We start from the raw sequence: 42,204 nt of genomic DNA, 5'->3' as shown, positions 1-42,204 counted from the left end.
TCGATCGCCTGAGTGCTCACGCGCTCTGACCGATCCGCTTGACACGCAGGTTGACCCACAGGGCCCGGCTTCGGCCGGGCCCTGTTCTTTTTTCGCGGTTGTTTCCGACGTGAGGCCTGTGCGCTGTATGTTCCTTCGCATCGCGTCGACGTGTACCGCGCGGGAGACGTTCCACGGCAAGGAGATCGGGTGAAGCGCATCCTCGCCCCGCTGTCAGGGGCGGTGGCGACGTCCGCGTTGTTCGCCATGCTCGGTGTGGTCGTTCCCGCGCCCGCGCGGGCCTACGACATCACGGTGACGAGCCCGCTGGTCCCCCAGGCGGGGGTCTCCTCCACGCTCGCCTACTGGCTCGGGAACGGCGCGCGTGCGCTCGCCGGCGCGACGCCCTATCTCCTGCCGGTGACGATCGCCGCCACCCCCGTCCCGCGCGGCGACGCGGAGCCCGGCGGCGACCGGGGCGTCGTGCCCGCCGTCGCGGGGGCCAGGCGGGTGCCCGGCGCCTCACGGAACGTCAACCTGCCGAGGACCGCGGGCAGGGTGTTCTTCGTCGGCGCTGACCACCGCCCGCACTGGTGTGCGGGCACTTCGGTCCAGGCCGACCACCGCAACCTCGTCGCGACCGCCGGCCACTGCGTGTACGAGCCCGGGCGGCGGCCCTCCGGGGTGCCCCGGACCTACCGCAACTGGGTCTTCGTGCCCGGTTTCTCCGGGGCCACGGCGCCTCTCGGCGTCTATCCCGGGAAGCAGGCCTTCGCTCACCAGGACTTCACCCGCTACGGCGACCTCGACCGCGACTACGCCTTCGTCAGCGTCCACGACGGCGTGCTGCCCCGGCGGGTCGCGCTTTCCGGCGCCGCGCGGTACGCCGTCTTCACCGGCCCGAAGTACCGCACCCGGAAGGGCTACACCGGCGTGCTGCTGACCCGGGCGGGCCGCCTCGGCGACAAGGTGGGAGAGCAGGGCCTGGCCTACAACCTCCCGGTCCGCGGATCTCTCGCCGTCTTCGGCTATCCCGTCGATCACGCCGCCGGCACGGCGCCCACCGGTCTGCACCGGTCGTACGGAAGACCGTTTCGCGTCTGGGATCTGACCCAAAAGGCGGACGAACTGGTGGCCGTACACGCGCCCTTCGTTTCCGCGGGGGGATCGCCGTGGCTGGCCGCGTATCGGGGCGGGCGGGGGCTTGGCTACCTCAACGGCCTGACGATCGGCACGTCCGGCCAGTCCATCGCCCTCTCGCCCTACTTCGACGGCGAGTTGTTCCATGTGTACGACGCCGCCCGGCACGAGCGCGTCACTTCTCCCGCCTGAGAGTACTTCGACCCGTGACCCGCCGCGAAACATACCGGACACAAAAAGGCCCTTAATTCCGGACACGTCTTCTTATCTACGACTTATGACAACAAGCTCTTGTGCTGTAAGTTCCTTGACATCCCTTTACTGACGCATGGGGCGTAAGTGACGTCCCACGTACAGCGCGAGGAGCGACCCCCCTATGAAGAAGCACGTGCTTCTCCCGATCGGCGCGATCGTCGCCGCGGGACTTGCGGCGACGGCCCTGACCGGTCCGGCCCAGGCCGGAAAGGTCCTCAGCAGCGACAAGCTCGCCAGTCCGGCCGGCGTCGGCGACGTCATCAAGTTCTGGCTCGACGGCAACGGCTACAAGCTCAAGTCGGCCGACCCGTACGGCATGGAGCACAACCGGGTTCCCAAGCACGTCTCCAAGGGAGCCCCCGCCGCCGACGGCAAGCCGGGCATCGTGCCGGCGATCGGCGACGAGAAGATGACCGCCGCGAAGTCCAAGAACGTCAACCTGCCGAAGACCGTCGGCCGGGTCTTCTTCAGCATCGGCAGCGGCCTCTACTCCTGCTCCGCCTCGTCGGTGCAGTCCGCGTACCACAACCTCGTCGCCACGGCGGGCCACTGTGTCTACGACATCGAGACCAACCACGACGTCGTGGACAACTGGATCTTCATCCCGGGCTACTACGACGGCAAGGCCCCCTGGGGCGTGTACGTCGGCAAGCAGGCGTTCACGCACTACGACTTCGACGTGTACGAGGACGCCGACCGCGACTACGCGTTCGTCACCGTCTACAACGGCATCGGGTACGACCTCCAGAAGAAGTTCGTCGACCGGGGCCCGCTGGGCAACAACGTCGGCGGCCAGGGCCTGGCCTACAACCAGAAGGTCGGCGCGCCGGTCTTCGTGTTCGGCTACCCCTCGGCGCCGCAGGGCGACGGCGACTACGTGTGGACCGGCCAGACGCTCAAGTGGTGCTACGGCAAGCCGTACTTCCCGGTCAAGGAGCCCTCGGTCAAGGCCGAGGAGCAGGTGGGCCTCAAGTGCTCGATGACCGGCGGCTCGTCCGGCGGCCCCTGGATCCTCAAGTACAGCAGCGCCCGTCGTCTCGGCTACATCAACGGTGTGACCAGCCTCGGCGGGGACACCGACGGCAACAGCCGTAGCGACATGATCAGCTCCCCGTACTTCGACGGCGAGACCTTCGGCGTCTACAAGGCGGCCTACTCGCTGTGGTCCGGCTCGCTGGTCCGCAAGGACGGCACGATCGGCATCACCGAGGCCAAGTCCGAGTGACGCCCGCCTCCGGTGGGGTCCGGTCCCTCGCGGCCGGCCCCACCGTGGGCACCCGTTCTCCCCGCGTACGGGCAGGGCGGCGGCGTCACACGCCGACCGCCGCCCTGCCCGTGCGCCGGTCACGCTCCAGCAGCGCGGCCACCCGCGGATCCGCGGCGTACGGCGCCAGTCGCCGGCGCAGGTCCGCCACGTAGGTCCGGGTGCGCGCCGACTGGATGCCCTCGGCCGCGTCGAGCGCCGAGGACGCGACCTGGCACGCCTCCTCCAGTTCGCCCTCCTGGATCAGGGCCGAGGCGAGCAGCGCGAGGTTGAACATCCTCCCCCGCACGTACCGCCCGTCCATTACCAGCGACCGCCTGGCCTGCCGTACGGCCTCTCCGCCGTCGCCGAGGTCGCGCAGGCAGTGGGCCGACTTCGCGGCCAGGTAGGCCTCGTCGAAGTAGCCGATCCAGCGGGGCTCGTTCTGCGGAGAGCGCCGGCCGAAGGCGATCTCGGCCTCGTGCAGCGCGTTTCCGCACCCCGCCCGATCCCCCAGCAGCGCGAGGGCGTGCGCCTCCAGCACGCGCGTCTCGGCGAGCAGGGTGCGGACCCCCGAGCGCCGGGCCGCCTCGACCCCCGCCCTGGCCAGCTCCAGCCCGTGCCGGGCGTGCCCGATGTAGACGGCCTGGTGGCTCATCCCGGCCAGGATCTCGCCGCTCAGCGCGTGGTCGCCCGCCCCCCGCGCCAGGCCGAGCGCCTGGATGAGGTAGCGCTGCGCGAGCCCGTGCCGCTCCAGGTCGTAGGCCATCCATCCGGCGAGCCGGGTCAGCTCGGCCGCCGCGGTCGCGAGCGACCGCCCGGTGGCCTCGCCGTACGCGCCCTCGCGCAGCAGCGGCGTCACGGCGGTGTGCAGGTAACGCACGACCGGCCCGCGCACGCTGCCGCCGCCGAACCGGTTGTCGAGTTCCCCGAACGACCGGGTGACCTCCCGGATCGCGGCCACGTCCGAGGCCCCGACCCGGCGCGGCCCGGCCGCGGAGAGCCGCTCCGCGGCCGGCGCCGCCAGCCAGTGAGCGAGTCCCGCCGAACCCGCGCCCAGGGCGAAGGTGGAGTCGAGCAGGAACCTGCGCCGCTCGACGTCGGCTCTCCACAGTGCTGTCACGCTTGCCACACCCTCCTGCCACGAATGGGGGAACCGCTGTCCCACGCCGAGGCCGCCGAGCCGTCGGGCCAGGCACCTGATGCGGTCGAGGTCACGTCGCATCGCTCTTCCAACCGGGGACAGGCAACAGCCGATGAGGTTACGGAGAGCTTTCTTTATAGCACCTACAGTGACGAGGTAAAGGAATTCTCAAGGGCTCGCGACGGAAAAAGGGCCGGGCGCCGCACGGCGCCCGGCCCCTCCGCCCGGTCAGGGGGCGGGATCACTTACGCGCGACGCCGTCCTCGCGGGCCTGCCGCGCGACGGCGGCGATCACCGCGGGGGCGACCCGGGCGTCGAACGGCGAGGGGATCACGTAGCTTTCCGACAGGTCGTCCCCGACCACGGCCGCGAGCGCCTCGGCCGCCGCCACCTTCATGTTCTCCGTGATGGTCCTGGCGCGGACGTCGAGAGCGCCCCGGAAGACCCCTGGGAAGGCCAGCACGTTGTTGATCTGGTTGGGGTGGTCGGACCGGCCGGTGGCGACCACGCGGGCGTACCGGGCCGCCACCGAGGGCTCGACCTCGGGTGTGGGGTTGGACAGCGCGAACACGATCGAGTCCCGCGCCATCCCGGCGACGGCCCGCTCGGAGATGGTGGAGCCGGAGAGCCCGACGAACACGTCGGCCCCGGCGAGGGCCCCCTCGGTGGAGCCGGTCAGGCCCGCCTTGTTGGTGTCCCTGGCCAGCGCCCGCTTGACCTGGTTCAGGTCGTCGCGGCCGGGGTGGATGATCCCCTTGGAGTCGGCGACCGCGATGTCGCCGATCCCGGCGTTCAGCAGGATCCGCGAGACGGCGACGCCGGAGGCGCCCGCGCCGGCGACGACGGCGCGCAGGTCGCCGAGCGACCGCCCGGTGAGGCGGGCCGCGTTGCGCAGCGCGGCGAGGACCACGATCGCGGTGCCGTGCTGGTCGTCGTGGAAGACGGGGATGTCGAGAAGCGCCCGCAGGCGGTCCTCCACCTCGAAGCAGCGGGGGGCGCTGATGTCCTCGAGGTTGACGCCGCCGAACGAGGGCGCGAGCCGGACCACGGTCTCGACGATCGCGTCCACGTCCGTGCAGTCGATGCAGACGGGCACCGCGTCGACGCCCGCGAACTGCTTGAAGAGCAGGGCCTTGCCCTCCATCACGGGCATCGCGGCGGCGGGCCCGATGTCGCCGAGCCCCAGCACCGCGGTGCCGTCGGAGACCACGGCCACGACGTTGGAGACCCAGGTGTAGTCGTTGACCAGGTCGGGGTTGTCGGCGATGGCGGTGCAGACGCGGGCGACGCCCGGGGTGTACGCGAGCGACAGGTCTGCGGCGTCGCGGACCGGGACGGTGGAGCGGACCTCCAGCTTGCCGCCGCGGTGCAGCGCGAAAGCGGGATCCAGATCGAGAGAAGTCAAGGAATCAGGCGTAACGGTCACAGCGACCCCAGTGTCGAAAGGACGAGTTCCTTCGGTAGACGCCGTCAAGAGAACGAGAGCCCAGGCTTCGGTAGCCGCCGGAGGCCGTCGTCGTTGACGGTCGTCTCTTGAGGGGGTACGGGGGTCACCCGTCTCCCGATTGTGCCACACGAACCACCGCCCGCCCCTCCCCCGGCGACCCCAGATCGTTGCCCCTATTGGTGTTCCCCCAGGCCACGAGGCGTGTAATACTCGGCTTTGCCAGTGATCTCTTACGTACATGGGCGCCCCAGTGGACTTGACGTCTTACGCCGAGCTGGCCGTTCAGCTGGTCAACATGGGCGACGAGCTCAGAAACCCCTTCTCCCTTCGGTCGCTGCTGGAGGAGACGGGCCGTACGGAGGCGGCCTCCCGCCTCACCCGGCGTGACGTCGACGCGCTATGGGAGCTCCGCGAGGAACTCGCGGGGGTGTTCGAGGCCGCGGCGGGCGGAGACGACGTCGACGTCGTCGACCGGCTCAACGGCCTGCTGGTCCGGCATCCCGTGCATCCGCAGATCTCCGGCCACGACGGCCAGCCCTGGCACCTGCACCTGACCGAGGGCGGCCGGGTCGCCGACGCCCTGTCGGTCGGGTCGGTCATGGGCCTCGCCAGCGTGGTGACCCGCCTCGGCGTGGACCGGCTCGGCCTCTGCCAGGCGTCGCCGTGCCGCAACGCCTACATCGACACCTCCTCCAACCGGTCGCGCCGCTACTGCTCGGAGCGGTGCGCCAGCCGGGCCAACGTGGCGGCGTACCGGGCCCGCAAGCGCGGCGCCTGACCCGGCGGGCCCGGCCACGGGCCCGCCGGGTCAGGCGGGCGGCGCGGGGAAGCGCAGCGCGGGCCGGGGCCAGTAGCGCAGCACGACCCTGCCCAGGACGTCGCCTTCGGGCACCGCGCCGAAGTCCCAGCTGTCGCGGCGCCCGGGGGCCGACTGGTTGTCGCTCTCCAGCCACCAGCCGTCGCCGGTGAGCCGGAAGGCCCGCTTGACGATCAGGCCGTGCGGCCGCCTGGCGACCACCACGTCGCCGGGCCGCACGGCGGCGCCGAGCCGTACCAGCAGCCAGTCTCCGGGCCGCAGCGCGGGCCGCATCGAGTCTCCGGAGACACATACGGCGGTGAGCACATCCCCCTCCGCGTGGCGTTTTCGAGACGAGTAAGGTCGGTTCTGGAACGGTGCTGTCATCAGCATTCCTAAGGAAGGATTCCGATGCTCGCACGACTGCTGCGACCCCGGCACGAGGCGTCCGCTCACTGCGACCTGCCGTGCGGGGTCTACGACCCGGCGCAGGCCCGTATCGAGGCCGAGTCGGTGAAGGCGATCATTAAGAAGTACGCCGACAACGACGACCCGGTCTTCCGGACCCGCGCGCTGCTCATCAAGGAACAGCGGGCCGAGCTGGTCAAGCATCACCTCTGGGTGCTGTGGACCGACTACTTCAAGCCGCCGCACCTTGAGCAGTACCCCCAGCTCCACCAGCTCTTCTGGGACGCCACGAAGCTCGCGGGCGCGGCCGGTGCCAAGGGCACCGTCGACCCCGGGCTGGCCGACGACCTCCTGGCGAAGATCGAGGAGATCTCCAAGATCTTCTGGGAGACCAAGGCCGCCTGAGCCGGGTGCGACCCGGCCCCGCACGGCCATGCCGCGCGGGGCCGGGTCGCCCGGAAAGCGGCCCCGGAAAGCATCCCAGAGCACGTGACAAGGGCATGTACGTCAGGCGCGACGAAACCCCATAGAGGCTTCGTATTCGGTACTACGGAATTTACGAGGAGTTACCTCCAAGGAACGCCATAATCGGCGCGTCTGGCCGGGGCAGCACCGTCCAAGTGGCGGTAAGTTGCAGTCAGCGGCAGTGAGCCGGCTCGAAGGGGCGAGGAGGAACGTGACCGAGGAAACCGAGACGCCTGCGGTGGATCTGACCGGGATTCGCGACGCTGTGAGTGTCCGGCTGCCCGCCGTGAGCGCCTATCTGTCCGTGCTGCGCACGGCCACCGCCGGGCTCGCCGCACGGCTCGACTTCACCCTCGACCAGATCGAGGACCTGCGCATCGCGGTGGACGAGGCCTGCGCCATGCTGCTGCGGCACGCCGTACCCGGAACGGACCTTCTCGCGGAGTTCGAACTCACCGGCCCGGAGATGACGGTGCGCGTCGAGGTGAACACCCTCGGCGTCAGCTCGCCCAACCGGGAGGACTTCGCCTGGATGGTGCTGACCGCGCTGGCGGACGACGTGGACGCCATCTCCGACCACGCCGACCATCTGGCGATCATGCTGCGTAAGCGCCGGAGCGCGGCGGGGCCGTCGTGACGGAAAGGACGAGTGCGATGGCCTCCGGCGACTCGGCGGCGGTGCCGGACCGCGTACGCGCGCGCACGCTCTTCGCCGAGCTCTCGGAGCTGCCGCCGGAGGACCCGAGGCGCCAGCGGATCCGCGACGAGCTGGTCGAGCTCCACCTGCCACTCGTGGAGTACCTCGCCCGCCGGTTCCGCAACAGGGGCGAGTGGCTCGACGACCTGACGCAGGTCGCCACGATCGGTCTCATCAAGTCGATCGACCGCTTCGACCTCGGCCGCGGCGTGGAGTTCTCCACGTACGCCACCCCGACCATCGTCGGGGAGATCAAGCGGCACTTCCGCGACAAGGGCTGGGCGGTCCGCGTGCCGCGCCGGCTGCAGGAGCTCAAGCTCTCGCTCACCAAGGCGATAAGCGAGCTGTCGCAGCGGGAGAGCCGGGCGCCCACGGTCGCCGAGCTCGCCGTCCACCTGGGGATGAGCGAGGAGGAGGTCCTGGAGGGCCTGGAGTCGGCCAACGCCTACTCCACCGTGTCGCTCGACGCGCCCGACTCGGGCGACGACGACGCTCCCGCCGTCTCCGACTCGCTCGGCATCGTGGACGAGTCGCTGGAGGGCGTGGAGTACCGCGAGTCGCTCAAGCCACTGCTGGAGCGCCTGCCGCCGCGGGAGAAGAGAATCCTGCTGCTGCGCTTCTTCGGCAACATGACGCAGTCCCAGATCGCCACCGAGCTGGGCATCTCGCAGATGCACGTGTCCCGGCTGCTCGCCCGGACCCTGGCCCAGCTCCGCGAGGGCCTGACCGCCGAGGACTGAGATCCGGACCGGCGAGCCGGACAGGAACGACTGAGACGCCGCACTCCCCCCGGCGGCGCTCGGTCAGCCGACCGGATCAGCAGGGCCGGCCCTGCCGGATCAGGAGGCGTCCTCGCCCATCAGCGCGCGGGTCGACGCCGGAGCGAGTAACGCGACCAGGGCAGTGACGGCGGCGACGACGAGCGGCACGCCGAAGCCGTACTGCGCCGACTGGATCAGCGTGATCGCGACGGGCAGCGCGAAGATCTGGGTGACGACCGCCGGTCCCCTGCTCCAGCGGAGCACGTGCCACAGGCCCCAGGCGACCCAGATCAGGCCGGCCCCGCCGAGCACGCCGAACCCGGCCACCGCGATGCCGGTCACCAGGTCGGTGGGCTTGCCGACCAAAGTCTCGACGCCGACATAGCCGCCCATCACAACGGCGAGCAGGCCCTCGGCGGCCAGGACGGCGGCGGCCACCGTGAGCGTCGCGGGGCGGCCGACGGAGCTGCTGATCACAACGCCCAACCCTACCCGTACGGGTGGCCGGCCTCCCGGGAGAGGCGTCACCCGGCGGGAGCGGTAAACGGTTCGTTAACCTTCAGGCATGCGGGCTCTCCTCCTCGTGAATCCCAAGGCCACCTCGACGCACCGGCGCACGCGGGACGTGCTGATCCGGGCGCTCGGCGCCGCCGTGGACCTGTCGGTCGAGGAGACCGCCTACCGGGGCCACGCGACCACGCTCGCCGCGACGGCGCGGGCCAAGGGGTTCGACGCGGTGGCGGTGCTCGGCGGCGACGGAACGATCAACGAGACCGTCAACGGGCTGCTCCAGGCGCATCCGGGCGGGCGCGCGAGCGAACGGCCGGCCCTCATCGTCATCCCCGGCGGCAGCGCGAACGTCTTCGCCCGCGCCCTCGGGCTGCCCAACAACCCGGTCGAGGCGACCGGAGCCGTCCTGGAGGCGCTGCGCGAGGACCGGCGCCGCGTCATCGGACTCGGACAGGCGATTTGGCACGATGAGGTTTCGGGCCCCGATCCGGGGGCAGGAGCGGGCCCTGACCATCAAAGGTCCCGATATTTCACATTTTGTGCAGGGCTGGGATACGACGCGGAGGTCGTCCGGGCCGTGGAGGGTCTGCGGAGCGCGGGATACCGCGCACTGCCCGCCCTCTACGTGAGCACGGCGGTGCGTCACTTCTTCGTGACCGACCGGCGGCGTCCGGCGATCCGGCTGGCGCGTCCCGGCCTGCCCACAGAGGATGGGATTTTCCAGGCGATCGTGTCGAACACGGCGCCCTGGACGTACGCCGGCACTCGTCCGATCAACCCGACACCGTGGGCCGGCTTCGAGACGGGACTCGATCTACTCGGGCTCCGCAGGCTGAATCTGCCCGCCATGCTCTCGTTGGTCCGCCAGATCATCGGAGAGCACCGGGGATTGCCGCGCGGTAAACACCTCGTTCAGACGCATGACGAAGAGGAGTTCACCCTCCTCGCCTCCCGGCCGGTGGCCTTCCAGCTCGACGGCGACTACCTGGGAGAACACGAGTGGGTGATCTTTCGCGCTATCCCGGACGCGTTACAAGTCCTCGTCTAAGCTGTTACATGTAGTCATAGTGTGACGCATCCGACAGCCACGGCGGGCAAAACCTTGTCCCAAACCTCTTGTGTGGTGTTGGTACGGCTGAAAAGCTGAATCACGACGTCGGAACGTAGGACCTTTACGGAGACCACAGCCTCTGTAAGGGCCCCCGGCGATCGCGTGGACGCGCCCCGGCCCCTAACCCTGGAACCGGGTAAACGTCCGCCCTAGTTAGTGAAAGAGTTCACAAAGTTGACGGCCAGCGGAGCCACGACGGCTCCATCTGACGAAGGAGTGGAACGCATGGACTGGCGCCACCGCGCTGCCTGCCGTGACGTGGACCCCGAACTGTTCTTCCCGATCGGGAACACCGGTCCCGCGCTCATGCAGATCGACGAAGCCAAGCAGGTGTGCCGGCGATGCACGGTCGCCGACTCCTGCCTGAAGTGGGCCCTGGAGTCCGGCCAGGACGCCGGCGTCTGGGGCGGACTGAGCGAGGACGAGCGTCGCGCACTCAAGCGCCGCACCGCTCGTGCCCGCGCCCGCGCCGCCGTCTGATCACAGGTCTGACCCCGGCGGTCCGGCCGCCGTACGCGACCGTCCTCGGTGAATGCCTTCGCGGCGTTCACCGGACGGCGGCGCACGCTCGTCAGCACGCTCGTCGCGCTCATCACGTCGGTCGCGCCATGTGAGTCGCATGGTGAGTGGCGTCATGGTTGTTCGCGTCATGGTGGCTCGCACCGGTCGATCGACCGTGCCGATCACTCTGCTGATCGCACTGTGCCGATCGCGTTCTGCCGGTCATCGCGTCCACTATGGCATCCCCCACACCGCCGCGCTGAGGCGGGGTGCCCCTCACGCGTGTCAGGCGGGCTGCACCGGGATGCTGATCCGCACCTCGGTCCCCCCGCCGTCCCTCCCGGCCACGCCCAGGCGGCCCGACAGTTCGCCGACGACCAGCGTGCGGACGATCTGGAGCCCTAGGCTCCCGGTCGCCTCCAGGTCGAAGTCCGCGGGCAGGCCCTTGCCGTCGTCGGCCACCACCACCTCGAGCCGGTCGGCGTCCCGCCTGACGACGACCTGCACGTTGCCCGAGGAATGCGCGAAGCCGTGCTCGACCGCGTTCTGGAGCAGCTCCGTCAGCACCATCGCGATCGGGGTCGCGACCGCCGCGGGAAGCACGCCGAAGCCGCCCGTCCGCTTGATCGCCACCTGCGCGACAGCCACCTCCGCCGTCATCGCGATGACCCGGTCGGCGATGTCGTCGAACTCGACCATCTCCTCCGGCATCTGCGCGAGGATCTCGTGGACGATCGCGATCGACCCGACCCGGCGCACCGCCTCGTTCAGGGCCTCCTGCCCCTCGGGATTGTTCAGGCGGCGCGCCTGGAGCCGCAGCAACGCCGCCACGGTCTGCAGGTTGTTCTTGACCCGATGATGGATCTCCCGGATCGTCGCGTCCTTGGTCAGCAGTTCGCGCTCGCGCCGCCGCAGCTCGGTCACGTCGCGGATCAGCACCAGCGCGCCGATGCGGCCGCCCCCGACGATCAGCGGGATCGCCCGTAGCTGCACGACCGTGCCGCCGTTCTCCACCTCGGTCTCCCGGGGCGCCCGCCCGCTGGCGACGAGCATCAGATCCTCGTTGATCGGCTCGTCCGAGTAGCACAGGTCGGCGGTCGTCTTCCCGAGGTCCGCGCCCACGAGGTCGGCGTGCAGGCCGAGGCGGCGGTACGCCGACAGGGCGTTCGGCGAGGCGTAGGTGACCCGGCCGGCCTTGTCCAGCCGCAGCAGGCCGTCGCCCACGCGGGGCGACCTGACCAGGATCGGCTCCTCCTCCGCGAACGGGAACCTGCCCTCCGCCACCATCTGCGCGAGGTCGGAGGCGCTCTGCAGGTACGTCAGCTCCAGCCGGGAGGGGGTGCGCGCCGACGACAGGTTCGTGGACCGCTGGATCACCCCGATGATCGAGCCCTCCCTGCCCCGCCGTACGGGGATGGTCTCCTCACGCACCGGCACGCCGCTCGACCAGTCGGGGTCGCCCTCCCGGCAGATGCGGCGCTCGGCCCAGGCCACGTCGATCAGCGGCCGCTCTCCCGCGGCCACGGACATCCCGACCACGTCGTCGTGGTAGACCGTGGGACCGGTCGTGGGACGCATCTGGGCCACCGCCAGCCACCTCGTGCCGCCCTGGTCGGGAACCCAGAGGATCAGGTCGGCGAACGACAGGTCGGCGAGCAGCTGCCAGTCGGAGACCAGGGAGTGAATCCAGTCGAGGTCGGCGGATTCGAGTGCGGTGTGACGCGACACGAGGTCGCTGAGAGTCGGCACGTGTGCATGATGCGCCGCCTGCCGGGCCGAAAGCGAATCGACCTTCGTCACCTGGCAGGATGCACCTCATGACAGGGCGGATATGACGGGGCCGATATGACAGGGCCGATGGACAGGCTGCGCGCGGCGGCGGCGCGGCGGGAGGAGGCGGGCCTGCGGCGGGACCTGCGCCCGCGCACGCCCGACCACGACGGGCTGCTCGACCTCGCCTCCAACGACTACCTCGGCCTCTCGCGGGACGAGCGGATCGTCGAGGCGGCCGTCCGCGCCACCCGCGAATGGGGGGCGGGCTCCACCGGGTCGCGCCTGGTGACCGGGTCGACCCGGCTGCACGCGGAGCTGGAGGACCGGCTCGCCGCCTTCGCGGGAGCGTCCGGCGCCCTGGTGTTCTCGTCGGGATACCTCGCCAACCTCGCCGCCGTCGCCGCCCTCGGCCGTGACGGCTTGATCGTCTCCGACGCCGGCAACCACGCCTCGATCGTGGACGCCTGCCGGCTGTCGCGGTCGCGGGTCGTGGTCACGCCGCACGGGGACACCGAGGCGGTGGCCAAGGTCCTGGCCGAACGGCACGAGGAGCACGCCCTCGTCGTCACCGACGCCGTGTTCTCCGTCGACGGAGACGTCGCGCCGCTGCGCGCCCTGCACGAGGCCGCCGTACGGCACGGCGCGCTGCTCGTGGTGGACGAGGCCCACGCGCTCGGCGTCGTCGGCGACCACGGCAGGGGCGCGGCGCACGCGGCCGGGCTGGCCGGCCGGCCGGACGTCGTGCGGACCGTCACGTTGTCGAAGTCGCTGGGCTCGCAGGGGGGCGCGGTCCTGGGCGCCCCCGAGGTGATCGGCACGCTCGTCGACACGGGCCGGTCGTTCATCTTCGACACCGGCCTCGCCCCCGGGTGCGCGGGGGCCGCCCTGGCCGCCCTCGACCTGCTGGAGGCGTCTCCCGGCCTGCCCGCCCGCGCCCGCGAGAGGGCACGCGAGCTGGCCGCGCTGGCCCGCGGGCTCGGCCTGGAGACGGCCGACCCCGCCGCCGCCGTGGTGCCGGTGGTGCTCGGCCCGCCCCGGCTCGCGCTCGCGGCGGCGGCACTGTGTGCGGATCACGGGGTGCGCGTGGGATGCTTCCGCCCACCGTCGGTGCCCCAGGGCCGCGCGTGTCTGCGGTTGACCGCACGTGCCGATCTGCGGTCCGATGATCTCGTGGTGGTCCGGGGTGCGCTCACCGCTGTGGCCGAGTTGACGAAAGGGCCGAGTCGAGGGTGGGACAGGTGACGGAGCGCAGCGAGGACTCTCCTCGCGTGCCTAAGTACTACGACGTGAAGCGGAGTCTCCTGGAACTCACCAAGAGCCTGCCCGCGGGCAGCGCGCTCCCGCCCGAGCGCGCCCTGGCCGTACGCTTCGAGACCTCGCGGACGACGGTCCGGCAGGCGCTGTCGGAGCTGGTGGTCGAGGGCAGGCTGCTGCGCATCCAGGGCAAGGGCACGTTCGTCGCGCAGCCCAAGGTCGCGCAGGTGCTCCAGCTCACCTCTTATACGGGCGACCTGCGCACGGTCGGGCTGGAGCCGGACACCAAGATCCTCGATATCAGCTACGTCACGGCCGACGAGACGCTCGGCCGGCGGCTGGCCGTCAATCCCGGCAGCCGGGTGCTGCGCATCCACCGTCTCCGCCTGGCCAACGGCGAGCCGATGTCGATCGACACCACGCACCTGTCCGCCCGCCGCTTCCCCCGGCTGCGGCGGGAGCTGGAGGTGCACTCCTCGCTGTACGAGACGCTGCACAACGCCTACAACGTGCGGCTGACCGACGCGGAGGAGGTCATAGAGACCGTGCTCGCCACGCCGTACGACGCGCAGGTGCTCGGAGTGGACGTCGGCCTGCCGATGCTGCTGCTGACCCGGCACGCCTTCGACGCCGACGGCAACCCGGTCGAGTACGCCCAGTCGCTCTACCGCGGCGACCGCTACAAGTTCGTCACCCGCCTCCGCCGGCCCTGATTATGAGTGTTCTGGTGGTGACCGGGACGGACACCGGGGTGGGGAAGACGGTGGTGACGGCCGCGCTCGCGGCGCTGGCGGTGGCGCGGGGCGCGACGGCCGCCGTCGTGAAGCCGGCGCAGACGGGGGTCGCGGCCGGGGAGGCCGGGGACCTCGACGAGGTGATCCGCCTGTCGGGGGTGACCTCGACCTTCGAGATGGCGCGCTATCCCGATCCCCTCTCCCCCGCGGCGGCGGCCCGCGTCTCCGGCCTGCCGCCGCTGTCGCTCGCGGCCGCCGCGGCCCGGATCGGGGAGCTGGCCGAGTCGCACCGGCTGGTGCTCGTCGAGGGCGCCGGGGGGCTGCTCGTCCGGTACGACGAGGAGGGCGGCACGCTCGCGGACCTCGCCCGGCGCCTGCACGCCTCGGTGCTCGTGGTGGCCCGCGCCGGGCTGGGCACCCTCAACCACACGGCGCTGACGCTCGAGGCGATGGCGGGCCGGGGGCTCGACCTCGCGGGTGTGGTGATCGGCTCCTGGCCCGCCGCCCCGGGCCTGGCGGACCGCTCGAACGTCGCCGATCTGGAGATGCTCGCCGCCCGCCCGTTGTCGGGCGCGTTGCCCGAGGGCGCGGGGTCGCTCGGCCCTGAGGCGTTCGCCCGTGTGGCGCGGGCGTGCCTGGCTCCCGCGTTCGGCGGCATGTTCGACCCGGCCGCGTTCCGCTCGACCTTTATGCTGCCCCTGTGACAGCAGTGCCCCACCTGACCGACGGGAGTGCCGCGTGAAGACCGACATCCTGGAGATCGCCCGCGTCCAGGTTCTCGACGAGGGCCGCGGGCTCGACGCGGCGCAGGCGCTGGAGTGCCTGACGCTCCCCGACGACCGCCTGCCGGACCTGCTCGCCCTGGCGCACGAGGTGCGGATGAAGTGGTGCGGCCCCGAGGTCGAGGTGGAGGGGATCGTCTCGCTCAAGACCGGAGGATGCCCGGAGGACTGCCACTTCTGCTCGCAGTCCGGGCAGTTCTCCTCTCCGGTCCGCGCGGCCTGGCTCGACATCCCCTCCCTCGTCAAGGCGGCCGTCGAGACGGCGGCGACCGGGGCGACCGAGTTCTGCATCGTGGCCGCCGTACGCGGCCCGGACCGGCGGCTGATGGACCAGGTCCGCGAGGGCGTCCGGGCGATCCGTGAGGCGGTCGAGATCAACGTCGCCTGCTCGCTCGGCATGCTCACCCAGGCGCAGGTGGACGAGCTGGCCGAGATGGGGGTGCACCGCTACAACCACAACCTGGAGACCGCCCGGTCGCACTTCCCCCGCGTCGTCACCACCCACACCTGGGAGGAGCGCTGGGAGACCTGCCTCATGGTCCGGGAGGCGGGCATGGAGCTGTGCTGCGGCGGCATCGTCGGCATGGGAGAGACGCCGGAGCAGCGGGCCGAGTTCGCCGCCCAGCTCGGTGAGCTCGCGCCGGACGAGGTGCCGCTCAACTTCCTCAACCCCCGGCCGGGCACGCCGTTCGCCGATCACCCGCTGGTCGACGGCGCCGAGGCGCTGAAGACGATCGCCACGTTCCGCCTCGCCCTGCCGCGCACCATCCTGCGGTACGCCGGAGGCCGTGAGCTGACCCTCGGCGACCTCGGCACGAGGGAGGGCATGCTGGGCGGAATCAACGCCGTCATCGTCGGCAACTACCTCACCACCCTGGGCCGGGCGCCCGAACGTGACCTGGAGCTGCTCGCCGATCTCAAGATGCCCATCAAGGCGCTCTCCCAGACGCTCTGATCGGGCTTATCCCGGGCCGCAACGGGCATCAGCGGAGGTGACCGACGTTCTCCCGTGGCTGGAGGGCATTGGCCGTCCTTCTGTTCGCAAAAGAGACCGACTGGTAGGTTTCACTCTATGGAGTCCCCCAAACACGCAGGCGACATCGCCGTCGCCGTCTCCCAGGCCTACGGCGTGGACACGATGTTCACGCTCTCCGGCGGGCACGTCTTCCCCCTGTACGACGGGGCCGTCCATCAGAACATGCGCATCCTCGACGTGCGCCACGAGCAGAGCGCGGTGTTCGCGGCCGAGGCGACGGCCCGGCTGACCCGGAAGCCCGGCCTCGCGGTGCTCACCGCGGGCCCCGGCGTCACCAACGGCGTCTCGGGGGTGGCGACCGCCCACTTCAACGGCTCCCCGGTCGTCGTCCTCGGCGGGCGCGCCCCGCGCTCGCGCTGGGGCTCCGGGGCGCTGCAGGAGATGGACCATCCCCCGCTGTTCGAGACCGTCACCAAGCTCGCCTTCACCGGCTCGGGCGCGGACTCCATCGGGCAGGACGTGGAGATGGCCTTCCGGACCGCGCTCGCCCCGCACCGCGGCCCGGTGTTCCTGGACGTCCACATGGACGACCTGTTCGCTCCGTCGGCCGAGTACGACTCGGAGACGCTGACCCCGTCGCCGCTGGAGCCCGACCCCGAGGCGCTCGCCGGCATCGCCCGGCTGATCGCCGAGGCCGAGCGTCCGCTGCTCGTGCTGGGCTCGGACGTGTGGATGGACCGCGCGGAGGAGGCGGCGCGGGACTTCGCCGAGGAGTGGCGGCTGCCGGTCGTGCCCAACGGCCAGGGGCGGGGCATCCTGCCCGCCGGGCACGAGCTGCTCGTCACCCGTGCCCGCGGCCTCGCGTTCAGCCAGGCCGACCTGGTCATCGTCGTCGGCACCCCGCTCGACTTCCGCCTCGCGTACGGCTGGTTCGGCGGCAAGGAGGGCGCGCCGCTGGCCCGGGTCGTGCACATCGTCGACGCGCCCTCCCAGCTCGCGACCCACACCGGCCTGTCTGGCTCGGCGTCGGGCGACCTGTCCCTCCTCTTCTGGGGTCTCGGCGCCGCGTGCGGCACCGCCGGGGTGAACCCCAAGGCGTACGCGCCCTGGGTGACCCGGCTGGGCGAGACGGCGGCGGCGGCGATCGCCGACGACACGCCGCTGCTGGAGTCGGACGCCGACCCGATCCACCCCATGCGCATCTACGGCGAGCTGAACAAGGTGCTCGCCGACGACGCGGTGGTGATCGGCGACGGCGGCGACTTCGTCTCCTACGCCGGCAAGTACGTCGAGCCGCGCCGCCCGGGCAGCTGGCTCGACCCCGGGCCGTACGGCTGCCTCGGCACCGGGCTCGGCTACTCCATCGCGGCCCGGCTGGCCCGGCCGTCGTCACAGGTCGTGCTGCTGCTCGGCGACGGCGCCGCGGGCTTCTCGCTGATGGACGTCGACACGCTGGTCAGGCACCGGCTGCCGGTCGTCATGATCTGCGGCAACAACGGCATGTGGGGGCTGGAGAAGCACCCCATGCAGATGCTGTACGGCTACGACGTGGCGGCCGAGCTCCAGCCGCAGTGCCGCTACGACCAGGTCGTCACCGCGCTCGGCGGCGGCGGGGAACTGGTCACGTCGCCGGACGAGATCGGCCCGGCGCTGCGCCGCGCCTTCGACTCGGGCGTGCCGTACATGGTGAACATCGCGACCGACCCGGCCGTCGCCTACCCGCGCACCACCTCCGGCGTCTGACGAGGGCGTCCGGCGGGGCGCTCTGACGGGCACGAAAGACCCCGCCCGCCACACGGCGGGCGGGGCGTGACCGTCAGGGGGCGGGTGTACGGGCCGGGGACGCGCTCGGCGTGGCGCTGGGCGAGGCGGACGGACAGGGCTTCAGCTCCACGACGAACTTGACCACCGAGCCCTCGGGCTTCCTCGTCCCGGCGGCCGGGCTCTGGCTGACGACGAGACCCCGGCACTTGCCCTCACCCGTCGTGGTGCCGGCGGGCTTGAGGCCCATCTTGTTGATCCGCGCCAGCGCGACGCTCTCGGTGACCTTCACGACGGACGGGACCTCGACGAGATCCTCGGACGGGCTCGGCGAGGGAGAGTGCGTGGGAGAGGCGGACGGGCTCGGCGACGGAGTGGGCGTCGGGGTCGGCGTCGGCCTGGACGAACTGGGCACCACCTGCGGCACGGACACCGCCGGCGTGGGCGTCCTGCGGGGACGCCGGGGGGAGCGGGACGGCGACGGGCTGGGCGTGGGGGTCTCCACGATGAGGGGCCCCGTGTTCGAGGGTTCTGGCGCGCCGGACCCGGCCGAGGCCATGTTGATCCCCGCGACGGCCAGAGCCCCGACGACGGCCACTCCCGCCACTCCGGCCGCGAGCGGCAGCCCACGACCCCTCCGGGACCGCTGGGCGGCGTCTCTCGCCGCCGCGCGCCGCGACGTCCGGGTGCCCTGCTGCGGCGTCGCGACGGTCGCCGGCGGCACGGCCGGGGCGTCGTCCCACGACTCGCGGGTGACGCGGTAGGTGTGGCCGGTGGAGGGGCCTGGCTCGGGCCCGCCCGGGTAGGGGCCGGTCTGGGCCATCGGCGGCGAACTGGGGACGGCCATCGCCCGGGAGACCGCACCGGTCATGCCGGCGCCGGGAATCACAGCACCGGTGCCGTGTATCTCGGCACCGTGTATTCCAGCACCGTGTATTCCGGCACCGGGCTGCACCGCCTGCCGGGCCGCCTGGCTCATCGTGGCGGCCGACGGCCAGCGGAGCGCCGGATCCTTGGACATGGCCCGCTCGACGACGGCCCGCACCGCGGGCGGCACGTCCGGCGGCAGCGGCGGCGGCTCCTCGCGGATGTGCTTGAGCGCGATCGTCACCGGCGAGTCGCCGTCGAAGGGGCGCTGCCCGGCCAGGCACTCGTACGCCACCACGCCGAGGGCGTAGATGTCGACGGCGGGCGTGACCGGAGCCCCCTCGGCCTGCTCGGGGGCGCAGTAGGCCGCGGTGCCGAGCACCATGCCCGCGTCGGTGAGGCGGCTGCCCGAGTCGGCGCGGGCGATGCCGAAGTCGGTGAGCACCAGCGCGCCGTCCGGGCGGACGAGCAGGTTGCCGGGCTTGATGTCCCGGTGCACGATCCCCCGCTCGTGCACGGCCTGCAGCGCGGAGGCGGCCTGCGCGATGAGTTCCATTGCGGGCTCGGGACCGATGCGGCCGATCCGGGTCAGCAGGCGGTCGAGCGGCTCGCCGTCCACGAACCGCATCACGAGGTACGCCGTGGAGCCGTCGCCGGGAACGTCGGTCACGCCGTAGTCGTAGACGTCGACGACGCCGGGGTGGTTGACGGTCGCCATCGCCCGCGCCTCGCCCTGGAAGCGCACGGCGAACCCGGGGTCGTCGAGGCGGCCGGGGAGCAGCACCTTGACCGCGACCGTACGCGCGAGGACAGTGTCCTCACCACGCCACACTTCGCCCATGCCCCCGGCACCGAGCCGGGCGTCCAACCGGTAGCGCCCGGCCAGGGTCATCCCTTGGGCCACCATTTGCGCCCCGTACCCCCTAAGTCACTCGACCCCCGAAGGTGTCCAACAAAGCAGGCTCGCGTCGCGGGAAGATAACGACAGGATCACGGAACCCCGTTAGGCGAGGGCTCCGGGCTCGGGGGCCGGATGTCGAGCTTACCTGTTATCCGCCCCTGACACCGTGCACCGAGCACCGGGCCGACCAGTTCCTGGGCGTCACCTGGACGACCAGTCGCCGGCCGCACTGCGGGCAGTAGCGCGGTGGCTCCATCTCCCTCGCGGCCGGACAGGCCGCGTGATCACCGTCCTCGGCCGGACGGCCGCAGTGATCGCAGAAGGGGTCCACAGTGCATCACCCTAGCCGGTGGCCGCCTGCTCTTCCCCCTCCTTGAGACACCACTGCTCAAGACATCACTGTCCGAGGCGCCGCTCCTTGGGACGCCTCTCCCTAAGACGTATCCGCGCCGCGAAAAGTTGCGACCGGTTCCGATCGGAGGGCGACCCAATAGGCTGACGGCATGAGTCTCGCTCCGGGTCTGCGCGCCGAGGTCCGCATCGTGGTCGAGCACGAGGACACGGCCATCCGGGTCGGCAGCGGCGACGTCCCGGTGCTGGGCACGCCCCGACTGCTCGCGCTCGCCGAGGGCGCCACGGTCGAGGCCGTCCAGCGGCACCTGGAGCCCGGGCAGACCTCGGTGGGGACCAGGGTGCTGATCGAGCACCGCCTGCCCAGCCCCGTCGGCGCGCACGTCGAGATCGTCGCCGAACTCACGGAGGTGGACGGCAGGCGGCTCGTCTTCTCCGTCAGCGCCGCCGACGAGGCAGGCGCCCTGGTGGCCACCGGCACGATCGAGCGGGTCGTCGTCGACCGCGAGCGCTTCCTCGCCCGCCTCTGAGCCCGTCTCCGAACCGCCCCGATCACAACCAGTCGATCAGCTCACTCGACGACGGCGATGAGGTCGCCTTCCTGGACGACGTCGCCCTCCTTGACCTGGATCTTGGTGACGGTCCCCGGGTCCTCGCTGAGGACCGGGATCTCCATCTTCATCGACTCCAGGATCACCAGCGTGTCGCCCTCGTCGACGACGTCGCCCTCACTCACGACGATCTTCCAGACGTTCGCCACCATCTCGGCGTGTACCTCGGCCACCCGGACACTCCCCTCAACACGATTCAGCAGATCAGGATTTTCTCATCCGGGAGACCAGACCGGTGTCGTAGTCCCCGCTCACGAACTCGGGATGATCGAGCAGTTCGGCGCAGAAGGGCAGGTTGTGCTTGGGACCCTCGACACGGAACGCCCCGACGGCCTCCCGCCCCCGCTCCAGCGCCTCCTCGCGGGTGGCGCCGGTGACGCAGAGCTTGGCCATCAGGGGGTCGTAGAACGGCGTGACCGTGTTGCCCGCCGTGTAGCCCGAGTCGACCCGCACCCCCTCGCCCTCCGGCTCCTCCCACACACCGATCTTGCCAGGGCCGGGCAGGAAGCGGCGGGGGTCCTCGGCGTAGACGCGGAACTCGATCGCGTGGCCGCTGCTCCGCGGCTCGACGGAGTAGACCTCCCCGGCGGCGATCCGGATCTGGTGCTCCACCAGGTCGAGACCGGTGACCAGCTCGGTGACGGGGTGCTCCACCTGGAGGCGGGTGTTCATCTCCAGGAAGACGAAGTCCTGGGCGTCGGCGTCCACGAGGCACTCGACCGTGCCCGCGCCGCGGTAGGCCACCGCCTCCCCCGCCCGTACGGCCGCGGCGAGCATCCGCTCACGCAGCTCCGGGGTGACGCCGGGGGACGGGCTCTCCTCCACGACCTTCTGGTGCCGCCGCTGGACCGAGCAGTCCCGCTCGCCCAGTGCGACCACCCTGCCGTCGGCGAGGCCGAGGATCTGCACCTCGACGTGCCTGGCCCGCTCGACGTACCGCTCCAGCAGGATGGCCGGCTCGCCGCCGAACCGGGCGGCCGCCCGGCATGCCTGCTCGAAGGCCTTCGCCAGCGAGTCGTCGTCGCGGGCGACGCCCATGCCGATCCCGCCACCCCCGCCGGACGCCTTGACCATGACGGGATAGCCGATCTCCTTGGCGGCCCGCTCGGCCTGCGCGAGGTCGGACACCGGCTCCCTGGTCCCGGCGGCGACCGGGACGCCCGCCGCCTCCATCAGGTTCCGGGCGTTGATCTTGTCGCCCATCCGCTCGACGGCCTCGGGGTCCGGGCCGATCCAGACGAGCCCGGCGTCGATCACCGCACGGGCGAACGCGGCGTTCTCCGCGAGGAACCCGTAACCGGGATGAACCGCCCGCGCTCCCGTCGTACGGGCGGCCTGGAGGACCTTGTCGATGTCGAGATAGCTCTGGGCCGGGTTCGCCGGGCCGAGGAGCACGGCGTCGTCCGCCTCGCGGACGAACGGCAGGTCGGTGTCCGCCTCGGAGTGGACCGCGACCGCGCGCAGCCCCATTCCCCGGACCGTACGGATGATCCGCCGGGCGATTTCCCCGCGATTGGCGATCAGAACTGAGTCGAGCACGCAGCCAACTCTAGGCGGATCACCCGCCCGGCTCCCCCCGCCCGTTCCGACTGAACCCGGCGGGCGAATCTGTAGGGTCGCGACAACGATGATGTCATCGGCGTGCCGCCGGCGGTGCCGCAGTGTTACGTCTGCTACAACCGGGTAACGAGCACGAGCCGGTCGACGACGCGCGCCAAGGCCTCCACCACACCGGGGTCGTAGGCCGATCCACCGTCGAGGCGCAGCCGCTCCAGAGCGGCCGCCGCCCTGTCGCGGTCGGTCGATCCGCCCACGAGGTCGTCGTACGCGTTCGCGGCCCTGATGATCCGGCTGGCCGTCGGGGGCGACTCGCCGAGCGTGTCGCACTGCCGCCGGACGATCTCCGCCACGCCGTGCAGCACGCCGGTCTTCCTGATCACCTCGGCGCCCAGGCCGGCGATCCGCCGGGCCTGGTCGGCGTCGGCCAGCACCGTGGCCCCGCCGGGGATCGGATCACGCAGCGAGAGCTGGCCGATGTCGTGCATGAGCGCGGCGTACTCCAGCTCCAGCAGCTGGGGCTCCGACATGCCGAGTTCCCGTCCGACGGCGACCGACAGCCGGCTGACACGGCGCGAGTGACCCGGCTCCACGTATCCGCCGACCTCGGTGACCCGGCTCAGCGCGCGCACGGTCTGCAGGTAGGTCGCCCGGATGCCGGCGTACTTGCGGAAGGCCACCTGCGTAACGAGCAGCGGCGCGGCGAACGCGGGCAGGGCGGTCATGTCCATGCTGTGCGAGGCGAGCGCGAGCAGGATGCCCGAGGCCGCGACGGCGGCGCCGAGCGGCGCGGCCATCCTGATCTCGTCGCGCACGGCGACGGCGAACGCCGTCCTCACCTGGTTGGCCCGGAGCATGGCCGCGATCACCACGTCGACCACGAGCATGACCGTGACCAGCACGGCCATCACCCCGAGCGCCGGCCACCAGTTGCCCTCGCCGGTGTCCCGGGCGATCGCCTCCAGCGAGCCGGTCAGCGGCCGGTAGGCGAACGCGAGCAGCGACCCGGCGAGCAGCCTGCGGGCCATCGCGTCGAGGCGCGGCGGCCGGCCGACCGCCAGATGTGGCAGCCCGCCGGCGATCATGCCGACCGACATCACCGCCACGACCTCCAGGGCCGAGTGGCCCGCGGGCCGCCCGCCGACGTCGAGCAGCAGGGCGTAGCCGAGGGAGGCAGCGGTGGAGATCGGCGCCACCTCGCGGTTGCCCGGCATGGTGAGCCGGGCCAGCTCTCCGGCCGCGATGAGCGCGCCGAACCCGATGGCGACCCGCGCGTCGGTCAGCCCGTGCGCCGCGGTGTGGGCGATCCCCGCCACGGTCAGCATCCCGGCCGCGCAGATCAGCAGGAGCTGACCCGAGTCGAGCCCCAGTTGCGCGGTGGCAGGCCTGCGTGCCCTCACCGCTCCGACACCACCTGGATCGGGGTCGTCGGGTCGTCGTGGTCCTTGGCCGTGGTCTCCACGGCGGCGGCGTCGTCCGGCGGGACGGGCGCCGGCTGGGCCGGCTGCCACCCGTGCCGGTCGAGCGCCCTGACGAACCGGGCCACCATGTCGGGGTCGAACTGCGTCCCCGCGTTCTTGCGCAGCTCGGCCACCGCGACCTCGATCGGCTTGGCCTTCCGGTACGAACGGTCGGAGGTCATGGAGTCGAAGGCGTCGGCCACCGCGATGATCCGGGCGAACTCCGGGATCTCGGGCCCGGCGAGCCCCATCGGGTAGCCCTTGCCGTCGTGCCGTTCGTGATGATGCATGATCCCGGCGAACGCCTCGTCGAGGAAGTCGATGCCCCGCACGATCTCCAGCCCGCGCATCGGGTGCAGCTGGATCGCGGCGTACTCCTCCTCAGTGAGCCGGCCCTCCTTCTGCAGCACCTTGGTCGGCACGCCGAGCTTGCCGACGTCGTGCAGCATCCCGGCGTACCGGATCGCGCGGAGCCGCTCGGTGCCCATGCCGATCTCCTCGGCGATCATGGACGAGGCCGCGGAGACCCGCGTGCAGTGCCCGCGCGTGTAGTAGTCCTTGGTCTCCACCGCCTGGCACAGCGCCGCGATGGTCGCGTCGTACGCGCGCTGCTCGGCGTGGTAGTGCCCGAGCGCCCACCGGGCCACGAACAAGGGCAGCAGCACGAGCACGGCGGAGATCGACTGCACGGTCGACCACAGGGCCGCGATCAGCAGGCCGAAGGTGGCGAAGCCGACGTAGGAGCTGAGGAACTGCACCATCACGCGGAGCGAGACCTGGTCGCGGTGCACCACGGTGGCGAGTCGCAGGATGACCGCCGTGAGCGCGAAGTTCATGGCGACGAAGGCCGCCGTCGCGGCGGCGTACGGCACGAGCACGCCCGGGAAGTCGGCCGGTTCGGGCAGCCCGGGCACCCCGCCCGCGCTCTCGTAGGCCCATCCGGCGGCGTATCCGCACAGTGCGTACTGCGCGCCGTTGAACAGCCGCTTGACCAGCTCCAGGCCGGGGCGGGCGCTCACCACCGCCGCCAGCCCCACCAGGGCGGCCCCCTCCGGGCCGACGAGCACCACGGCGGCCAGGGCGGCGGAGAAGCTCACCGACACGGCGACGTTCGGCACGCTGAGCAGCGTCGGCACCGACTCGCACAGCAGGAACAGCAGTGCGAGGACGAGGAGCGTCGACCAGTCCTCCGGCGTGAGCCCGTGCCGGGCGAGCAGGCCACGCGCGATCACGACGCCGGCGGTCCCGACGAGCGCGGCGAAATAGACCCTGGCGGGCCACGGAAGTTCCCGCATTGGCGGCCACCTCGAATGCGGATCGGACCTGTGGGCCGGCCGTCCGTGACCGGCCCACAGGCAGTGACTACGTCCAGGAGATCCCCGGGGTGCCGGCAGCGAGGCCGACCAGAGCGACCACCGGAGTGAGCAGCGCCAGCGCCACTGTCAGCCTGACGACGGTCTTCCCAAACATTGCGCCGCCTCCACGTCGATTGCGTCCTCAGGCTACAGAAGGGGCGCGGGCCGGTCCGGGATGTCGCGACCATCGCAGCCAAAACGTAACCAAGCAATCACACCGCGTGCAATTGCAGGAGATCGACACGGTCAGGCCGACGCCTCGCGGGCCCATTCGACGGTGGCCTTCAGGCCGGTGGCCAGGTCGTGGCGGGGACGCCAGCCGAGGCCCTCCAGCGCGGGCACGGGGTCGACGGCCATGTCGGGGAGGTCGCCGAGCCGAGGAGGCTCGAAGCGCGGCTCGTCGGGGACGCCCGCCGCCGCGGCGACCAGGGTGTGCAGCTCCCGGTCGGTGGTCCGGACGCCGGTGCCGAGGTTGAAGCGGCGGCCGTCGCCGTCGGCGCCGCAGGCGCGGGCGAAGCCGTCGACCACGTCGTCGACGAACACGTAGTCGCGGGTGTGGGCGCCGTCGCCGTACACGACCGTGGGTTTCCCGGTCAGCAGCGCGTCGGTGAAGATGGCGACCACCCCGGCCTCACCCTCGGGCGACTGGCGCGGCCCGTAGACGTTCGACAGCACGAGCGTGGTGTATTCGAGGCCGTGCAGCGCGCGGTAGGTCGCGAGGTAGAGCTCGCCGCCGAGCTTGGAGGCGGCGTACGGCGAACGGGGATCGGTGGGCGCGTCGCCGGGGACCGGGATGACGGCCGGCCTGCCGTAGACCGCCACCGAGGAGGCGTAGACGACCTTGCGGGCGCCGGCGCGGCGGGCGGCCTCCAGGACGTTCACCGTGCCCTCGACGTTGACCGAGGCGTCGGTCAGCGGGTCGGCGACGCTCCTGCGGACGCTGATCTGCGCGGCGAGGTGGCAGACGACCTCCGGCCGCCAGCGCGCGGCGACCTCCGCGAGCGCGGGGTCGCGCACATCCATCACGTGCAGGGGGGCGCCGGGGTTGCGCGTGTGCCCGGACGACAGGTCGTCCACCACCGCGACCTCGTGGCCGTCCGCGAGCAACCGGTCGACGAGGGTCGACCCGATGAAGCCCGCTCCGCCCGTGACCAGCACACGCATGCCCCGCCCCCTCCCGGCCCCGTACGGGGAAGATCCTAACGGGCCGCGCCGCGGCCCGGGCCTCGCACTGCGCCCGGTCCTCTCACTGCCCAGGGGACGCGGCCTAGTCGGCCATCTCGGCGCGGACCTGCTGGATGCGGGTCAGGACCCTGGCCCGCAGGTCCTGCGGCACGGGGTCGCACCCGCAGTGCTTGGCGACGAGACGCTTGACGGCCTCTTCGAGGCCGTACTCCTCAAGACAGGGGCCGCACTCGTCGAGGTGCTTCCTGATCTCGGCGATCCGGTTGTTGTCGAGCTCGCCGTCCAGGTAGGTGTAGACCTTGTCGAGCACCTCTCCACACGGCGTGTCGTGGTGTTTCCCGCAGCTCATCGCTCCTCCTCGCCAACCGTCCCGCCCTGATCCGCACCGCGGGAGTCCGGCCGTACGAGGCCGCGCTCGCGCGCGTAGTCCTCGAGCTGGTTGCGGAGCTGCCGGCGGCCGCGGTGGAGGCGCGACATCACGGTCCCGATGGGCGTGCCCATGATCTCGGCGATCTCCTTGTACGGGAAGCCCTCCACGTCCGCCAGGTAGACGGCGATGCGGAACTCCTCGGGAAGCGCGGCGAGAGCATCCTTCACGTCACTGTCGGGAAGATGCTCAAGCGCCTCGATCTCGGCCGACTTCAGCCCGCTGGACGTGTGCGACTCCGCCCGCGCCAGCTGCCAGTCCTCGATCTCCTCGGTGCCCGCCTGCTTGGGCTCCCGCTGCTTCTTCCGATAGCTGTTGATGAAGGTGTTGGTGAGGATGCGGTAGAGCCAGGCCTTGAGGTTCGTCCCCTCCTGGAACTGGTGGAAGGAGGCGAAGGCCTTGGCGAAGGTCTCCTGCAGGAGGTCCTCCGCATCCGCTGCGTTACGGGTCATCCGGAGCGCGGCGGAGTAGAGCTGGTCGAGAAACGGCATGACATCGCGCTCGAACCGCTCGCTGCGCTGCTCCAGAGTCTCCTCGGCTGTCTTGGAGACCGGACCCACCCCCTTCAGGACGCCGTACCCAGCCGAGGATACCGGTCCGCCCAGGCCGGGCCAGTCGAGGCCTTCTGACAGCACCAACGTCTTCATGCACAACTGCAACAGGGCGGGCGTAGAGTCTGTTCCCGGTGCAGATTGAGGTGACGAACGACCCGGTGCGGGGAAAAAACCAGGCACCGGCGAGGGAGTGTCCGGCCAGTGCCGTCCGTCGCGTGCGGGTGCCGGACACGACCGAGGTGGCCCGGAGACCGAGTTTCGCCGTTCCACGCGCGTGCGCGGGGACGGCCAGAGTGCAGGAGCCGCTCGTGCTGCCTATACCGGCCAACGAACTCAACGGCTCGGGCACACTCGGGCCCTACTGGACCTTCTACCACGCGGTGGTCGCCGAGCAGCTCCGGCGGTGGCTGCCCGCCCGCCCCTCGCTGCTGCTGGACCTGTCCGGCGGGCGGGGGCGGTGGCCGGCCCAGGCGGCGCGCGCCGGGCACCGGGTGGTCGAGGTCGTGGACTTCCGCAGGCCGGCGGATCCGTGGCTGCGCGACGCCTCCGAGCGCATCCAGAAGGTGCGCGCCGACGATCTGGGCTTCCTGCCCGACGGCAGCGTGGACGGCGTCATCGCCGAGGAGCGCGTGCTCTCGGTCGAGATCATGGCGGAGTCGGTCGTGGAGGACGTCGCCAGGGTGCTGCGGCCGGGCGGGCGGGCGCTGCTGTGCGTCGACTCGCTGGTCCTCGGGATGGCGATCCTGGCCGAGCAGAACTACTGGGCGCACCTGTGCCAGACCGGGGAGGTCATGCTGATCCCCTGGCCGGACGGCAGCATCACCCGCTGCTTCACCACCCAGCAGGTGCGCGAGCTGGTCACCGGCGCGGGGCTGGAGGTCGAGTGGGTGCGCCCGCGCACCGTGCTGTCTCCGTCCACCGTGGACCACGTGCTGAGCACGGAGAGCAGGTCGCTGTCCTGGCTGGTGCGCACCGAGCTCGAAACCCAGGCGGACGGCGACGACACGGTGGGGATCCACCTGGTGGCCAGCGTGCGCAAGCCGTCCTGAGCGCCGGGGACCGATCAGCGGGCCAATCAGCCGGGTCGGCCGGTCAGCGCCGGCGTTCGGCCCGGGACTGGCACTGCACGCAGCGCGCCGCCTCGGGGCGGGCCTCCAGCCTGCCCTCCGGCACGGCCGACCCGCAGTCGACGCACCGCCCGTAACCGCCGTCCTCCAGCCTGCGCAGCGCGGCGAGCACGGCCGTACGCTGCCGGGCCGCGGCGTCGAGCATCGCCCGGGCGCGGTCGGCGTCGGTGAGGCCGGCTCCCGCGTCCGCGGAGGACCCGCCGTACCGGTCGCCGTGCCCGTCCGTGCCCGCACGCAGCACGCCGATCGACCGGTCGAGCTCGTGCAGCATGCTTTCCAGGCGCATACGCGCGGTCGCGACATCCACGAATCCGCACCTCCGGGAGTGGGGAGTCGTCCGCCCAGGAGCCCCCGGTCTCCCGGTCGGTCAGCGGCCGGTCACTTTCCGTGCGACCGCCTTCCCGAACGGATTCCCACTTCGCGCGCCGCTTACACCCGTCAGAAGAGCCGGGGGACGTCGTCCCCTTCCAGGGGCTCAACAAGTTCGGGGCCGTTGTGGCGGACGTTGTTCACGACGTCGGACACGGCGTACGCCTCCAGCCGGTCCGGGCCGGCCGGGACGAGGAGCCCGGTGGGATCGGTGACGGCGGGGTCGAGCCACTCCGCCCAGCGCTCCCGCTCGACCATCATCGGCATGCGGTCATGGATGCGGCCCAGTTTGTCCTCGGCCGTGGTGGTGATCACGGTGCAGGTGCACAGCCACTTCAGCGGGTCGTCGTCCGCCCGGCCGGGGTCCTTCCAGAACTCGTACAGTCCGGCCATCGCGAGCACGCCGCCGTCGGCCGGGTGGATGAAGAAGGGCTGCTTCTTCTTCCCCTCGACCGGCATCCACTCGTAGTAGCCGTCCGCCGGCAGCAGGCAGCGGCGCGACTTCAGCGCCCTGCGGTAGGACGGCTTCTCCGCCACCGTCTCCACCCGGGCGTTGATCATCCGGGAGCCGACGGACGGGTCCTTGGCCCAGCTGGGCACGAGCCCCCACCGGACCAGCCGGAGCTGCCGCACCGCCTGGTCGCCGGCGCTCTCGCCGCCCTCGTCCTTCGGCACCCGGCACATCACCGCGTAGACGGTCTTGGTGGGCGCGACGTTGTAGTCGGGCCGCAACTCCTGGTCGGGCACGCCGTCCAGCTCGACCTCGAACTCCTCCAGCAACTCCTGCTTCTTGCGCGCAGACGCGTACCTCCCGCACATGCCATCAAGACTGGCACAAAGACCGCCGATCCGGCGGGCCCCGCGCGGCGTACGGCCGCCGGAGAGGGTCCCGATAAGCTTGCCGGCATGGCCTCTCCGCAGTCCGCGTCCGGCGGCGCCGAGCCGCATGCCACCCGTCAGCACAGTGTTGGTGAGCACAGCATCGCCGCGCCACTCTGGCCCGCCCCGGTGGCCGCCGGGCCGGTCCGCGCGACGGTGCGCCTGCCCGGTTCGAAGTCGGTGACCAACCGCGCGCTGGTGCTCGCCGCGCTAGCCGACGCCCCCGGCACCGTACGGCTCGCGCTGCGCAGCCGCGACGCCGACCTCATGGCGGCGGCGCTGCGCGCGCTCGGCGCCGAGATGGCGCCGTCCAACGAGAGCGCCGACAGCGTGGACTGGTCCATGACCCCCCGTCCCGTACGCGGCGGGGTGTCGATCGACGCCGGGCTGGCCGGGACCGTGATGCGGTTCGTGCCCCCGGTCGCCGCGCTCGCCGACGGCCCGGTCTTCTTCGACGGCGACCCGCACGCGCGCAAGCGCCCGATGGGACCGATCCTCGGGGCGCTCCGCGCGCTCGGCGCGTCGGTCGACAACGACGCGCTGCCGTTCACGATCCGCGGGCCGATCACGGGCGGGGAGGTCGTCCTCGACGCGTCCGTCTCCTCCCAGATGGTCTCGGGCCTGCTGCTGGCCGGCGCGCGCTTCGAGAAGGGCGTGACGGTGCGGCACGACGGCCCGCCCGTCCCCTCGATGCCGCACATCGAGATGACCGTGCAGATGCTGCGCCGGGCCGGGGTCGAGGTGGACGACACCGAGACCGACGTGTGGCGGGTGCAGGCCGGGCCGGTCCGGGCCCAGGACGTCACGGTCGAGCCCGACCTCTCCAACGCCGCGCCGTTCCTCGCGGCCGCCCTGGTCACCGGCGGCTCCGTCGTCGTGCCCGACTGGCCGGAGGAGACGACGCAGGGCGGCGACGCGTTGCGCGGGCTGCTCACCGAGATGGGCGCACGGGTCGAGCGGGTGCCGGAGGGCCTGCGGGTGACGGGCACCGAGTCCCTGCGCGGCCTCGACGCCGACCTGCGGGACGTCAGCGAGCTCACGCCCACGATCGCCGCGCTCGCCGCGCTGGCCGAGGGCCCCTCCCGCATCAGGGGCGTCGCGCACATCCGGGGCCACGAGACCGACCGGATCGCCGCGCTCGCGACGGAGATCAACCGGCTGGGCGGCGACGCCCGGGAGACCGACGACGGCCTGGAGATCCGTCCCCGGCCGCTGACCGGCGGCGTCTTCCATTCCTACGCCGACCACCGCATGGCCACGGCGGGCGCCGTCATCGGCCTGGTCGTGCCGGGCGTCGAGGTCGAGGACATCGCGACGACCGCCAAGACGCTGCCCGAGTTCCCGCGCATGTGGGCCGCGATGCTGGGCAGCGAAGGCGTCGGCGAGGGGCACGGCGAGGAGCGCTGATGGCGACACCGCCGGCGGCACTGGGACGATCGGGGCGCGGGAACTGAGCAGACGACGCTACGACGAGGACGACGTCAGGATCAGGCCGGGCAAGGGCTCGCGGCCCCGGACGCGGATCCGGCCTGCCCACAGCGAGGCGGTCGAGGGCTTCGTGGTGGCCGTCGACCGCGGGCGTTACACCTGCCTGGTCGGCGAGGGCGTGCCCGGCGCCGGGACGTCCGGACGGCGGAAGGGCGAGCGGACGCTCGTCGTCGCGATGAAGGCGCGTGAGCTCGGCCGCAAGGGCATCGTCGTGGGCGACCGCGTCGCGCTGGTGGGCGACGTGACCGGGCAGCCCGACACGCTGGCGCGCGTCGTCCGCGTCGAGGAGCGGACGTCGATGCTGCGCCGCAGCGCCGACGACACCGACGACATCGAGCGGCCCATCGTCGCCAACGCCGACCAGCTGGTGATCGTCACCGCGCTCGCCGATCCTCCGCCGCGTCCCCGGATGATCGACCGGATGCTCGTCGCGGCCTTCGACGCCGACATCGAGCCGCTGCTGTGCCTCACCAAGTCGGACCTCGCCCCCGCCGCCGGCCTCGTGGCGTCGTACGAGCCCCTCGGCGTGCCGTACGTCGTCGTCCGCAGGGGCGGCGCGCTCGACGACCTGGCCGAGGCGCTCGCGGACCGGATCAGCGTGCTGGTCGGCCACTCGGGCGTCGGCAAGTCGACCCTGGTCAACGCGTTGGTGCCGCACGCCCGCCGGGCGGTGTCCCACGTGAACGCGGTCACCGGCCGCGGCAGGCACACCTCCACCTCGGCGGTCGCGCTGGAACTGCCCGAGGGCGGCTGGATCATCGACACGCCGGGGGTGCGCAGCTTCGGGCTCGCCCACGTCTCGGTGGAGACCGTGCTCGCGGCGTTCCCCGATCTCGTGGACGCCACGACGGGCTGCCCCAAGGGCTGCACCCATCTCGGGGACGACTGCGCGCTCGTGGGCTACGTCGCCGAGGGGCACGCCGACCCTGTACGCCTGGAGTCCCTGCGGCGGCTGCTCGCCAGCCGCGAGGGCGCCCCTGATGAGGACAGAGCCGAGGACCGGGACGAGGCTTGACCGGAGCCTGACCGGGCCTGAACGGTCACCCGGCGAGCAGGTGCGACACGCCGCCGGGGACGGCGATCGTGACGGCGAGTGCTCCGAGCATCCCGCCCGTGACGAGCCGCTGTGCCCGCAGCCACCCCGGCCGGGGAGCCAGGAAGCCCGCGACGCCGCCGGCGGCCAGCACGATCGAGGAGTTCACCGTGGCGGCCACCGCGATCTGGAGACCGCCGAGAACGACGCCCTGGAGCAGCACGTCTCCCCGGCTCACGTCGACGAACTGCGGAATGACGGACACATACAGCACGGCGATTTTCGGATTCAGGAGATTCGTCATCAGGCCCATGGTGAAAAGCCGCCGCGGCGAATCGGGCGGCACGTCCCGTACGGCGAACACCGAGACGCCGCCGGGCCGGACGGCCTGCCAGGCGAGCCACAGCAGGTAGGCCGCCCCGGCCAGCCGGATCACGGCGAGGACCTGCGGGAACGCCGCGAGCAGCACCGCCAGCCCGAGGTTCGCGGCGGCCAGGTACACGAGGAAGCCCGCGACGACCCCGCCCAGGGAGATCAGGCCCGCCCGGCGTCCCTGGCCGATGCTGCGCGACACGAGATACATCATGTTCGGGCCCGGGGAGAGCACCATTCCGAGCGCCACGGACACCACGCCCAGCACCGCGTTCCGTTCCACCATCGATGCCGCCTTCTTCGTCGGGAAATTCGCTGATGCCGGTCCGGAAGGCTTTTTCAGGCTATTCCACGCGCTTCATCGAGTGCAATGTTTATATTGCTCTCGGAGCAATTGAGACGAGGGGATCGTGGACGACTACCGGAAGCTGGCCGACGAGGTGGCCGCCGACATCGCGGCCGGGCGGCTGAGGCCCGGCGACCGGCTGCCGCCGCAGCGGGACTTCGCCCGGCGGCGCGGCATCGCCGGGTCCACGGCGGCGCGGGTCTACGCGGAGCTGACCCGGCGCGGTCTGACCGTCGGAGAGGTGGGCCGGGGCACCTTCGTCCGCGCCTCCGCCCGGCGCGCCGGGACGGTCCTGGCCGAGCCCGGCACCACCCGGATCGACCTGGAGCTCAACCATCCCCTCCTCCCCGGGCAGGCCCGTCTGCTGGGAGACGGCATCCGGCGGCTGCTGCGCCCCGACCTGCTGGAGGCGTCCCTGCGGCCGGTGGGCGCGGCGGGCACCGCCGACGCCCGCGAGGTCGTCGCGGACCTGCTCGCCCACGCGGGCCGGCGGCCGGACCCCGCGCGGGTGCTGTTCGCCGGCAACGGGCGCCAGGCGATCGCGGCCGCCGTCGCCGCGCTGGTCCCTCCCGGCGCGCGGCTGGGGGTCGAGGAGCTCACCTATCCCGTCCTGAAAACCATGGCGACCCGGCTCGGGGTCACCCTCGTGCCCCTGGCGACCGACGAGGCGGGCCTCGTCCCCGGCGCCGTCGAGGCCGCCGCGCGCCGGGCTCCGCTGAAGGCGGTCTACGTCCAGCCGACGCTGCACAACCCGTTGTCGGTCACCATGCCGGTCGAGCGCCGCGCCGAGCTCGCGGACGTGCTCGCGCGGCTGGACCTGCCCGCGGTCGAGGACGGCGTCTGGTCGTTCCTCCGGCCCGAACCACCCCCGCTCGCCGCCTTGGCGCCCGACCGCGTGATCGTGGTCGACAGCCTCTCCAAACGGGTGGCGCCCGGCCTGACCGTCGGGTTCGCCGTCGTACCCGAGGCCGTCCTCCCCGCCGTGACCGCCGCGCTGCACTCGGGAGGCTGGGCGCCGTCGCGGTTCGCGCTGGACGCGGCGGTCCGGCTCGCCGCGGACGGCGTCCTGGACGAGCTGGACCGCGGCAAGCGGCGGGACGCCGAGGCGCGGCAGGAGATCGCGGCGCGTCGTCTCGGCGGGTTCGCGGTGCGCGCCGACCCGAGGTCGTACTACTGCTGGTGGGAGCTGCCGCCCCCGTGGCGGGCCGACACGTTCGTGGCCGCCGCGGCGCGGCACGGCATCGGCGTCACCCCGGCGGCGGCGTTCGCCGTGGGCGACTACCGCGCGCCGAACGCCGTCCGCCTGGGCCTCGCCTCCCCTCCGGCGGAGACGCTGGACGCCGCCCTGGCCGTCCTCGCCCGGCTCGCCCGGTCCTCCCCCGACGAGGTACTCGCGGACTGAACACCGGCTGAACGCGGACCGGCTCAGGTGTCCCGGTTGGGGCGGAGGGTCCAGGAGACGGTCATCTCGGTGACGACGACGCCCTCGGCGTTCCGGATCTCGACGCCGACCTCGAACTCGGGCCGTTCGCCCGCGTCCAGGCGCGCGACGACCTCCTCCCGCGCGGCCCGCAGGGTGGCGGCGGCCGTGACCTCGCCCGTGGCGAGCTTCAGGTAGCGGATCGCCGCCCCGGTCGCGAGCGGCACGGCCCGCGTGAGCTGGTCGCCGAACGCCGACAGCATCGCCGCGCCCGAGGCCGTCTCGGCGAGCGTGAACAGGGCGCCGGCGTGCGGGCCGCCGACGTGGTTGCGCAGGTCCGCCCGGTCGGCCATGCGGGCGACCGCCGTACCGGGGCCGACCGAGTCGAAGGTGATACCGAGCAGCCGGGCGAAGGGGACGCTGTCGAGGAGGAACGCGGCGATGTCCATGACCGAGATGTTACCGACTGGTACGGCCCGCGTGATCCGTCCGCCGATGCGAACGGTGAGGGGCGCGATACCTTGGAGCCTGTGACGGAGTATCGCGACGACCTGAACCTCGCGCATCTGATGGCCGACGCCGCCGACGACATCACGATGCGCCGTTTCAAGGCCGTCGACCTGCGGGTCGACACCAAGCCCGACCTCACCCCGGTCAGCGACGCCGACCGGGCGGTGGAGGAGGCGATCCGGGGCACCCTCCGCCGCGCCCGGCCCCGCGACGCCGTCGTGGGCGAGGAGTTCGGCACGACCGGGTACGGCATGCGCTCGTGGGTGATCGACCCGATCGACGGGACGAAGAACTACGTCCGCGGGGTGCCCGTGTGGGCCACGCTGATCGCCCTGATGGAGCACGGCAGGGTCGTCGCGGGCGTGGTCTCGGCTCCCGCGCTCGGCCGCCGCTGGTGGGCCGCCAAGGAGGGGGGCGCGTGGACCGGCCGCAGCCTGAGCAAGGCGTCCCGCTGCGAGGTCTCGTCGGTGGGGCGGCTCGACGACGCCTCGTTCTCCTTCTCCGACCTGGAGGAATGGGAGAAGGCCGGGCGGCTCGAACCGTTCCTCGACCTCACCCGGGAGTGCTGGCGCAGCCGCGGCTACGGCGACTTCTGGTCGCACATGATGGTCGCCGAGGGCGCGGTGGACGTCTCCGCCGAGCCCGAGCTGTCGCCGTGGGACATGGCGGCGCTCACGATCATCGTGGAGGAGGCCGGCGGCTCCTGCACCTCGCTCGACGGCGCCTCCCCGCTCGACGGCGGCAACCTCGTCTGCACCAACGGCCTGCTGCACGACGAGGTGCTCAAGCGCCTGTCCCCCCGCTGACGCTCACATCGCCAGGACGTCGCCCGCCGCGGTGAGCAGGCTGCCGCGGTAGGCCTCGCCGAACAGGCAGACGTGGACGGCCAGCGGGTGAAGCTGGTGCAGCGGCACCCGCTCGCGCCACCCGGCGGCGAGCGGCGCCGCCTCGCGGTAGGCGCCGAGGATCGTGTCGAGGCGCGGCGCGCCGAACAACGCGAGCATCGCCAGGTCCGTCTCGCGGTGGCCGCCGTGGGCGGCCGGGTCCACCAGCACGGCTCCGCCGCCGCGGGACCACAGCAGGTTTCCGCTCCACAGGTCGCCGTGGATCCGGCTGGGCGGCTCCGGTGGCCCGGCCACCTCGGCCACCCGGTCGCACGCCTCCTCCACGAGGCTCACGTCCCGGGCCGGGAGCACACCCCGGTCGCGCGCGAGCCGTACGAACGGCAGGACGCGGCGGGAGACGTAGAACGACGGCCAGTCCGGCGCGGGGTCGTTGTCCATCGGCAACTCGGCGATGTAGCCGGGCCAGGGCGCGCCGAAGGCGCCGGCCCCGGCCGCGTGCAGGGCGGCGAGGTCCCGCCCGAACCGCTCGGCCGCCACCGCGGTCGCCGGCGCGGTGTCGATCCACTCCAGCAGCAGCGTCCCGCCCTCGGCGGCGAGCACCTCGGGCACGGCCACGGCCCGCGGCTCGGCGAGCCACCGCAGGCCGGCCGCCTCGCTCTCCAGGACCCCGGCCGCGTCACCGGCGCCCTTCTTGACGAACACGCGGCGGCCGTCGTCGAGCAGGCCCTCGTGCAGGGTCCACGCGTGGCCGTCGCCCAGATCCCTAATGATCCTCAAGGTACTTCGCCACCCCCTCGCAGGCGGCCTCGACCATGCGCAGCACGTCGGTGAACCCCTGCCGTCCCCCGTAGTAGGGGTCGGGCACCTCGGCGCCCTCGGGGGCCGCCGGGTCGAACGAGCGCAGCATCCGCACGTCGGCGTCCGGCGGCGCGAGCCGCCGTACGGCACGGAGGTTGTCGCGGTCCATCACGAGGATCAGGTCACGCTCGGCGAACCACGCCGGATCGAACTGGCGGGCCCGGTGCGCCGAGCCGTCGTACCCGTGATCGGCCAGCGTCGCCAGCGCCCGTTCGTCCATCGGCTCCCCGGCGTGCCAGCCGCCGGTGCCGGCGCTGTCCACCTCGACGTCGCCGAGCCCGCGTTCGGCGAGCGTACGGCGCAGCACCACCTCGGCCATCGGGGAGCGGCAGATGTTGCCCATGCAGACCAGACATACACGCTTCATGAACTCAAGTCTCTCCCATAACGCCCGTGACCTGCTCGTTATCTCCTGGAGGCCGCACAAGAGCGACCGGGGGCGTTCACTACGCGTTCACCTTTACCAAGGTTTTAAGTCACCTCGGCTCCCTACCGTCCCTGGTGTTGAGAAGACAAGGGGAGGAACAACCGTGAAGTATGCAGGCCGGCTCGCAGCCGCCACCCTCGCCGGCGTGCTCTCGCTCGCCGCATGCGGGACCGATGACAACTCGGGCGACGCGGGAGCCACCGCGGGCGCCGCCGCTCCCGCCCAGGGCGACGACAGCCTGAAGGGCACCATCAACGCCGCCGGTTCCTCGGCCCAGGCGAACGCCATCGCGGAGTGGAAGAAGAACTTCCAGTCGTCGAACCCCGGCGTCAGCATCAACTACAACCCGAGCGGCTCGGGCGCCGGTGTCCAGGCGTTCATCCAGGGCACGGTGGCCTTCGCCGGCTCCGACTCCGCGCTCAAGGACGACAAGGGCGAGCCCGCCCAGGCCGACGCCCGCTGCAAGACCGGCAAGGCGATCAACCTGCCGATGGTGACCGGCCCGGTGGCCGTCGTCTACAACCTGCCGGGTGTGGACGGCCTGCAGCTTTCGCCGAAGACCATCGGCGGCATCTTCAACAGCAAGATCACCAAGTGGGACGACCCGGCCATCAAGGCCGACAACCCCGACGCGAAGCTGCCCTCGACCGCCATCCAGGCGTTCCACCGCTCGGACGAGTCCGGCACCAGCGACAACTTCACCAAGTTCCTCAAGGCCACCGCCGAGTGGCCGTACGAGCCGGCGAAGGCGTGGCCGGCCGAGGCTCAGGGTCAGGGTGCGAAGGGCTCGGACGGCATCGCCTCCAGCATCAAGAGCACCGAGGGCGCGATCAGCTACGTCGAGCTGTCCTTCGCGGAGAACTCGCAGCTGCAGAAGGCCAAGGTGGCCAACGGCTCGGGCGAGTTCGTCGAGCTCACCCCGGAGAACGCGGCCAAGACCGTCGAGGCCGCCCAGGTCGAGGGCGCCGGCAACGACCTCAAGCTGAAGATCGACTACGCCACCAAGGCCTCGGGCGCCTACCCGATCGTCCTGGTGACCTACGAGATCACCTGCGAGAAGGGCCTGTCGGCCGACGACGCGAAGCTGGTCAAGTCGTTCCTTGGCTACACCTCCAGCGACGAGGGCCAGCAGGCGCTGACCAGCCTCGGCTACGCCCCGCTGCCGTCGAGCCTGCTGACCAAGGTCCGCACCGCCGTCGAGGCCATCTCCTAACCACATGGCCACACCAACCAGAACCACGGAGAGCGGACCGGCCCTGCGCCGGTCCGCCTTCCGGCGCAGCCGCGGCGACGGCCCGTTCCGCTTCGCCTCGACCGGCGCCGGCGTCGTCCTGCTGGCGATCATGGCCGCGATCGGGTTGTTCCTGGTCGTCAAGGCCGTCCCCGCCCTCCAGGCGAACACCTCCCACTTCCTGACCGAGCTGACCTGGCAGCCGAACGCGACCAAGCCGGTCTTCGGCATCGGTGCGCTGGCGTTCGGCACCGTGCTGAGCTCGCTGCTCGCGCTGCTGATCGCCACCCCGGTGGCCGTGGGCGTCGCGCTGTTCATCTCCCACTACGCGCCCCGGCGGCTCGCCTCGGCGCTGGGCTACGTCGTGGACCTCCTCGCGGCGGTCCCGAGCGTGGTGTACGGGCTGTGGGGCGTCACCTTCCTCGTCCCGTTCATGCTCGGGCCGTCGACGTTCCTCAACGACTACTTCGGCTGGATCCCGCTGTTCAGCGGAGAGTCGATCGTGGGCAAGAGCATGCTCACCGCGTCGCTCGTGCTCGCCATCATGATCCTGCCGATCATCGCCGCGATCTCCCGTGAGGTCTTCCTGCAGGCCCCCAAGATGCAGGAGGAGGCGGCGCTGGCGCTCGGCGCGACGCGCTGGGAGATGATCCGTACGGCGGTCCTGCCGTTCGGCCGGCCCGGCGTGATCAGCGCCGCGATGCTCGGCCTCGGCCGGGCCATGGGCGAGACCATCGCGGTCGCGCTCATCTTCCCGGCGACCTTCAAGATCTCGTTCCAGATCCTCGGCCCGTACGGCAACAGCATCGCCGCCAACATCGCCAACGGCTTCGGCGAGGCGACCGAGGTAGGCCGCGGCGCGCTGATCGCCTCGGGTCTCGTCCTGTTCCTCATCACCCTGCTGGTGAACATGGCCGCCCGCTTCATCATCGCCCGCCGCAAGGAGTACGCGAGGGCCGCAGCGTGACCGTACAGACCGGAATCCAGCCCATCTCCGCGACGCGGCGAGCGAAGGACCGCCTGGTCCAGGCGCTCGTCTATCTGGCGTTCGCGCTCGCGGTCATCCCGCTCGTGTCGGTGCTGTGGCTCGTCGTCAAGAACGGCGCCGGCCGGTTCGACATGGAGTTCTTCACCCACTCGATGCGCAACATCGGGGCGAGGGACGCCGGCGGCGGCGCCTACCACGCGATCATCGGCACGCTCGAACAGGTGCTGCTCGCCTCGCTCATCGCGGTGCCGATCGGCCTGCTCACCGCGGTCTACCTCGTCGAGTACGGCGAGGGCGGCCGGTTGTCGAGGATCATCAGCTTCTTCGTGGACGTCATGACCGGCGTCCCTTCCGTGGTTTCCGGCCTCTTCGTCCTGGCCTTCTGGATCCTGGTGCTCGGCATGTCGTTCTCGGGCTTCGCCGGCGCGCTCGCACTGTCGATCCTGATGATGCCGGTGGTGGTCCGGGCCACCGAGGAGATGCTCCGCCTCGTCCCGCGCGAACTGCGCGAGGCGTCGTACGCGCTGGGCGTGCCCAAGTGGCGCACGATCGTCAAGGTGGTGCTGCCCACGGCGCTCCCCGGCATCGTGACCGGCGTCATGCTGGCCGTCGCCCGGGTCGCCGGTGAGACGGCGCCGCTGCTCCTCACCGTCTTCGTCACGGACTCCATCAACAACGACCCGTTCAACGGCCCCCAGATGGGTCTGCCGTTGTACGTCTTCAACCAGACGATCCTGCCGACGGACGTCGCCGTCGACCGCGCCTGGACCGGGGCGCTGACCCTGATCCTGATCGTCATGCTGCTCAACCTGGTCGCGCGCCTCATCACCTGGTGGCGTTCGCCCGCGAGGAGGAGGTAAGGAATGGCCAAGCAGATCGAGGTCGCCGGCCTCGACGCCTACTACGGCTCGCACAAGGCCATCGAGGGCATCTCGATGACCATCGAGCCGCGTTCGGTGACCGCGTTCATCGGCCCTTCCGGCTGCGGCAAGTCGACCTTCCTGCGCACGCTCAACCGCATGCACGAGGTCATCCCCGGGGCTCGGGTCGAGGGCAAGGTCCGCCTGGAGGACCAGGACCTGTACGGCCCGGAGATCGACCCGGTGTCGGTCCGCCGGACCATCGGCATGGTGTTCCAGCGGCCGAACCCCTTCCCCACGATGTCGATCTACGACAACGTGGCGGCGGGGCTGCGGCTCAACGGCCGGGTGTCCCGCTCGCAGCTGGACGGCATCGTCGAGGACTCCCTCAAGGGCGCCAACCTGTGGAACGAGGTCAAGGACCGGCTCGCCCGGCCCGGTGCCGGTCTGTCCGGCGGCCAGCAGCAGCGCCTGTGCATCGCCCGCGCGATCGCCGTACGGCCGCAGGTGCTGCTCATGGACGAGCCGTGCTCGGCCCTCGATCCCATCTCGACGCTCGCGATCGAGGACCTGATCTCGAAGCTCAAGCAGGACTACACGATCGTGATCGTGACCCACAACATGCAGCAGGCCGCGCGGGTCAGCGACAGGACGGCGTTCTTCAACCTCGCCGCACAGGGACAGCCCGGCAAGCTCGTCGAGATGGACGAGACCTCGAAGATCTTCACCAATCCGGCGGAGAAGGCGACCGAGGACTACATCACCGGCCGCTTCGGCTGACGCGCACTTCCTGCCGACGAGCATAGGAGGGACCGGGTGACGGCACCCGCAGTGGAGGGGGACACTCGGACGGCGCCCATGCTCCTGGTGGCCGATCCGGACGCGGGTCTGGTGCGACAGCTCTCGGCCGCCATGCAGGCCGAGGGCGTCGACGTGACCGGCGTGCCGGACGGCGCCCAGGCACTGCTGCAGGCCGGGGCGCTCCGGCCGGACGCCGTGCTGATCTGCGCCTCTCTCCCGATCGTCGGGCCCGTGGACTTCGTGCGGGCCGTACGGCTCGCGCGAACCGTGCCCGTCCTGCTCGGCATCGACCTCGGCAGCGATGCCGGGCAGGCGTTGCGGGCCCTGGAGGCCGGTGCGACGGCCTGCGTGGCCCGGCCGTACCGGGTGCCCGAACTGCTCCCCCTCGTCCAGGCCGCCTTCCGGCGCCAGGACAACCACCGGACCGTGCTGACGATCGGCGAGGTCGAGCTCGACGTCACGGCGTACCAGGTGAAGGTCGGCGGGCGCATCGTCCACCTGCCGCTGCGGGAGTTCGAGCTGCTGCACTACCTGATGCGCAACGCGGACAGGACCGTCACCCGCGAACAGATCATGCGCAATGTCTGGCACTCGACCGACGGCATGTCGACGAACACGATCGCCGTCCACGTGAAGCGCCTGCGCGCCCGGCTCGGCGACGTGGAGGACACCATGATCCAGACAGTGCGCGGCGTCGGCTACCGGCTCGTCAGCAGCTGAGAGCCCGCCCGCCTTCTCGGCTCAGGAGAAGGTCCGCCCGCTCAGGAGAAGGTCCGGCCGAGGTGCGCCAGGCCGGCCTCCGCGTACGGCGCGATGCCCGTGCGCAGGCCGTACGCGACGTCCTCCAGCAGCGCGCACCGGGCGTAGAAGAGCATTCGTTCACGAGCGGCGTCGTCCAGCCCGCCCTGGTAGTGCTCCAGCGTCCGGGCGAGGACGGCGGGGCCGAGATCCCGGTAGACGAGCGCGAGGTCGTACGCGGGATCGGCGACGGCGGCGTCCGTCCAGTCGATGACCCCTGTCACCGCGCTCGTCGCGGCGTCCACCAGCACATGCTCGCTGCCCAGGTCGTTGTGGCAGAACGTCAGCGTGTCGGGGTCCGCGGGCGCCTCGGCGGCGAGGAACTTCTCGACCAGCGCGCGCTCCTCCGCGGGCAGACGGCCGGCGATCTCCGCGTAGTCGCCCTCGGCCTCCTCCCTGAGGTCGCCCAACGGGTAGGCGTCGCGCGGCACCAGGTCCTCCACGCGGGGGACGGGCAGCGTGTGCAGCGCGCTGAGGAAAGCGCCCAGAGGGGCCGCCAGACGGGCCGGCTCGGGCACGGGATGACGGTTGAGCGGCAGGCCCGGCAGCTTGGGATAGGCCAGCACCCCCGCCTCGGGAACGACGAGAACCGGCCGCGGAACCGGGAGCGGCGACACCTCGCCCACGACGGCGAGCAGCGCCGCCTCACGCTCGACCGCCTCTCCGCGCTCCGTGGGGTCGCCGGCCTTGCTCTGGCGCACGACCAGCTCGCCGTTGACCTCGTACGCGGCGTTGTCCTGTCCCTCGCCCAGCCGGTCGATCACCCGGACCTCGTACCCGGGCAGATGGCGGGCCAGCAACCGGCAGATCTCCTCGGCCATCGCAGCGCTCCAGTCCATTTGGGCAT

General features: G+C 71.7%; 45 protein-coding genes. 24 read left to right on the top strand and 21 right to left on the bottom strand.

Annotation, left to right across the window (positions count from 1 at the left end; all coding sequences use genetic code 11):
* The first annotated feature begins 189 nt into the window (after positions 1-189).
* Both Mam01_RS34615 and Mam01_RS34610 read left to right on the top strand, forming a co-directional pair.
* Positions 190-1,311: a trypsin-like serine peptidase gene (locus Mam01_RS34615; protein ID WP_204289456.1), complete on the top strand. Its 1,122-nt coding sequence runs from the start codon at positions 190-192 to the stop codon at positions 1,309-1,311.
* Positions 1,312-1,495: 184 nt separating this feature from the next.
* A complete protein-coding gene (locus Mam01_RS34610) occupies positions 1,496-2,599 on the top strand; it encodes a trypsin-like serine peptidase (RefSeq protein WP_204289455.1) in 1,104 nt (367 codons plus the stop codon).
* An 85-nt stretch (positions 2,600-2,684) separates the two neighbouring features.
* Here the strand turns inward: Mam01_RS34610 and Mam01_RS34605 are convergent, their stop codons facing one another.
* Both Mam01_RS34605 and Mam01_RS34600 read right to left on the bottom strand, forming a co-directional pair.
* A complete protein-coding gene (locus Mam01_RS34605; protein ID WP_486348222.1) occupies positions 2,685-3,842 on the bottom strand; it encodes an NsdA family TPR-like regulatory protein in 1,158 nt (385 codons plus the stop codon).
* 160 nt (positions 3,843-4,002) lie between these two features.
* Positions 4,003-5,166, bottom strand: coding sequence for an NAD(P)-dependent malic enzyme (locus Mam01_RS34600; protein ID WP_239101841.1), 1,164 nt, complete (start codon positions 5,164-5,166; stop codon positions 4,003-4,005).
* 292 nt (positions 5,167-5,458) lie between these two features.
* On the opposite strand from Mam01_RS34600, the gene Mam01_RS34595 reads away from it, so the two are divergent.
* On the top strand, positions 5,459-5,986 hold the full coding sequence (locus Mam01_RS34595; protein ID WP_239101840.1) for a CGNR zinc finger domain-containing protein: 528 nt from the start codon (positions 5,459-5,461) through the stop codon (positions 5,984-5,986).
* Positions 5,987-6,016: 30 nt separating this feature from the next.
* On the opposite strand, the gene Mam01_RS34590 is transcribed toward Mam01_RS34595, so the two are convergent.
* Complete coding sequence (locus Mam01_RS34590; protein WP_225312170.1) at positions 6,017-6,331, bottom strand: S24 family peptidase; 315 nt, start codon at positions 6,329-6,331, stop codon at positions 6,017-6,019.
* 84 nt (positions 6,332-6,415) lie between these two features.
* Here Mam01_RS34590 and sodN point away from each other — a divergent pair, with 84 nt between their 5' ends.
* The 3 genes from sodN to Mam01_RS34575 all read left to right on the top strand — a co-directional run bounded on the left by sodN (position 6,416) and on the right by Mam01_RS34575 (position 8,314).
* The gene (gene sodN, locus Mam01_RS34585; protein WP_111700802.1) at positions 6,416-6,817 is read left to right on the top strand and encodes a superoxide dismutase, Ni; all 402 of its coding nucleotides are present in this window, start codon (positions 6,416-6,418) and stop codon (positions 6,815-6,817) included.
* A 271-nt stretch (positions 6,818-7,088) separates the two neighbouring features.
* Positions 7,089-7,514 carry an ATP-binding protein gene (locus Mam01_RS34580; RefSeq protein ID WP_150940075.1) on the top strand — a complete coding sequence of 142 codons (426 nt, stop codon included), beginning with the start codon at positions 7,089-7,091 and terminating at the stop codon, positions 7,512-7,514.
* A 17-nt stretch (positions 7,515-7,531) separates the two neighbouring features.
* A complete protein-coding gene (locus Mam01_RS34575) occupies positions 7,532-8,314 on the top strand; it encodes an RNA polymerase sigma factor SigF (protein WP_204289453.1) in 783 nt (260 codons plus the stop codon).
* A 99-nt stretch (positions 8,315-8,413) separates the two neighbouring features.
* On the opposite strand, the gene Mam01_RS34570 is transcribed toward Mam01_RS34575, so the two are convergent.
* Positions 8,414-8,812 (bottom strand): hypothetical protein, encoded by a 399-nt coding sequence (locus tag Mam01_RS34570; protein ID WP_239101839.1) that lies wholly within the window; start codon positions 8,810-8,812, stop codon positions 8,414-8,416.
* 88 nt (positions 8,813-8,900) lie between these two features.
* On the opposite strand from Mam01_RS34570, the gene Mam01_RS34565 reads away from it, so the two are divergent.
* Positions 8,901-9,893: a diacylglycerol/lipid kinase family protein gene (locus Mam01_RS34565; RefSeq protein WP_150940079.1), complete on the top strand. Its 993-nt coding sequence runs from the start codon at positions 8,901-8,903 to the stop codon at positions 9,891-9,893.
* Between the two features lie 288 nt (positions 9,894-10,181).
* Positions 10,182-10,436 (top strand): WhiB family transcriptional regulator, encoded by a 255-nt coding sequence (locus Mam01_RS34560; RefSeq protein ID WP_111700805.1) that lies wholly within the window; start codon positions 10,182-10,184, stop codon positions 10,434-10,436.
* 306 nt (positions 10,437-10,742) lie between these two features.
* On the opposite strand, the gene Mam01_RS34555 is transcribed toward Mam01_RS34560, so the two are convergent.
* Positions 10,743-12,206 carry a sensor histidine kinase gene (locus tag Mam01_RS34555; protein WP_150940081.1) on the bottom strand — a complete coding sequence of 488 codons (1,464 nt, stop codon included), beginning with the start codon at positions 12,204-12,206 and terminating at the stop codon, positions 10,743-10,745.
* Between the two features lie 108 nt (positions 12,207-12,314).
* On the opposite strand from Mam01_RS34555, the gene Mam01_RS34550 reads away from it, so the two are divergent.
* The 5 genes from Mam01_RS34550 (at position 12,315) to Mam01_RS34530 (ending at position 17,719) form a co-directional block, all read left to right on the top strand.
* The gene (locus Mam01_RS34550; protein ID WP_239101838.1) at positions 12,315-13,472 is read left to right on the top strand and encodes an 8-amino-7-oxononanoate synthase; all 1,158 of its coding nucleotides are present in this window, start codon (positions 12,315-12,317) and stop codon (positions 13,470-13,472) included.
* On the top strand, positions 13,469-14,197 hold the full coding sequence (locus Mam01_RS34545; RefSeq protein WP_150940085.1) for a GntR family transcriptional regulator: 729 nt from the start codon (positions 13,469-13,471) through the stop codon (positions 14,195-14,197). Before Mam01_RS34550 ends, Mam01_RS34545 begins: the two co-directional genes overlap by 4 nt.
* A 2-nt stretch (positions 14,198-14,199) precedes the next feature.
* On the top strand, positions 14,200-14,922 hold the full coding sequence (gene bioD / locus Mam01_RS34540; RefSeq protein WP_150940088.1) for a dethiobiotin synthase: 723 nt from the start codon (positions 14,200-14,202) through the stop codon (positions 14,920-14,922).
* A gap of 34 nt (positions 14,923-14,956) precedes the next feature.
* Entirely contained in the window at positions 14,957-15,955 is a 999-nt protein-coding gene (gene bioB / locus Mam01_RS34535) for a biotin synthase BioB (RefSeq protein ID WP_150940090.1), read from the top strand.
* A 117-nt stretch (positions 15,956-16,072) separates the two neighbouring features.
* Positions 16,073-17,719 carry an acetolactate synthase gene (locus Mam01_RS34530; RefSeq protein WP_204289451.1) on the top strand — a complete coding sequence of 549 codons (1,647 nt, stop codon included), beginning with the start codon at positions 16,073-16,075 and terminating at the stop codon, positions 17,717-17,719.
* 73 nt (positions 17,720-17,792) lie between these two features.
* Here the strand turns inward: Mam01_RS34530 and Mam01_RS34525 are convergent, their stop codons facing one another.
* Positions 17,793-19,511 (bottom strand): serine/threonine protein kinase, encoded by a 1,719-nt coding sequence (locus Mam01_RS34525; RefSeq protein WP_204289450.1) that lies wholly within the window; start codon positions 19,509-19,511, stop codon positions 17,793-17,795.
* Between the two features lie 142 nt (positions 19,512-19,653).
* Positions 19,654-19,836 carry a biotin synthase auxiliary protein BsaP gene (bsaP, locus tag Mam01_RS37890; protein ID WP_444980308.1) on the bottom strand — a complete coding sequence of 61 codons (183 nt, stop codon included), beginning with the start codon at positions 19,834-19,836 and terminating at the stop codon, positions 19,654-19,656.
* Between the two features lie 172 nt (positions 19,837-20,008).
* Between bsaP and Mam01_RS34520 the strand changes: the two genes are divergently transcribed.
* On the top strand, positions 20,009-20,386 hold the full coding sequence (locus tag Mam01_RS34520; RefSeq protein ID WP_204289449.1) for a thioesterase family protein: 378 nt from the start codon (positions 20,009-20,011) through the stop codon (positions 20,384-20,386).
* Between the two features lie 41 nt (positions 20,387-20,427).
* On the opposite strand, the gene Mam01_RS34515 is transcribed toward Mam01_RS34520, so the two are convergent.
* From Mam01_RS34515 to Mam01_RS34485, 7 genes are all read right to left on the bottom strand, one after another.
* Positions 20,428-20,640 carry a biotin/lipoyl-binding carrier protein gene (locus Mam01_RS34515; RefSeq protein WP_150940101.1) on the bottom strand — a complete coding sequence of 71 codons (213 nt, stop codon included), beginning with the start codon at positions 20,638-20,640 and terminating at the stop codon, positions 20,428-20,430.
* A gap of 31 nt (positions 20,641-20,671) precedes the next feature.
* A complete protein-coding gene (locus Mam01_RS34510) occupies positions 20,672-22,006 on the bottom strand; it encodes an acetyl-CoA carboxylase biotin carboxylase subunit (protein WP_204289448.1) in 1,335 nt (444 codons plus the stop codon).
* Between the two features lie 134 nt (positions 22,007-22,140).
* On the bottom strand, positions 22,141-23,424 hold the full coding sequence (locus tag Mam01_RS34505; RefSeq protein WP_204289447.1) for an HD-GYP domain-containing protein: 1,284 nt from the start codon (positions 23,422-23,424) through the stop codon (positions 22,141-22,143).
* The gene (locus Mam01_RS34500) at positions 23,421-24,779 is read right to left on the bottom strand and encodes an HD-GYP domain-containing protein (protein WP_204289446.1); all 1,359 of its coding nucleotides are present in this window, start codon (positions 24,777-24,779) and stop codon (positions 23,421-23,423) included. The genes Mam01_RS34505 and Mam01_RS34500 overlap by 4 nt, the downstream gene beginning before the upstream one ends.
* A 306-nt stretch (positions 24,780-25,085) precedes the next feature.
* The gene (locus Mam01_RS34495; RefSeq protein WP_204289445.1) at positions 25,086-26,003 is read right to left on the bottom strand and encodes an NAD-dependent epimerase/dehydratase family protein; all 918 of its coding nucleotides are present in this window, start codon (positions 26,001-26,003) and stop codon (positions 25,086-25,088) included.
* Positions 26,004-26,106: 103 nt separating this feature from the next.
* Positions 26,107-26,373, bottom strand: a complete 267-nt coding sequence (rsrA, locus tag Mam01_RS34490; RefSeq protein ID WP_150940110.1) for a mycothiol system anti-sigma-R factor — start codon at positions 26,371-26,373, stop codon at positions 26,107-26,109.
* Positions 26,370-27,011 carry a sigma-70 family RNA polymerase sigma factor gene (locus tag Mam01_RS34485; protein ID WP_117408844.1) on the bottom strand — a complete coding sequence of 214 codons (642 nt, stop codon included), beginning with the start codon at positions 27,009-27,011 and terminating at the stop codon, positions 26,370-26,372. The genes rsrA and Mam01_RS34485 overlap by 4 nt, the downstream gene beginning before the upstream one ends.
* 302 nt (positions 27,012-27,313) lie before the next feature.
* On the opposite strand from Mam01_RS34485, the gene Mam01_RS34480 reads away from it, so the two are divergent.
* Positions 27,314-28,054: a class I SAM-dependent methyltransferase gene (locus Mam01_RS34480; RefSeq protein ID WP_150940112.1), complete on the top strand. Its 741-nt coding sequence runs from the start codon at positions 27,314-27,316 to the stop codon at positions 28,052-28,054.
* Positions 28,055-28,097: 43 nt separating this feature from the next.
* On the opposite strand, the gene Mam01_RS34475 is transcribed toward Mam01_RS34480, so the two are convergent.
* On the bottom strand, positions 28,098-28,439 hold the full coding sequence (locus tag Mam01_RS34475; RefSeq protein WP_150940114.1) for a TraR/DksA family transcriptional regulator: 342 nt from the start codon (positions 28,437-28,439) through the stop codon (positions 28,098-28,100).
* 131 nt (positions 28,440-28,570) lie between these two features.
* A complete protein-coding gene (locus Mam01_RS34470) occupies positions 28,571-29,320 on the bottom strand; it encodes an SOS response-associated peptidase (RefSeq protein ID WP_204289444.1) in 750 nt (249 codons plus the stop codon).
* Between the two features lie 87 nt (positions 29,321-29,407).
* Between Mam01_RS34470 and aroA the strand changes: the two genes are divergently transcribed.
* Positions 29,408-30,787 (top strand): 3-phosphoshikimate 1-carboxyvinyltransferase, encoded by a 1,380-nt coding sequence (aroA, locus tag Mam01_RS34465; RefSeq protein ID WP_204289443.1) that lies wholly within the window; start codon positions 29,408-29,410, stop codon positions 30,785-30,787.
* 43 nt (positions 30,788-30,830) lie between these two features.
* Positions 30,831-31,883, top strand: coding sequence for a ribosome small subunit-dependent GTPase A (gene rsgA, locus Mam01_RS34460; RefSeq protein WP_204289459.1), 1,053 nt, complete (start codon positions 30,831-30,833; stop codon positions 31,881-31,883).
* A 25-nt stretch (positions 31,884-31,908) separates the two neighbouring features.
* On the opposite strand, the gene Mam01_RS34455 is transcribed toward rsgA, so the two are convergent.
* Positions 31,909-32,559, bottom strand: a complete 651-nt coding sequence (locus tag Mam01_RS34455) for a LysE family translocator (protein ID WP_204289442.1) — start codon at positions 32,557-32,559, stop codon at positions 31,909-31,911.
* A 124-nt stretch (positions 32,560-32,683) separates the two neighbouring features.
* Here Mam01_RS34455 and Mam01_RS34450 point away from each other — a divergent pair, with 124 nt between their 5' ends.
* A complete protein-coding gene (locus Mam01_RS34450; RefSeq protein WP_204289441.1) occupies positions 32,684-34,021 on the top strand; it encodes an aminotransferase-like domain-containing protein in 1,338 nt (445 codons plus the stop codon).
* Between the two features lie 23 nt (positions 34,022-34,044).
* On the opposite strand, the gene Mam01_RS34445 is transcribed toward Mam01_RS34450, so the two are convergent.
* Entirely contained in the window at positions 34,045-34,488 is a 444-nt protein-coding gene (locus Mam01_RS34445; protein ID WP_204289440.1) for a DUF4442 domain-containing protein, read from the bottom strand.
* Positions 34,489-34,569: 81 nt separating this feature from the next.
* On the opposite strand from Mam01_RS34445, the gene hisN reads away from it, so the two are divergent.
* Entirely contained in the window at positions 34,570-35,355 is a 786-nt protein-coding gene (gene hisN, locus Mam01_RS34440; RefSeq protein ID WP_204289439.1) for a histidinol-phosphatase, read from the top strand.
* Between the two features lie 3 nt (positions 35,356-35,358).
* Here hisN and Mam01_RS34435 read toward each other — a convergent pair whose 3' ends face one another.
* Both Mam01_RS34435 and Mam01_RS34430 read right to left on the bottom strand, forming a co-directional pair.
* On the bottom strand, positions 35,359-36,171 hold the full coding sequence (locus tag Mam01_RS34435; RefSeq protein WP_204289438.1) for a fructosamine kinase family protein: 813 nt from the start codon (positions 36,169-36,171) through the stop codon (positions 35,359-35,361).
* Positions 36,158-36,619, bottom strand: a complete 462-nt coding sequence (locus Mam01_RS34430; RefSeq protein WP_239101837.1) for a low molecular weight protein-tyrosine-phosphatase — start codon at positions 36,617-36,619, stop codon at positions 36,158-36,160. Before Mam01_RS34430 ends, Mam01_RS34435 begins: the two co-directional genes overlap by 14 nt.
* Positions 36,620-36,782: 163 nt before the next feature.
* Between Mam01_RS34430 and pstS the strand changes: the two genes are divergently transcribed.
* The 5 genes from pstS to Mam01_RS34405 are packed head-to-tail and all read left to right on the top strand — an operon-like array spanning position 36,783 to position 41,279.
* A complete protein-coding gene (gene pstS, locus Mam01_RS34425) occupies positions 36,783-37,892 on the top strand; it encodes a phosphate ABC transporter substrate-binding protein PstS (protein WP_204289437.1) in 1,110 nt (369 codons plus the stop codon).
* A gap of 4 nt (positions 37,893-37,896) precedes the next feature.
* Complete coding sequence (gene pstC / locus Mam01_RS34420; RefSeq protein ID WP_150940151.1) at positions 37,897-38,877, top strand: phosphate ABC transporter permease subunit PstC; 981 nt, start codon at positions 37,897-37,899, stop codon at positions 38,875-38,877.
* Positions 38,874-39,758 carry a phosphate ABC transporter permease PstA gene (pstA, locus tag Mam01_RS34415; protein ID WP_204289436.1) on the top strand — a complete coding sequence of 295 codons (885 nt, stop codon included), beginning with the start codon at positions 38,874-38,876 and terminating at the stop codon, positions 39,756-39,758. The genes pstC and pstA overlap by 4 nt, the downstream gene beginning before the upstream one ends.
* A 3-nt stretch (positions 39,759-39,761) precedes the next feature.
* The gene (gene pstB, locus Mam01_RS34410; protein ID WP_204289435.1) at positions 39,762-40,538 is read left to right on the top strand and encodes a phosphate ABC transporter ATP-binding protein PstB; all 777 of its coding nucleotides are present in this window, start codon (positions 39,762-39,764) and stop codon (positions 40,536-40,538) included.
* Between the two features lie 36 nt (positions 40,539-40,574).
* A complete protein-coding gene (locus Mam01_RS34405) occupies positions 40,575-41,279 on the top strand; it encodes a response regulator transcription factor (protein ID WP_239101836.1) in 705 nt (234 codons plus the stop codon).
* A gap of 41 nt (positions 41,280-41,320) precedes the next feature.
* On the opposite strand, the gene Mam01_RS34400 is transcribed toward Mam01_RS34405, so the two are convergent.
* Positions 41,321-42,204, bottom strand: an 884-nt coding sequence (locus Mam01_RS34400; protein WP_204289434.1) for a phosphotransferase family protein, incomplete at its 5' end; no start/stop codon positions are given.

The sequence above is a fragment of the Microbispora amethystogenes genome (assembly GCF_016863015.1).
In the GTDB taxonomy this organism is placed as follows: domain Bacteria; phylum Actinomycetota; class Actinomycetes; order Streptosporangiales; family Streptosporangiaceae; genus Microbispora; species Microbispora amethystogenes.
Note: the sequence above shows the minus strand (reverse complement) of the source record. Positions and strands in the feature narration are given on the sequence as shown.

What these genes read in the sequence shown, in the direction of transcription:
- Mam01_RS34610 (WP_204289455.1), top strand. Translation starts at nt 1,496, where the DNA reads ATGAAGAAGCACGTGCTTCTCCCGATCGGCGCGATCGTCGCCGCGGGA.
- Mam01_RS34605 (WP_486348222.1), bottom strand. Translation starts at nt 3,842, where the DNA reads ATGCGACGTGACCTCGACCGCATCAGGTGCCTGGCCCGACGGCTCGGC.
- sodN (WP_111700802.1), top strand. Translation starts at nt 6,416, where the DNA reads ATGCTCGCACGACTGCTGCGACCCCGGCACGAGGCGTCCGCTCACTGC.
- Mam01_RS34575 (WP_204289453.1), top strand. Translation starts at nt 7,532, where the DNA reads ATGGCCTCCGGCGACTCGGCGGCGGTGCCGGACCGCGTACGCGCGCGC.
- Mam01_RS34565 (WP_150940079.1), top strand. Translation starts at nt 8,901, where the DNA reads ATGCGGGCTCTCCTCCTCGTGAATCCCAAGGCCACCTCGACGCACCGG.
- Mam01_RS34560 (WP_111700805.1), top strand. Translation starts at nt 10,182, where the DNA reads ATGGACTGGCGCCACCGCGCTGCCTGCCGTGACGTGGACCCCGAACTG.
- Mam01_RS34550 (WP_239101838.1), top strand. Translation starts at nt 12,315, where the DNA reads ATGGACAGGCTGCGCGCGGCGGCGGCGCGGCGGGAGGAGGCGGGCCTG.
- bioD (WP_150940088.1), top strand. Translation starts at nt 14,200, where the DNA reads ATGAGTGTTCTGGTGGTGACCGGGACGGACACCGGGGTGGGGAAGACG.
- Mam01_RS34530 (WP_204289451.1), top strand. Translation starts at nt 16,073, where the DNA reads ATGGAGTCCCCCAAACACGCAGGCGACATCGCCGTCGCCGTCTCCCAG.
- Mam01_RS34525 (WP_204289450.1), bottom strand. Translation starts at nt 19,511, where the DNA reads ATGGTGGCCCAAGGGATGACCCTGGCCGGGCGCTACCGGTTGGACGCC.
- Mam01_RS34520 (WP_204289449.1), top strand. Translation starts at nt 20,009, where the DNA reads ATGAGTCTCGCTCCGGGTCTGCGCGCCGAGGTCCGCATCGTGGTCGAG.
- Mam01_RS34500 (WP_204289446.1), bottom strand. Translation starts at nt 24,779, where the DNA reads ATGCGGGAACTTCCGTGGCCCGCCAGGGTCTATTTCGCCGCGCTCGTC.
- Mam01_RS34495 (WP_204289445.1), bottom strand. Translation starts at nt 26,003, where the DNA reads ATGCGTGTGCTGGTCACGGGCGGAGCGGGCTTCATCGGGTCGACCCTC.
- rsrA (WP_150940110.1), bottom strand. Translation starts at nt 26,373, where the DNA reads ATGAGCTGCGGGAAACACCACGACACGCCGTGTGGAGAGGTGCTCGAC.
- Mam01_RS34470 (WP_204289444.1), bottom strand. Translation starts at nt 29,320, where the DNA reads ATGTGCGGGAGGTACGCGTCTGCGCGCAAGAAGCAGGAGTTGCTGGAG.
- aroA (WP_204289443.1), top strand. Translation starts at nt 29,408, where the DNA reads ATGGCCTCTCCGCAGTCCGCGTCCGGCGGCGCCGAGCCGCATGCCACC.
- Mam01_RS34455 (WP_204289442.1), bottom strand. Translation starts at nt 32,559, where the DNA reads ATGGTGGAACGGAACGCGGTGCTGGGCGTGGTGTCCGTGGCGCTCGGA.
- Mam01_RS34445 (WP_204289440.1), bottom strand. Translation starts at nt 34,488, where the DNA reads ATGGACATCGCCGCGTTCCTCCTCGACAGCGTCCCCTTCGCCCGGCTG.
- Mam01_RS34430 (WP_239101837.1), bottom strand. Translation starts at nt 36,619, where the DNA reads ATGAAGCGTGTATGTCTGGTCTGCATGGGCAACATCTGCCGCTCCCCG.
- pstC (WP_150940151.1), top strand. Translation starts at nt 37,897, where the DNA reads ATGGCCACACCAACCAGAACCACGGAGAGCGGACCGGCCCTGCGCCGG.
- pstB (WP_204289435.1), top strand. Translation starts at nt 39,762, where the DNA reads ATGGCCAAGCAGATCGAGGTCGCCGGCCTCGACGCCTACTACGGCTCG.